The organism is Exiguobacterium sp. SH4S7 (assembly GCF_004336795.1).
GTDB classification, from domain to species: Bacteria; Bacillota; Bacilli; order Exiguobacteriales; family Exiguobacteriaceae; genus Exiguobacterium; species Exiguobacterium aurantiacum_A.
The window spans coordinates 1-57,671 of record NZ_SJUT01000003.1 but is presented as its reverse complement, the minus strand read 5'-3'; the positions used below and the strand labels follow the sequence as shown (position 1 = coordinate 57,671).

At 51.1% G+C, this 57,671-nt stretch carries 55 protein-coding genes (1 of these 55 running past the window's edge); 43 read left to right on the top strand and 12 right to left on the bottom strand.

What is annotated here, in order from left to right; genetic code table 11:
• From EVJ29_RS07050 to gnd (EVJ29_RS07035), 4 genes are all read right to left on the bottom strand, one after another.
• Window positions 1–125 carry the beginning of a hypothetical protein gene (locus EVJ29_RS07050; RefSeq protein ID WP_131504885.1) on the bottom strand. 160 nt of this gene lie to the left of the window's left edge, so 125 of the gene's 285 nt are visible here — the first part of the coding sequence; its start codon is at window positions 123–125; the stop codon falls past the left edge of the window.
• 214 nt (window positions 126–339) lie between these two features.
• Window positions 340–1,839, bottom strand: coding sequence for a gluconokinase (gene gntK / locus EVJ29_RS07045; protein ID WP_070328378.1), 1,500 nt, complete (start codon window positions 1,837–1,839; stop codon window positions 340–342).
• Between the two features lie 16 nt (window positions 1,840–1,855).
• Window positions 1,856–3,199 carry a GntT/GntP/DsdX family permease gene (locus tag EVJ29_RS07040; protein WP_016507825.1) on the bottom strand — a complete coding sequence of 448 codons (1,344 nt, stop codon included), beginning with the start codon at window positions 3,197–3,199 and terminating at the stop codon, window positions 1,856–1,858.
• 82 nt (window positions 3,200–3,281) lie between these two features.
• Window positions 3,282–4,166, bottom strand: coding sequence for a phosphogluconate dehydrogenase (NAD(+)-dependent, decarboxylating) (gnd, locus tag EVJ29_RS07035; RefSeq protein WP_131504884.1), 885 nt, complete (start codon window positions 4,164–4,166; stop codon window positions 3,282–3,284).
• A 129-nt stretch (window positions 4,167–4,295) separates the two neighbouring features.
• Between gnd (EVJ29_RS07035) and EVJ29_RS07030 the strand changes: the two genes are divergently transcribed.
• The 8 genes from EVJ29_RS07030 (at window position 4,296) to EVJ29_RS15605 (ending at window position 10,098) form a co-directional block, all read left to right on the top strand.
• On the top strand, window positions 4,296–5,144 hold the full coding sequence (locus EVJ29_RS07030; protein ID WP_131504883.1) for a MurR/RpiR family transcriptional regulator: 849 nt from the start codon (window positions 4,296–4,298) through the stop codon (window positions 5,142–5,144).
• Between the two features lie 102 nt (window positions 5,145–5,246).
• Window positions 5,247–6,833 (top strand): FMN-binding glutamate synthase family protein, encoded by a 1,587-nt coding sequence (locus EVJ29_RS07025; protein ID WP_131504882.1) that lies wholly within the window; start codon window positions 5,247–5,249, stop codon window positions 6,831–6,833.
• 128 nt (window positions 6,834–6,961) lie between these two features.
• Entirely contained in the window at window positions 6,962–7,357 is a 396-nt protein-coding gene (locus EVJ29_RS07020; protein ID WP_131504881.1) for a hypothetical protein, read from the top strand.
• Between the two features lie 149 nt (window positions 7,358–7,506).
• Window positions 7,507–8,049, top strand: a complete 543-nt coding sequence (gene amaP, locus EVJ29_RS07015) for an alkaline shock response membrane anchor protein AmaP (RefSeq protein ID WP_131504880.1) — start codon at window positions 7,507–7,509, stop codon at window positions 8,047–8,049.
• A gap of 12 nt (window positions 8,050–8,061) precedes the next feature.
• Window positions 8,062–8,268: a DUF2273 domain-containing protein gene (locus EVJ29_RS07010; RefSeq protein ID WP_131504879.1), complete on the top strand. Its 207-nt coding sequence runs from the start codon at window positions 8,062–8,064 to the stop codon at window positions 8,266–8,268.
• Window positions 8,269–8,343: 75 nt separating this feature from the next.
• On the top strand, window positions 8,344–8,628 hold the full coding sequence (locus tag EVJ29_RS07005; protein ID WP_236633428.1) for an Asp23/Gls24 family envelope stress response protein: 285 nt from the start codon (window positions 8,344–8,346) through the stop codon (window positions 8,626–8,628).
• A gap of 182 nt (window positions 8,629–8,810) precedes the next feature.
• On the top strand, window positions 8,811–9,818 hold the full coding sequence (locus EVJ29_RS07000; protein WP_131504878.1) for an RNA-guided endonuclease TnpB family protein: 1,008 nt from the start codon (window positions 8,811–8,813) through the stop codon (window positions 9,816–9,818).
• Window positions 9,819–9,975: 157 nt separating this feature from the next.
• Window positions 9,976–10,098 (top strand): hypothetical protein, encoded by a 123-nt coding sequence (locus EVJ29_RS15605; RefSeq protein WP_269089661.1) that lies wholly within the window; start codon window positions 9,976–9,978, stop codon window positions 10,096–10,098.
• A 193-nt stretch (window positions 10,099–10,291) separates the two neighbouring features.
• Here the strand turns inward: EVJ29_RS15605 and EVJ29_RS06990 are convergent, their stop codons facing one another.
• Window positions 10,292–12,745 (bottom strand): sensor domain-containing protein, encoded by a 2,454-nt coding sequence (locus tag EVJ29_RS06990; protein WP_161567335.1) that lies wholly within the window; start codon window positions 12,743–12,745, stop codon window positions 10,292–10,294.
• A 644-nt stretch (window positions 12,746–13,389) separates the two neighbouring features.
• Here EVJ29_RS06990 and EVJ29_RS06985 point away from each other — a divergent pair.
• The 3 genes from EVJ29_RS06985 to EVJ29_RS06975 all read left to right on the top strand — a co-directional run bounded on the left by EVJ29_RS06985 (window position 13,390) and on the right by EVJ29_RS06975 (window position 16,385).
• Window positions 13,390–13,956, top strand: coding sequence for a hypothetical protein (locus EVJ29_RS06985; RefSeq protein ID WP_201738993.1), 567 nt, complete (start codon window positions 13,390–13,392; stop codon window positions 13,954–13,956).
• Between the two features lie 22 nt (window positions 13,957–13,978).
• Window positions 13,979–15,151: an IS200/IS605 family element RNA-guided endonuclease TnpB gene (gene tnpB, locus EVJ29_RS06980; protein ID WP_131504876.1), complete on the top strand. Its 1,173-nt coding sequence runs from the start codon at window positions 13,979–13,981 to the stop codon at window positions 15,149–15,151.
• A 187-nt stretch (window positions 15,152–15,338) separates the two neighbouring features.
• Window positions 15,339–16,385, top strand: a complete 1,047-nt coding sequence (locus tag EVJ29_RS06975) for a DUF2194 domain-containing protein (RefSeq protein WP_236633427.1) — start codon at window positions 15,339–15,341, stop codon at window positions 16,383–16,385.
• A gap of 52 nt (window positions 16,386–16,437) precedes the next feature.
• Here EVJ29_RS06975 and gnd (EVJ29_RS06970) read toward each other — a convergent pair whose 3' ends face one another.
• Window positions 16,438–17,319, bottom strand: coding sequence for a phosphogluconate dehydrogenase (NAD(+)-dependent, decarboxylating) (gnd, locus tag EVJ29_RS06970; RefSeq protein WP_070328394.1), 882 nt, complete (start codon window positions 17,317–17,319; stop codon window positions 16,438–16,440).
• 59 nt (window positions 17,320–17,378) lie between these two features.
• Window positions 17,379–17,591, bottom strand: coding sequence for a hypothetical protein (locus EVJ29_RS06965; protein ID WP_131504875.1), 213 nt, complete (start codon window positions 17,589–17,591; stop codon window positions 17,379–17,381).
• 509 nt (window positions 17,592–18,100) lie between these two features.
• Here EVJ29_RS06965 and EVJ29_RS06960 point away from each other — a divergent pair.
• From EVJ29_RS06960 to EVJ29_RS06940, 5 genes are all read left to right on the top strand, one after another.
• Window positions 18,101–18,979, top strand: a complete 879-nt coding sequence (locus tag EVJ29_RS06960) for an LCP family glycopolymer transferase (RefSeq protein ID WP_236633490.1) — start codon at window positions 18,101–18,103, stop codon at window positions 18,977–18,979.
• A gap of 48 nt (window positions 18,980–19,027) precedes the next feature.
• Entirely contained in the window at window positions 19,028–19,897 is an 870-nt protein-coding gene (locus EVJ29_RS06955; RefSeq protein WP_131504873.1) for a YihY/virulence factor BrkB family protein, read from the top strand.
• A 102-nt stretch (window positions 19,898–19,999) separates the two neighbouring features.
• Complete coding sequence (locus tag EVJ29_RS06950; RefSeq protein ID WP_070328398.1) at window positions 20,000–20,923, top strand: LCP family glycopolymer transferase; 924 nt, start codon at window positions 20,000–20,002, stop codon at window positions 20,921–20,923.
• A gap of 88 nt (window positions 20,924–21,011) precedes the next feature.
• Window positions 21,012–22,211 (top strand): hypothetical protein, encoded by a 1,200-nt coding sequence (locus EVJ29_RS06945; RefSeq protein WP_131504872.1) that lies wholly within the window; start codon window positions 21,012–21,014, stop codon window positions 22,209–22,211.
• Window positions 22,212–22,335: 124 nt separating this feature from the next.
• On the top strand, window positions 22,336–22,698 hold the full coding sequence (locus EVJ29_RS06940; protein ID WP_131504871.1) for a hypothetical protein: 363 nt from the start codon (window positions 22,336–22,338) through the stop codon (window positions 22,696–22,698).
• 25 nt (window positions 22,699–22,723) lie between these two features.
• Here the strand turns inward: EVJ29_RS06940 and galE (EVJ29_RS06935) are convergent, their stop codons facing one another.
• Together galE (EVJ29_RS06935) and EVJ29_RS06930 are read right to left on the bottom strand one after the other, a co-directional pair.
• Window positions 22,724–23,740 (bottom strand): UDP-glucose 4-epimerase GalE, encoded by a 1,017-nt coding sequence (galE, locus tag EVJ29_RS06935; RefSeq protein WP_131504870.1) that lies wholly within the window; start codon window positions 23,738–23,740, stop codon window positions 22,724–22,726.
• Window positions 23,741–23,767: 27 nt separating this feature from the next.
• Complete coding sequence (locus EVJ29_RS06930; protein ID WP_131504869.1) at window positions 23,768–24,952, bottom strand: hypothetical protein; 1,185 nt, start codon at window positions 24,950–24,952, stop codon at window positions 23,768–23,770.
• A 194-nt stretch (window positions 24,953–25,146) separates the two neighbouring features.
• Between EVJ29_RS06930 and EVJ29_RS06925 the strand changes: the two genes are divergently transcribed.
• The 15 genes from EVJ29_RS06925 (at window position 25,147) to EVJ29_RS06855 (ending at window position 40,998) form a co-directional block, all read left to right on the top strand.
• Window positions 25,147–25,872 (top strand): YveK family protein, encoded by a 726-nt coding sequence (locus EVJ29_RS06925; protein ID WP_131504868.1) that lies wholly within the window; start codon window positions 25,147–25,149, stop codon window positions 25,870–25,872.
• Window positions 25,865–26,581, top strand: a complete 717-nt coding sequence (locus EVJ29_RS06920; RefSeq protein ID WP_131504867.1) for a CpsD/CapB family tyrosine-protein kinase — start codon at window positions 25,865–25,867, stop codon at window positions 26,579–26,581. Before EVJ29_RS06925 ends, EVJ29_RS06920 begins: the two co-directional genes overlap by 8 nt.
• 15 nt (window positions 26,582–26,596) lie before the next feature.
• Window positions 26,597–27,364 (top strand): tyrosine-protein phosphatase, encoded by a 768-nt coding sequence (locus EVJ29_RS06915; RefSeq protein ID WP_131504866.1) that lies wholly within the window; start codon window positions 26,597–26,599, stop codon window positions 27,362–27,364.
• A gap of 219 nt (window positions 27,365–27,583) precedes the next feature.
• A complete protein-coding gene (gene galU, locus EVJ29_RS06910; protein WP_330857361.1) occupies window positions 27,584–28,483 on the top strand; it encodes a UTP--glucose-1-phosphate uridylyltransferase GalU in 900 nt (299 codons plus the stop codon).
• Window positions 28,484–28,560: 77 nt separating this feature from the next.
• Entirely contained in the window at window positions 28,561–30,393 is a 1,833-nt protein-coding gene (locus EVJ29_RS06905; protein WP_131504988.1) for a polysaccharide biosynthesis protein, read from the top strand.
• An 18-nt stretch (window positions 30,394–30,411) separates the two neighbouring features.
• A complete protein-coding gene (locus EVJ29_RS06900; RefSeq protein WP_131504865.1) occupies window positions 30,412–31,011 on the top strand; it encodes a sugar transferase in 600 nt (199 codons plus the stop codon).
• A gap of 248 nt (window positions 31,012–31,259) precedes the next feature.
• Window positions 31,260–32,402 carry a glycosyltransferase gene (locus EVJ29_RS06895; RefSeq protein ID WP_161567334.1) on the top strand — a complete coding sequence of 381 codons (1,143 nt, stop codon included), beginning with the start codon at window positions 31,260–31,262 and terminating at the stop codon, window positions 32,400–32,402.
• 206 nt (window positions 32,403–32,608) lie between these two features.
• Window positions 32,609–33,634, top strand: a complete 1,026-nt coding sequence (locus EVJ29_RS06890) for a glycosyltransferase (protein WP_131504863.1) — start codon at window positions 32,609–32,611, stop codon at window positions 33,632–33,634.
• A gap of 17 nt (window positions 33,635–33,651) precedes the next feature.
• Window positions 33,652–34,626: a glycosyltransferase family 2 protein gene (locus tag EVJ29_RS06885; protein WP_161567333.1), complete on the top strand. Its 975-nt coding sequence runs from the start codon at window positions 33,652–33,654 to the stop codon at window positions 34,624–34,626.
• The gene (locus EVJ29_RS06880) at window positions 34,616–35,818 is read left to right on the top strand and encodes a CDP-glycerol glycerophosphotransferase family protein (RefSeq protein WP_161567332.1); all 1,203 of its coding nucleotides are present in this window, start codon (window positions 34,616–34,618) and stop codon (window positions 35,816–35,818) included. The genes EVJ29_RS06885 and EVJ29_RS06880 overlap by 11 nt, the downstream gene beginning before the upstream one ends.
• A 15-nt stretch (window positions 35,819–35,833) precedes the next feature.
• Window positions 35,834–36,274: an HIT family protein gene (locus EVJ29_RS06875; protein WP_131504860.1), complete on the top strand. Its 441-nt coding sequence runs from the start codon at window positions 35,834–35,836 to the stop codon at window positions 36,272–36,274.
• 18 nt (window positions 36,275–36,292) lie between these two features.
• Window positions 36,293–36,721 carry an adenylyltransferase/cytidyltransferase family protein gene (locus tag EVJ29_RS06870; protein WP_131504859.1) on the top strand — a complete coding sequence of 143 codons (429 nt, stop codon included), beginning with the start codon at window positions 36,293–36,295 and terminating at the stop codon, window positions 36,719–36,721.
• A 32-nt stretch (window positions 36,722–36,753) separates the two neighbouring features.
• Complete coding sequence (locus EVJ29_RS06865; protein ID WP_131504858.1) at window positions 36,754–38,058, top strand: oligosaccharide flippase family protein; 1,305 nt, start codon at window positions 36,754–36,756, stop codon at window positions 38,056–38,058.
• Window positions 38,059–38,483: 425 nt separating this feature from the next.
• Window positions 38,484–39,359 (top strand): hypothetical protein, encoded by an 876-nt coding sequence (locus EVJ29_RS06860; RefSeq protein ID WP_131504857.1) that lies wholly within the window; start codon window positions 38,484–38,486, stop codon window positions 39,357–39,359.
• A 778-nt stretch (window positions 39,360–40,137) separates the two neighbouring features.
• Window positions 40,138–40,998: an NAD-dependent epimerase/dehydratase family protein gene (locus EVJ29_RS06855; protein ID WP_131504856.1), complete on the top strand. Its 861-nt coding sequence runs from the start codon at window positions 40,138–40,140 to the stop codon at window positions 40,996–40,998.
• Window positions 40,999–41,171: 173 nt separating this feature from the next.
• Here the strand turns inward: EVJ29_RS06855 and EVJ29_RS06850 are convergent, their stop codons facing one another.
• Both EVJ29_RS06850 and EVJ29_RS06845 read right to left on the bottom strand, forming a co-directional pair.
• Window positions 41,172–42,041 (bottom strand): tyrosine-type recombinase/integrase, encoded by an 870-nt coding sequence (locus EVJ29_RS06850; RefSeq protein WP_131504855.1) that lies wholly within the window; start codon window positions 42,039–42,041, stop codon window positions 41,172–41,174.
• Between the two features lie 5 nt (window positions 42,042–42,046).
• Window positions 42,047–42,499 (bottom strand): sigma factor, encoded by a 453-nt coding sequence (locus EVJ29_RS06845; protein WP_070328421.1) that lies wholly within the window; start codon window positions 42,497–42,499, stop codon window positions 42,047–42,049.
• A 389-nt stretch (window positions 42,500–42,888) separates the two neighbouring features.
• Between EVJ29_RS06845 and EVJ29_RS06840 the strand changes: the two genes are divergently transcribed.
• From EVJ29_RS06840 to EVJ29_RS06785, 12 genes are all read left to right on the top strand, one after another.
• A complete protein-coding gene (locus tag EVJ29_RS06840; RefSeq protein ID WP_236633426.1) occupies window positions 42,889–43,749 on the top strand; it encodes an NAD-dependent epimerase/dehydratase family protein in 861 nt (286 codons plus the stop codon).
• Window positions 43,750–43,834: 85 nt separating this feature from the next.
• Entirely contained in the window at window positions 43,835–44,983 is a 1,149-nt protein-coding gene (locus tag EVJ29_RS06835; RefSeq protein WP_131438987.1) for an ROK family transcriptional regulator, read from the top strand.
• A gap of 167 nt (window positions 44,984–45,150) precedes the next feature.
• On the top strand, window positions 45,151–45,600 hold the full coding sequence (locus tag EVJ29_RS06830) for a hypothetical protein (protein ID WP_070328426.1): 450 nt from the start codon (window positions 45,151–45,153) through the stop codon (window positions 45,598–45,600).
• A gap of 20 nt (window positions 45,601–45,620) precedes the next feature.
• The gene (locus EVJ29_RS06825; protein ID WP_201738992.1) at window positions 45,621–46,922 is read left to right on the top strand and encodes an ABC transporter substrate-binding protein; all 1,302 of its coding nucleotides are present in this window, start codon (window positions 45,621–45,623) and stop codon (window positions 46,920–46,922) included.
• A 67-nt stretch (window positions 46,923–46,989) separates the two neighbouring features.
• Window positions 46,990–47,943, top strand: a complete 954-nt coding sequence (locus tag EVJ29_RS06820) for a carbohydrate ABC transporter permease (protein WP_131458927.1) — start codon at window positions 46,990–46,992, stop codon at window positions 47,941–47,943.
• Window positions 47,944–47,955: 12 nt separating this feature from the next.
• Complete coding sequence (locus EVJ29_RS06815) at window positions 47,956–48,741, top strand: carbohydrate ABC transporter permease (protein WP_131464370.1); 786 nt, start codon at window positions 47,956–47,958, stop codon at window positions 48,739–48,741.
• An 18-nt stretch (window positions 48,742–48,759) separates the two neighbouring features.
• The gene (locus EVJ29_RS06810; protein ID WP_131504854.1) at window positions 48,760–50,748 is read left to right on the top strand and encodes a beta-galactosidase; all 1,989 of its coding nucleotides are present in this window, start codon (window positions 48,760–48,762) and stop codon (window positions 50,746–50,748) included.
• The gene (locus tag EVJ29_RS06805) at window positions 50,745–52,811 is read left to right on the top strand and encodes an alpha-galactosidase (RefSeq protein ID WP_131504853.1); all 2,067 of its coding nucleotides are present in this window, start codon (window positions 50,745–50,747) and stop codon (window positions 52,809–52,811) included. The genes EVJ29_RS06810 and EVJ29_RS06805 overlap by 4 nt, the downstream gene beginning before the upstream one ends.
• Window positions 52,812–52,833: 22 nt before the next feature.
• Entirely contained in the window at window positions 52,834–54,018 is a 1,185-nt protein-coding gene (locus tag EVJ29_RS06800; protein ID WP_131504852.1) for a galactokinase, read from the top strand.
• Window positions 54,015–55,022 (top strand): UDP-glucose 4-epimerase GalE, encoded by a 1,008-nt coding sequence (gene galE / locus EVJ29_RS06795; protein WP_131504851.1) that lies wholly within the window; start codon window positions 54,015–54,017, stop codon window positions 55,020–55,022. Before EVJ29_RS06800 ends, galE (EVJ29_RS06795) begins: the two co-directional genes overlap by 4 nt.
• Window positions 55,019–56,533: a UDP-glucose--hexose-1-phosphate uridylyltransferase gene (locus tag EVJ29_RS06790; RefSeq protein WP_131504850.1), complete on the top strand. Its 1,515-nt coding sequence runs from the start codon at window positions 55,019–55,021 to the stop codon at window positions 56,531–56,533. Before galE (EVJ29_RS06795) ends, EVJ29_RS06790 begins: the two co-directional genes overlap by 4 nt.
• A 22-nt stretch (window positions 56,534–56,555) precedes the next feature.
• Entirely contained in the window at window positions 56,556–57,518 is a 963-nt protein-coding gene (locus EVJ29_RS06785; protein ID WP_131464353.1) for an aldose epimerase family protein, read from the top strand.
• A gap of 72 nt (window positions 57,519–57,590) precedes the next feature.
• Here EVJ29_RS06785 and EVJ29_RS15690 read toward each other — a convergent pair.
• Window positions 57,591–57,671: IS3 family transposase (locus tag EVJ29_RS15690; RefSeq protein ID WP_131440828.1), on the bottom strand; the 81-nt coding region annotated here is incomplete at its 5' end.

Below are 57,671 nucleotides of genomic sequence, written 5' to 3'. Positions count from 1 at the left end.
GAAATGGGAATCATCAGAGCGATGCCCCATATTTTATATTTTTTCTTTCTCGATTCTCCTGTACTAAGCAAATAAGCCGCAAGTGCACCTATACATGCAATGATATATCCAATCGCAATGGCCACCGGATTCCTCCCTTCTCGTTAACTTATAATGAAAAAACTTTTCACAGATAAGCGTCGACAACTTCAGTACGATTGATATTTTCTATATATGTAATTCATTACCCTTCCATAATCCGGTTATTTGTTCGAATGATGATACTCTGATGACGAATAGACTTGAGCATCTCTAATTAATGTCATCAAAAATCCGAGCCCGTGAAGGACTCGGCTTCTCTCATACATGCTTCCGCTGAAACGCAGCAATCGCTTCATACTCTTCGGCGAAATGACGCGATAAGCGAATATAAATCGGGAGTAACTCCCGGTAGATTGTCGTCGCCTCTACGTCCGGAATGTGCTCATGCGTCACTTGCGGCACCGCCGTGAAGTCGTCGATGTCACCGAACGCATACTCGCCGAGCATGACCGCACCTAAGCACGAACTCTCATGGCTCTCCGGCACGACGACCGGCGTGTCGAAGATGTCGGCCATCATCTGGCGCCATAGCTTCGACTGGGCGAAACCGCCCGTCGCATGGATCCGGTTCGGTGCGCCCGTCAGTTCGTCGAGTGCGAGCATGACCGTGTACAAGTTGAAGATGACGCCTTCTAAGACGGCACGGATGAAGTGCTCACGCTTATGGTGGATGCTCAGACCGAAGAATGAGCCGCGCGCGTTCGAGTCCCAGAGCGGGGCCCGTTCGCCCATCAAGTACGGGTGGAACAACAGTCCGTCAGAACCCGGTTTGACCGTCTCGGCGATGCGCGTCAACACGTCATAGGCGTCCATGCCGAGCCGTTTCGCCGTCTCGACCTCGCTCGCCGCGAACTCGTCCCGGAGCCAACGCAAGATGATGCCGCCGTTGTTGACCGGTCCACCGATGACCCAATGCTTGTCGGTCAAGGCGTAACAGAAGATCCGGCCTTTCGGGTCCTCGACCGGCTCACGGACGACCGTCCGGATGGCACCGCTCGTCCCGATCGTGACGGCGACGACGCCCGGTTCGAACGCCCCGACACCGAGGTTCGATAGCACGCCGTCGCTTGCCCCGATAACGAGCGGGAAGTCCCAGCCGAGCGTCTCACGCACGTCTTGCTTTAATTGAATGATCTCGGTCGTCGGGACGAGTTCGGACAGTTGGTCCGGTGTGACGCCGGCGATATGTAACGCCTCCGCGTCCCAGTCGCACGTCTTCAAATTGAACAGACCGGTCGCCGAGGCGATCGAATGGTCGACGACGAAGCGTCCGGTCAGGCGATAGAAGACGTACTCTTTGATCGAGACAAACTTGGCGGCACGCTTGAACACGTCCGCATGTTCCGCTTTTAACCAACGCAGTTTCGACAGCGGCGCCATCGGATGGACCGGTGTGCCGGTGCGCATATGGAGCGCGCTCGCGTCAAAGTCGCGTTTAATCTCCTGCGTGTACGGGTTGGCCCGGCTATCGGCCCAGGTGATACTGTTCGTGAGCGGACGCCCTGACACATCGAGTGCAATCAAGCTGTGCATCGCTGAACTGAACGAGACGAAGCGGATCGGCCCGTCGGCTTGCGCCCGGACGGCACTGACTGCTTCAAGCACCGCCCCGTAGATGACGACCGGGTCTTGCTCGGCCGTCTCCGTGTCCGGGGTGAGGAGCGGGTACAGCACGTTATGTACCGCGAGTTGTTGGTGATTCTGAAACAGGACGGCTTTTGTACTCGTCGTCCCAATGTCGACGCCAATGGTGTACACACAATCACTTCCTTTGTTAAATGATGAATAGGCTGATCAAGAAGACGACCGCAAATCCGGTCAGTCCGATAATCGTCTCCATGACGGTCCACGATTTGAGCGTGTCTTTCACGTCTAGACCGAAGTAGCGGTTGACGAGCCAGAAGCCCGAGTCGTTGACGTGTGAGAGGACAGTCGCACCGGAAGCGATGGCGATGACGATCAAGCCGAGCGCGGCCCCAGTGATGTTTTGAATCTCAAGAAGCGGCGTGATGAGTCCTGCCGCCGTGACCATTGATACGGTCGCTGAACCTTGGGCGACGCGGACGACGGTCGCAATCAAGAAGGCGAGCACGATCGCCGGAAGCGGTGACCCGGCCATCATCTCCCCAAGGACGTCACCGACACCTGAGTCGATCAAGATTTGTTTGAACACGCCGCCGGCACCGGTGACAAGGATGATGATCCCGGCCGGTTCGAGCGCTTTCGTCGCAATCTCTTGCACTTCGTCACGTGTGTAACCACGGCGCGTGCCGAGGAAGATGAACGTGAGGAGCGTCGCGATCGTCAAAGCGACGAACGGATGACCCATGAACGTCAAGAACGTACGAATCGTATTTCCTTCATCTAACAGTACCGCAGACAACGTGTTCGCAAGAATCAACACGAGCGGGATCGAGATGAGCGAGATGATCATTTTGAAACTTGGCAGTTCTTTCGATGTATCGATCTCTTCAAATTCCATATAGTCCGGGATGGTGACGTGAATCTTGTTCGCGATGTACTTCCCGAAAATTGGACCGGCGAGAATCGCTGCCGGAATCCCGGCGATCACTCCGAACAAGATGACCCAACCGAGCTCGGCACCGATGAGGTTTGCGACCGCAATCGGACCTGGTGTCGGCGGGATGAAGCTATGTGTGACGGCGAGGCCGGCGAGGAGCGGGATGCCGTAGTAGAGCAGCGAGCGACCCGTCCGCTTGGCGAGGCCATAAACGATCGGAACGAGAATGATGAAGCCGACGTCGAAGAAGACCGGGACGGCGACGATGAAACCGGTGATGGCGAGTGCCCATTGTGCCTTGTCCTCGCCGAACTTGTTGACGAGTGTCTGGGCGAGACGTTCCGCGCCACCTGATACTTCTAACATTTTACCAAACATGGCACCGAGTCCGACGACGACGGCGACGAAACCTAGCGTTCCGCCCATCCCGTTCTGAATCGAGGTAATGACATCCCCGAGCGGCATTCCGGCCGCGATCCCAACGAGCAAGCTGACGAGCAAGAGCGAGACGAACGCATGAAGTTTCGTCCGCATGACCAAAAATAAGAGCAAGAAGATGCCAGCGACGGCGATCAAGATAAGTGTAGAGCCTGACATATGTAGTTCCCCCTTTACCGTATGTGTAACCGTTTACAAATTTTTACAAAGGAAAAGGCCACCCCTGACCTTCTCCCGAACATTATTTTTTGACGACCGCGTGGCCTCCGAACTCGTTGCGGAGTGCGGCGACGACTTTACCTGAGAACGTGTCGTCCTCGAGCGAGCGATAGCGCATCATGAGAGACATGGCGATGACTGGGGCCGCCGCCTGAAGTTCGAGCGCCGTCTCGACCGTCCATTTTCCTTCCCCTGAAGAATGCATGACGCCACGGATCTCATCGAGCTTGGCGTCTTTTTTGAACGCGTTCTCGGTCAGTTCCATGAGCCATGACCGGACGACCGAGCCGTGGTTCCAGACGCGGGCCACTTGTTCGTAGTCGTAGTCGAACGGACTCTTCTCTAAAATATCAAACCCTTCGGCAATGGCCTGCATCATGCCGTATTCGATGCCGTTGTGGATCATCTTGAGGAAGTGGCCGCTACCGGCCGGTCCCGTATACAAGTAGCCGTTCTCGACCGAGAGGTCCTTGAAGATCGGCTCGATGGTTGGCCACGCCTTTGCGTCACCGCCGACCATCGTGCAGGCTCCGTTGCGTGCACCGTCCGTCCCGCCGCTCGTCCCACAGTCGAAGAACGAGATGTTCTTCTCTGCGAACTGCTCGGCGCGTGCGAGCGACAATTTATAGTTCGAGTTGCCGCCGTCGATGACGATATCGCCAGGTTCGAGTCGCTCGAAGAGTTCAGTGAGCACCGTCTCCGTGATGTCACCAGCTGGGACCATCGCCCAGACGACACGGGGCGCCTCAAGCTTGTCGACGACGTCCTTGAGTGTCGGGACGATCTCAAACGCTGTCGTCGCCTCGACGCTCGACGCGTCCGTACCGATGACCGTGTGACCGTGGTCGCTCAAATTGAGCGCCAAGTTGTAACCCATTTTACCTAATCCAATCAAACCGATTTTCATAACGTCACCTCAAAAAAGAATTTTTTTCCGTCTCTAGTCCATAATATCAAATAAAATTCGATTTTCAATAGAGATTGCGGAATTTTTTTCGGAAAGGTATCGTTAAGAGAGACGAAAGGGTGATAGATGATGGAATCGATGAATGGACTGGCCCGTATCCGCGGTGCCTATTCGACACTCAGCAAAAAGGAACAACGAATTGCCGACTATATGTTGAAACAACCGGAACTGATCATTCACCATACGATCAACCAAGTGGCCGACGACTTAGATGTCGCCGAGTCGACCGTGTTCCGTTTCTGTCAACGCGTCGGCTTCAAAGGGTATCAGGCGCTGAAGATTGCGCTCGCCTCGGATATCGTCGCACCGCTCCAAGATATCCATGAAGACATCACGCAAGACGATACACCACTTCAAATCGCCGAAAAAATTTTCGCGACGAACGTCAAGACGATCGAGTCGACCCGCCAAATCTTAGAGGAGGCGACGATGCAGCAGGCGGTCGATTTGTTGCTGTCGGCCCGCCGCATCGAGTTTTTCGGGAGTGGCGGTTCAGCTGTGATCGCACTTGACGCGTACCACAAATTCGTCCGTAGCGGCCTGCTCGTCACGGCGAATTTAGAATCACATATGCAGCTCATGTCGGCGTCACAGCTGACGACAGACGACGTCGCCGTCCTCATCTCGCATTCGGGTGCCTCGAAAGAGACGCTCGACGTCGCGCACGTCTGTCGGGATCGCGGTGTGCCGATTATCGCCATCACGAACTACGCCAAGTCACCGCTCTCGAAACTCGCCGATGTCGCCTTGTATACCGTGTCGCAAGAGACCGAGTTCCGTTCCGAGGCGCTCGCTTCGCGTATCGCCGAGCTCAGTTTAATTGACGCTCTGTTCACGGTCGTCATGATGCAACGCGGCGAGACGGGACGGGGTGCGCTCCGTCAGATGCGAGAAGCCATCTCACGCCGTCGTATGTGAAGACAGCTCCGACCCAGGACGTTACGGGTCGGAGCTGTTTCATCGTTCACCCGACGTGGTATCGGATAAGGACAACCGAACGCTACGGGAGGAGAGAGGACGATGTCGCTCAACACGACGATGCTGGTCGTACTGCTCATATTGATGGTGCTTTTGATTTCGATGCCGTTCATGCTGCTGTTCTACTTATGGATGAAAGACCGCAATCAGCGCGAGCACGCCGTCCTCCGCAACTTCCCGCTCCTCGGTAAGGTCCGCTACATCCTCGAGATGATCGGCCCCGAGCTGCGCCAATACTTATTTTTGAACGACAACGAGGCGACGCCGTTCTCGCGGAACGAGTACGAATCGGCCGTTATTTCCGGGAAATATAAGTCGCGGCTCATCGGTTTCGGCTCGGAACGGGACTTCGACGCGAACGGATTCTACGTCCAGAACGCCTTGTTCCCGACGCAACGAACTGATTTGAAGATCGCTCGTGACGAGACGGTGACGACGCATATGTATCACCTCGACGCCGACAACTTGTTCACGCGAAAAGAGCACATCGTCGAGCAAAAGGTGTCGCCGTATTTGTTGCCGCTTGCAGACGCACCGGTCATCGGCAAAGATACGTGCCGGGAGCCGTTCCAAGTGCGCGGCCTCATCGGTCAGTCGGCAATGAGTTTCGGCTCGCTCGGCGAGAACGCCATCAGTGCGCTCTCGATCGGTCTCGGCCGGGCGAAAGGGACGTGGATGAACACCGGGGAAGGCGGCTTGTCTGACTATCACTTGAAAGGGGACGTCGACCTCGTCTATCAGATCGGACCGGCATTGTTCGGTGTCCGGACCGAGGACGGGGCGTTCTCCTGGGAGGCGTTCCAGGAGAAGAGTGCCATCAAACAAGTGCGCGCCTTCGAGCTGAAGCTCGCCCAAGGTGCGAAGACGCGGGGCGGCCACATCGAAGGTACGAAAGTGACGCCGGAGATCGCCAAGATCCGCAACGTCAAAGTCGGCGTCAGCATCGACAGCCCGAACCGGTTTAACGAGTTCCATACGAACACGGAGATGCTCGCCTTCATCGAGCGGTTGCGCGACGTCGGGGGCAAGCCGGTCGGCATCAAGCTCGTCGTCGGTCGGCTCGATGACCTCCATGACCTGATCGCCACCATGGCCGCGTCCGATCGATATCCGGACTTCATCACCGTCGACGGCGGGGAAGGCGGGACCGGGGCGACGTACCAAGAGCTCGCGGACGCGGTCGGACTGCCGCTTCACGCCGCGTTGCCGTACGTCCATCGTCTCCTCATCGAGCATGGACTGCGCGACAAGATCAAACTGTTCGCCTCCGGCAAGCTCGTGACGGCCGATAAAGTCGCCATCGCCTTAGGGCTCGGTGCGGACTTCGTCAACATCGCCCGTGGCCTCATGTTCAACGTCGGCTGCATCCAGGCACAAGTGTGTCATACGAACCGGTGCCCGGTCGGTGTGGCGACGACGGACCCGAAGCTGCAACGGGCGCTCGTCGTCGACGAGAAGAGCTTCCGGGTGACGAACTATATCATCTCGCTCCGCGAAGGGCTGTACAACTTGACGGCCGCGGCCGGGCTCACGATACCGACCGAGTTCTCAGCCGAGCACATCATCTACAAATACGATGATGGACGGGTGAAGCCTGGGACCGAACTGTTCGGGACGAGCGACGGCTGAAGGGCTGCCGCTTTTTTTGTCGTCGCGAAATGTAAAGATTGCGGAATAGGCTGCGGAGAGGGTTACGTTTTGACAAAGCGTGGAAATGATACATATCTAGCGAAATACGGATAGAGAGGCTGAACACTATGAATAACATTGACTTCTTGTCGGCTGACCACTATCGCGTGTTCAAACAAATGGCACGGCGGTTAGAAGACCCAGGGGCGGCGGGGAAAGAATATTTCTCGGCGCTGTACGTGATCGCGGGGAACGAGCGGGTGCGCGACATCCTGCTGCCGTACGTCAACCTCGAGACAGGGAGAATCAACACATCGACGATCATCGACGACAATACGTTCGATAAGGGCGAGCTCGTCCTCGTCAAACTTGTCATCCATCTGTACAACCATAAAGAATGGGTGCTGCCGACGGAATTGATCAGCCTGCCGCAAGAGGACTATCAGCTCGCGATGCAAGCGATCACGCTCTGTCGCGACGAACAGTTCGATAAAATAACCATTCCGGACGATGAAGAAGCCTAACATGGGCTTCTTTTTGGTTGTCGTCAAACTACTTTTAATTTCATAATATGAATTTTTTTGTGCCCGTCTGAAAGGGGATTTATAAGTATATACATAGAGAGAATGAACGTTATGTCGTGAAATAAGCTATTCGAAAAGGGGATAGGGGCATGAATGGATTGAATCGATTCATTTTGGTCATCACGGGCATTGTCGGGCTGGTCAGTGTTGGGGTGCTGTTGCTCGGAGTCTATGACGTTCTACGACTCAGTTCCTATCTAGAACGGTGGCAAGATCAAGACGAGTACGTATACACCATCCTCGCGATCTCCATTTTCCCTGGCATTGTGTTTATCTTGATGCTTCTGACCGGACTCATCGCCAAATCGAAATCGGAACGATATACGATCGAGACAGGGGAAGGACGAATCACCATCTCGACCGAGAAGATCGAGAAGATGGTGTACGAATCGTTGAAGACGTTCCAAGGAGTGCGGGCGCCGGACGTCAAAGTCGACATCGATTCGAAGAGAGAGAGCGTGCACGTCCATATCGATTGTTCGGTTTTCAATCGTGACGGGCTGCCGACGCTCGGGAAAGAGATTCAGACGCACGTGAAAGAACGGCTTGAAGCGTTGCTTGAATTGCCGGTGACTGACGTGTCACTCCACATTCAAGATACGAAACGTCAAACGTCAGAACGAGTCGTATAAGGAAGTGCCGTGATGGATGTGAAAACGATGTTGTTCCCTTACCGATTCCGTCTGCTCGGAGTCATTGTCGGGATTGTCATTGCGGTACTGTTCCTGACAATCGGCTTCGGCCGGACGCTTCTCATCGTGTCGCTGGCGTTCGTTGGATTTTTACTCGGCAAGTGGGCGGACGGTGTGCTTCGGGTAGACGAATGGGTGTCATTTTTCACGCGGAAGTAAACGGAACGAGTCAGTTCGAGGGTTAGGAAGGGGAGAAGGGCCACGCAAAGCGAAAACACGAATGTCCAGACGAGCGTGTCAGACGAACCGGTGCGTCAAAACAAGTTGACGTTTGAAGACCAAGTCATCAAAAAGATTGCGGGACTTGCGACTGGTGAGGTCCAAGGCATCTTGTCGATGAGCGGTGGCTTCATGAGCGGGTTCGCAGACCGGTTCCGGAGTACAGAGGACATCACGAAAGGCATCGACGCCGAAATCGGCGAACATCAAGTCGCGCTCGATTTACGGGTCATCGTCGAATACGGAAAGAGTATACCGGACATCTTTAACATAATTAAGCGAGAATTCTCCCACCTCTAAGCGTCTGGGGCGAGGCCCAGCGTAGGTGGGAGATGAATCGCCCGTACATAAACCTTTTGGCCACCCCTGTGACAGATATGACGAACGGAAGTTCGTGATTCTGTCAGATTCCCCATCCCCTGCCGCGGGTATCGGAATGAGAAGAGAATCATCCTACTATCTGGTGGAAGGGAGGGGCAGACATGCTGAAGGGCTACAAATACAGGCTCCACCCGACGGCGGCACAGGCCGAGTTCCTGGTCAGGACGATCGGCTGCGCCCGGTTCATCTACAACAAGCTGCTCGAGGACCGCATCGCCCTCCACGAGGAGGCGAAGGCGAACGGCGGGCCGAAGCGGAAGCCGCCGACGCCGGCCTCGTACAAGCCGCTGTTCCCGTTCCTCTGCGAGGCGGACAGCCTCGCGCTCGCGAACGCGAAGCTGCACCTCGACACGGCGTTCGCGAAGTTCTTCGCCGGGACGGCCGGCTTCCCGGTGTTCAAGTCGAGACGGAAGGCGCGCGCGTCCTACACGACGAACAACCAGCACGGCACGATCCGCATCGAAGGGGGCCATGTCCGGCTCCCGAAGGTCGGATTCATCCGCTTCACACAGCACCGAATCTTCGACGGCGAGATCCGGTCGGCGACCGTGTCGATGACGAAGACGGGCAAGTTCTTCGTGTCGCTCCTCGTCGAGCAGGACGACGAGCCGTGGGTCCCGAACCCGCGCAACCTGCGCGAGGCCGAGGAACGGCTGAGACGGGCGCAGCGCGCGCTCTCCCACAAGAAGCCCGGCAGCAGGAACCGCGAGAAGGCACGGCTCCTATTGGCCAAGAAGCACGAGAAGGTCGCTAACCGACGCAGGGACTTCCTCCACAAGTTGTCAAGACGCATCGTCGACGAGAACCAAGTCGTCGTGGTCGAGACGCTGAAGCCGAGGGAGATGATGCAGGACCGCCGCCTGGCAAAATCGATCGGGGACGCCGGGTGGGGCGAGTTCGTCCGCCAGCTGGAATATAAGGCGAGGTTCTATGGACGGACGCTCATCAAGGCCGACCCGTGGTTCGCCTCGACCCAGGTTTGTTCGGCCTGCGGCGAGAACGGCGGCAAGAAGAAGCTAGACGTCCGCGAGTGGACATGCGCCGCATGCGGCACGCACCATGACCGCGACGTCAACGCGAGCCTCAACCTGTTGGGTCTCGCCGACTGAAACACTCCAGGGCAGGGACTGCCCGACGAGCTTGGTCCACAACCGTGGCTGGTAAGAGCACGGTCTTCCCAAGAAGCTCCCACTTCAAGTTGCGAAGCAAATAAGTGGTGAGTAGTTCACTGAGACCGTCACCAAAATCAAGAAGGCGATGCATGACATGACCGGCCTTGATGTCATCGAGGTGAATATGCATGTCGAGGACGTCATGACGCGGGCGGAGTTCGATGCGAAAAGTAAATCGATTGAAGAAGGAGCCGAGCCGAGCCGTGATCTTGTTTGACGAGGAACACGTAGGTGATGCTTCCAGTGAAAAAACTTTAAATACTTTGAACAGGGTAGTGTCGTCCCGCATGGGGTGACACTACCCTGTTTTCTTTTTATAGTCTAGCTAAGTGCAGCCTGTCTAAAACACGATAATGGCAAGGAAAAAGGATGCTCGGACAAAACGGAGGTTGTTCAGTGCCCTCGACTGATCACAAAGAGCTTTTCGGGACTTGAGTGTTTTGTTGAAGCGTCATCATGACACGGTGCGATTCACTCGTATCGAGATAGCTCGCCTCGTATTCGAACAAGCCGCTTTCGAGCTCGGTCACACGGACGAGTCGGACGAGGATATCTGTCTTGTCACCGACTTGTGGCAAGAGGATCTTCAATTCGATGGCCTCGGTGACCGGCAGGCGAACCCGGGCGTAAAAATGCAGGCTTTGTAGCCCGCTCTTCGTCACGAGAATCGGGGTCGAGCCGATCGACAGCTCCCGGTCGTGGAACTTGTGGATCGTCACGCTCGCCTCGAGCGAGAACGCCTGTCGCGTGGCGGCTGGACCGACCGTCTCCGTCGTCGCTAGGAAGCGGTGCTCGAGCGCCCGTTCGAACTGCTCGGCGCCGAGCGGACGGCTGAACAAGTAGCCTTGGACGATGCGGCAGTTGAGGCGTCGGACGACATCGAGTTGTTCGAGCGTCTCGACGCCTTCGATGACGACGTCCATCGCAAACTCCTCGGCCATGAACAGGATCGTCCGCACGATCGCCTGTGACTTCTTGTTCTCATGCAAGTCAGCGGCGAACTGTTGATCGATCTTGATCGTCTTGATCGGGTACTGCTGCAAATAAGATAACGACGAGTAGCCGGTCCCGAAGTCGTCGAGGGCGACACGGATATTGGCGGCGTCGAGCTGTTCGAGCGTGTCGTGGATCTTCCGATTGTCGCTCAACACATCGGTCTCTAGTATCTCGATCTCGAGCAGCGACGGCGTGAGCGTATAGCGGCGGAGCGCCCGCGTGACCGTCTCGGCATAGTGCCCATGCAACAGTCGTTTCGGTGACACGTTGATCGACACCGGGACGACGGGGAGGTCTTTGTCCTGCCAGTCGCGGAGATGGGCGCACGTATGATGGAGCACCCAATCGGCGAGTTGGATGTGGAGGTCGCTCTCTTCAGACAACGGGATGAAGTCGTTCGGCGGAATCCGTCCCCATTCGGGATGTTGCCAGCGGACGAGCGCCTCGGCCCCGACAATCCGGCCCGACCAAGCGTCGACTTTCGGTTGGAATTCAAGGAAGAGTTCGTCTTCTTCGATGGCGCGACGCAAATCGTTGCCGAGCTGATGTCGCCGATACGAGTCGATATTGAAGCTCGAGGCGTAAAAGACGAACCGGTCCATACCCGGCAAGTTCGTCCGGCCGAGTGCCGTGTTGGCGTACTGCAGCAGCTCTTCGGCGACGGTCGAGTCATGCGGATAGCGGCTGACCCCGATCGAGACGGGTGGTCGCCATTCGTACGGGCCGACTTGGATATGCTTCTCCCCGAGTTTGAGCAAAGACTGGCAGTTCATGATCAACGAGGGCTCATCCGTGACATCGGGCAAGAGCAACATGAATTCGTCACCCCCGAGATGACCGACGAAGCTGCCGTTCGGCAAACGATGGAGCAGGGCCGACGTGGCCGCGACGATCCAGTCATCTCCGACGGCGTAGCCGAAGTCGTGATTGATCCGGTGAATCGAGTTGAAGCTGATCGTCAGGACCGCGATATGCTCGTGCTGCTCCATCCGTTCGCCCAGCTCATAGAGAAACAGGCTCCGGTTCGGCAGACTGGTGAGCGAATCGTGCATGGCGAGCTGCCAAATCTGTTCTTCTTGCGTCTTCAGACGGGTGATATCGTGGGCGATACTGATGACGGCCATGACCGTGCCGTCGTCGTCAAACTTCGGGATGAGGCGTTCCTCGACCCATTTGACGCTGTCGGTAAAGCTTGTCCGGTAGAGGACGGTCGTTTCCTGCCCCGCTTCGACACTTGCATGGGCGGCCCGGACTTTGGCCAAGTCGTTCCGATGGATCGCGTGATGGCAAGATGTCGGGTCCTCACCCATCGCTTGCGGTGCCGTCTGGAACAACGTCTCAAATCCGGCGGTATAAAACTCGAGCTTACCGGTCCGTAAATCTTTTCGATAGATGGACGCCTCAACGTGCTTGTATAAGTCGCGAAGCCGTCCCACCTCGTCCTTTAAGCGGTCGTCTTGCGTGATGTCGCGGGCGATCCCGTACACACCGACGATCAAGTGGTTGTCATAGGCAGGGATGTTGGTGATTTGCAGCTTCAACATGCGGCCGTCCTTCTGTTTCGCCATGCATGTGTACGTCTCTTCAGTTCCTGACAGGGCGCTTGCGAAATACGTTTGGATCCGTTCGGCGTCCGCTTCGGTCGTGAAGCGGGCGAAGTGCGTGAACAGCTCACGCTTCGTGTAGCCGAGCAAGAGCGACAGTTTCTCGTTGGAATCGACGATGTTCCCGTGAATGTCGAGTAAGAAGACCGGGTCGAGGTGTCCTTCGATGAAGTGGCGGTCGTTCGTGACGTCAGCGAGTGCGATCGGTAAGTCAGTGGCAGCCAATCGAGATTTGAGCGGATTGATCCAGTTGAACCGAGTCATAGTTTCCTCCTTAATCTGAATATATCGAGTCAGGAACGGTAAAGCATTCCAGGTTTTCATTTCCAATCATTACAAAAACAGCAGCGTTTACAAATATACGCATAATTTGACGAGTAGTAAATATGTTTGAGTGAAGAGTCAATAAAACGGTAAAATAGACCTAAAACGTCGCGACATTAGAAGAATGGGGCGATTGTTTATATGTATGCACCAATATGAATGAAATCACATTATATATTTTTTGTGTATATTATTTCCATATAATGATAGCGGGGGGTGATCGTAGCGAGACTGTGATTCGAAGCGCTGAACGTGTCAGCCGACAGGCCAGCATACCCGTAATATGAAAACGAGCGAATCATGCGTCTCAAAGTATACACCTAATTCAAGGAACGGTCATAACATTCGTAAAAGCGATGTGCCATCACATGATCGACGACCCGGCTCGCGCGGTGACATGCATGCCACGGACGAAACGTGAGGATAAATCGACCTTGTCCCTTGAGCTCGGGGCAACTTGTGCTCGCAGACGAGGGATAGGCCGAGCTTCGCCCGTTGCTTGACCAGATGAAAGATATGGTGCCGGAAAGCACCATCCAAGAAGACAGGCGGTTCATTCTTAGACGGTTAGAAGGTGCAGTCTGGTGAACAAATCAATGATCAGCTATGTCGCTGCCTTATTTTCGCTACTCTTGGTCGGAATTCTATTTGTCCAGTTGCTTAGACTCGACTATGGCCACCGGTTGATCCCGACCAAAGCCCATGAAGCGAGAGAGTTTAGGACGCTAGCGGGTGAGAGCAGAGAACTTGAAGGAGAGCCGATCGACATCTACATTCATCAAAACGAGGACGAATTGTCCGAAGCGATTTTGACGAACCTCAAATACGCGCTCGACTACGCCAAACTCCCATATACATCGATCACGGCTGCACAAATCGAGGGGCTCGCCCCGTCACCGCATAACATGCTCGTCTTGAGCGGGGAAAACACGGAGCAGTGGTCGTACGAGACGATCAAACAGTTCGTCGAACAAGGGGGGCGTCTCTATATCGCCGGACGTTTCATCGATGCGAAGTGGGCCGACCTCGTCGGCGTCAGCGATTTCGGGGACTTTCTGGACGGGGTCAACGGGCTTATCTTTGAACGAGAACTCTTCCCGGGCTATGTCGATCTGCCGCTAGACTCTGAATTGTTTATCCATTGGGTATAAATACCCAAAGGGGGTGAATATCATGTTGAAGCATAAGGCTTACAAATTCCGAATATATCCGACAAAGGAGCAGGAAATCCTGATTGCCAAGACAATCGGTTGTTCACGTTTCGTCTTCAACCACTTCTTAGCGAAGTGGGAAGAAACCTACAAGACGACAGGAAAAGGCTTGTCCTACGGTTCCTGTTCGAAAGAAATTCCTACCTTGAAGCAACAGTTTGACTGGCTAAAAGAAGTCGATAGCACATCTGTCCAGACCAGCGTCAAACATCTAGCCGAGGCGTATGACCGCTTCTTCAAGAAGCAGAACGAACGGCCACGGTTCAAATCGAAGCGGAACCCCGTCCAATCCTATAAGACGAACATCCAAGGCAAGTCTCAACTTCCTGAGGTGTCGATCGTCGGCAACAAGCTCAAACTTCCGAAGTTGAAGTGGGTCCGGTTCGCCAACTCGAAGCAGGTCGAGGGCCGCATCTTGAACGCCACGATCCGACGTAACGCCTCAGGTAAATACTTCGTCTCCCTCCTCGTCGAGCAGGAAATCAACGAACTGCCGAAGACCGGCTCAACCGTCGGCGTCGACGTCGGACTCAAGAACTTCGCTATCCTGTCCGACGGCACGGTGTACCAAAACGACCGCTATTTCCGCACGCTTGAGAAGAAACTGGCGCGTGAGCAACGCAAGCTATCGCGCCGACGGCTCATCGCACTGAACCGGAACATCAAGCTGTCCGAGGCGAAGAACTATCAAAAACAAAAGCGCAAGGTCGCCCGCAGCCATGAGAAGATCGCCAACAAGCGTACCGACTTCCTGCACAAGGTATCGACCGAGATCGTCAAAAACCACGACGTCATCGGCATCGAGACCTTGCAGGTGAAGAACATGCAGAAGAACCGGAAGTTGAGCAAGTCCATCTCGGAGGTGAGTTGGTCGGAGTTCTTCCGCATGCTCGAATACAAGGCCGGCTGGTACGGGAAGACAGTCGTGAAGATCGGCAAGACCTTTGCCTCGAGTCAACTCTGTTCAAGTTGTGGACATCAACACAAAGACGTGAAGCATCTTGGTCTGCGTGAGTGGACATGCCCGGGTTGCGGAATCCATCACGACCGCGATGTGAACGCAGGACTGAACTTGAAACTAGAGGCTGAACGAATCTTGGCCTCTTCAACCGTCGGGACGACGGGGCTAGCCTGATCAGGTTCCGGTCGTTAGACCGGATGACTCAGGAATCCTCCACCTCTAAGCGAAGCGTAGGTGGGGGTAGTTCAAGGATGGCGCCATATGGTGACGGTGAAGTCATGTTTTGGAACACGACTTCCTTGTCTGACAAAAACTCACGCGGCTTGATGGTGCAGGCGCTGACGATTATTTCCCGGCACCGGTGCCCGATAATTCAATTCCGGTTATCGAGGACGCGTACGGATTGTCGATCAAAGATTTCTTCTCAGACGTCTGGTGGCAGGACGTGCAACAGATTGCCCGCGACCATGATTTGGTCTACACCGGGTTCATGATCGGGAGCTATAAAGCGACGAGTGAAGAGGATGTCGACCAACTTGTTCAAAAGATTCGGGCATCGATGTTCGAGTACGGGCGTGGTCTCATGCAAGTGGACGGGGAGATCGGGCTGCACGGATTAAACCACCAGCCGTTAGTGACGAACGGGGAGACGATGGACCCGGAACTCGGGTACACGGCGTGGGCGAGTCGAGAGGAGATGCGGAGCGCCGTCGAACGGGTCGTCGACACGTTTAGCTATTATATACCGAAGGAAGAGATTCGGAGCTACGTTCCCCCATCAAACATTATCGGAGCGTCAGGCCTTTCCGTCTTGAACGAAGCATTCCCCAATGGACTCGTCATCGCTAGCCTGTACAGCGGGGACACCTCGAAAGGCAGTTACGTCCAAGAGTTCGGCCCCGATCCGATTTATGAACACTTATATAACTTTCCGCGCATTTCGAGCGGATATAATGAAACGATAGACGACCAGTTCGTTGTCGTCGACGCGATCGCGAACTTCGGACTCGTGTCGCACTTTATCCATCCTGACGACGTGCTGGATGAACGGCGCTCGAAAGGACAGGGCTGGGCGACGATGAAAGACTCGTTTGAAGACATGTTCAAGATGATTGACCGGACGTATCTGCACCTTGAGGCGCTCACCCAGTATGACGCCTATCAAAAGTACGAACTGTATCAACAAGCAGACATCGAGGTCGCTTATACTGAGGACACGATTGAAATCAACAGCCAGCAGATGCTGATTCCGTCGACGATGCTCATCCGTCTGCAGGCAGGGACATATTTGGAGACGGGCAAGTTCTCGTTCGGAAACGTTCGCCCGTTCGGGGACAGCAGGACGTTGTATCAACTTGAATTGAAGACGTCTTACGTCAGTCTGGAGATTAAGACTGACAGACAATGAGACACAAAAAAAGGCGAATCCCTCAAACGTGAAGGATTTGCCTTTTTGTCGTTCATTTCTTCTCGACCGCATGCCCGCCGAACTCGTTCCGGAGCGCGGCGACGACCTTGCCGGAGAACGTGTCCTCCTCGAGCGAGCGTTGGCGCATCATGAGCGACATGGCGATGACGGGTGCCGGGACGCCGTATTCGAGCGCCGTCTCGACCGTCCACTTGCCTTCACCGGACGCATGCATGACGCCTTTGATCTCGTCGAGCTTCGCGTCCTTGTGGAACGCGCTCTCGGTCAACTCCATCAGCCACGAGCGAACGACCGAACCGTGATTCCAGACACGGGCGACTTGTTCGTGGTCGTAATCGAACGGGCTCTTCTCGAGAATCTCGAACCCTTCGGCGATCGCCTGCATCATGCCGTACTCGATGCCGTTGTGGATCATCTTGAGGAAATGCCCGCTGCCACTCGGACCGGCGTACAAGTAGCCGTTGTCCGTCGACACGTCTTGGAACAACTCCTCGATCTTGCCGAATGCTTCGATATCGCCGCCGATCATCGTGCAGGCGCCGTTGCGTGCGCCTTCCATGCCGCCACTCGTCCCGACGTCGAAGAAGTAGATCAGCTTGTCGTTGAAATGCTCGGCCCGCCGCATCGACTCCTTATAGTTCGAGTTGCCGCCGTCGATGACGATATCCCCTGGGGACAACAGTGCATGCAAATCGTTCAACACGCGCTCGGTCACGTCACCGGCCGGCACCATCACCCAGACGACGCGCGGCGCTTTCAACCCGTCCACGACCGCTTCGAGCGAATCGAGCGTCTCGAACTGGCTCGTCGACACGTTGCCCGGGTCGTAACCGAGCACGCGGTGGCCCCCATCCGTCAAATTGAGCGCCAGGTTGAGTCCCATCTTGCCAAGTCCAATCATTCCTAGTTCCATATTCGTTCCCCCAATCGATTGGTTTAGTCTTTATAAGGGTTACCCGAAATGGGGAGGATTCAAAAGAGGGGTTTCACATCATCGATCCGGTAGGCGAGGATCGACCCGATTCGGATCTTCTGTCCATCACTCGCCTCGATGAAGTCGTTGAGCGGATTGGCCAACTGGAGCGTCTGGTTAAATGTCCGTTCGGCCTGGTGCCTCGAACTCCCATAAATAATAAATGAAAATGGCTCTTTTTTCTCGATAAAACACGTGACGACGAAACGCATCCGTCTATCCCCTTCGCAAAATAATTGGATTTCAATTACATTTACATGATTTCTTATACAAATATTACAAAAAATAATGCGTTTGTACTATAAGGCTTTTTAGAAATAAGGAAACGGACCTAAAAAAACAACCGATCGGGGACGTCCCCGATCGGTTTCGTAAGAATTAGAACTGCGTGTTGCGACCTTGTGCCCATGATGATCGGAATGGCAGCGGTTTCGGTTTTTGAAGCTCAGGGTAGGGTTAAAAAAGATATGCTAGAAAAGCTAAACCTTTTTTTAAAACTGGCCGATAGAAATAAGCGAGTGAATGATTCGACAACAATCGGCAACCATTTACCTCTTTTATAAAAAATGGAAATATTAAAATAATGTGCATGCTAAAATAAAACCTATGTGAAATTGACTACAGGTTCGAGGAAAGGTGCAATGTCATGGAAGAGCAAAAGAAAAAGAGAGTCAAGAAACGTCGGAGGAAGCAAGCGCCCGCAAAACGCATCGCGTTGATTGTGGGGATCGTCGTCGGACTGTTCCTGCTCATCGGAGTCGGGGTGGCAGCTTATTTGTATAACCAAGTGGACTCGACGGTCAGTCGTTTGAACGAGTCGGCCGGGCTCAGCCCGGAACGGATGAATAAACAGACGATCAACGACAAGAAACCGGTATCGGTCCTGTTGCTTGGTGTCGACCGCCGTGCCGACGAACAAGGCCGCAGCGACTCGATCATCGTCATGACACTCAACCCGAATACGGATGCGAGCGCGATGCTCAGCATACCGCGCGACACGAAGACGGAGATCGTCGGCAAAGGCACGACCGATAAGATCAACCACGCCTACGCGTTCGGCGGTGCCGAAATGGCGCTCGCGACGGTCGAGAACTTACTCGGCATCCCGATCGATTACGTCGCCGAAGTCGATATGAAAGGGTTCCAAGACACGGTCGACCTTCTCGGCGGCGTCGAAGTGACAAACAAGTTCGCCTTCACGTCAGGCGACTATTCGTTCGAGCCAGGCACGATCAACTTGTCAGGCCCCGAGGCGCTCGCGTACACGCGGATGCGCTACGACGACCCGAGTGGTGACTTCGGTCGCCAAGAGCGTCAGCGTGACGTCATCACGGCGCTCGTCAACGAAGGCAAAGACGATTTCTCGATCTCGAAATTCAACAATATGCTCGACGTCTTAGGCAATAACGCGAAGACGAACATGACGTTCAAAGACATCCGGACACTATCGGCCGACTATATGGCCGCCTTCAAAAACCAGGACGTCCTTCGACTCGAAGGCACTGGCGGCAAGGCTGACGACGGCATCTATTACTGGAACCCGGATGCGGCCTCACTTGAAGACGTGAAGTCGTATCTCGGCGAATTGATGGAACAATGACAATGGCGCCTCATCCAAAGCGGATGGGGCGTTTTAATTTGTGCGATAATGAAAAGAAAAGGGGTGACCCGTGTGCTCGACCGACTGATCCGTCTCATCATCGACGTCCGCCATCGCTTCAAAGACCATCACATCAACGACTATAGCGCCACGCTCGCCTTCTTCTGGTTTCTCGCCATCTTCCCGACGTTCGTCCTGTTGTTCGCCGTCATGGCGTGGCTCGGGATCGACGACGCCCTGTTGATCGAGCAAATCGAGATCTTGATCCCGGGCGCGAGCGTGCGTGACATGCTGTCGGTCGTCTATGACGTCAGCGGCGACATCAACGCCGGGCTCATCTCGGTCGGTGCCGTCATCGCCGTCTGGTCGGCCTCGAACGGGGCGGCCCGGCTCGTCAAGCTGACCGTGTTCGCCTACGGCGAGACCGAGGCGCGCAGCTACATCGTCCGTAGGCTCATCGGGTTGTTGACGCTCGTCGCCTTCAGCGTCGGCGCCGTCATCTTGATCGTGTTCCACATCTTCGGCCGCGAGTTCGTCGAGCTCATGTACGCGTGGTTCCCGATGCTCGAGGAGTTTGAACGGTTGGCGACGCTCGCCCGGTATACCGTCTCGACCTTCATCCTCATCTTCGCGTTCTCGCTGTTTTATAAGTTCGCGCCCCAGCAACACGTCACATTCACGGAGACGCTCCCAGGCGCCACTTTCGCCGTCATCTCGTGGCAGCTGTTGTCGACCGGCTACAGCATCTACGTCGACCAGTTCTCGATGTTCGGCGACACGTACGGGACAATCGGAATCGTCATCTTGCTGCAGATCTGGCTCTACTTGACGGCGGCGACGATGCTGCTCGGGGCGGAGATCAACGCGGCTTGGCCCGGTCATACGCGACGCCGGCCTCAGCGCACACATTTCCCATGAAAATCCGAAAGAAATCGTTAGCATTTTTTGGCAACGTGCTATAATACTACACGGTAAGCGGGAATTATTCATACTATAGATTTAATGAAAGCAGGTGGTCTGATGGCGAGACATCGCAAGAAATCATCATGGAAGAAATGGGTATTGCTCACAGTAGGCGTCATGACCGTCATCCTCATCGCCGGCGGACTGTTCGTCTGGTCGATGTACCGGGACGTCAATGAGACGGTGACACGGGTGAACGATAATTTAGAAATCTCTGAAGAACGCAAACAAGTGCAGACAATCGAAGAGAAACGGTCCGTATCGGTCCTCCTCCTCGGCGTCGACCGCCGCGGCACCGAGCAAGGGCGGAGCGACTCGATCATCGTCATGACGCTCAACCCGGAGACGGACGAAGGGGCGATGCTCAGCATCCCGCGGGATACAAAGACGGAGATCGTCGGGCGCGGGATGCGTGACAAAATCAACCACGCCTACGCGTTCGGTGGGGCCGAGATGGCGATGGATACGGTCGAAGGACTCTTGGACATCCCGATCGACTACGTCGTCGAGACGGACATGGAGGCGTTCACCGAGGTCGTCGACGCACTCGGCGGCATCACGGTGACGAACAACTTCGCGTTCGCGTCGGACGGTTACTCGTATCCGGTCGGTGAAGTTGAGTTGACGGGTGAGTCGGCATTGTCGTATACGCGCATGCGTTACGACGACCCGAACGGGGACTTCGGCCGCCAAGAGCGACAACGCGCCGTCGTCGCGGCCATCGTCGAGAAAGGGCGTTCCGACTTCTCGGTCGATAAAGTGACGAAACTGTTGGACGTCGCCGGCAACCGTGCCAAGACGAACATCGAGTTCAACGAGCTCGTCGGTCTGTCGACGGACTACATGCAGGCGTTCCGTAACGCCAGCACGCTCCGGATCGAAGGGGCGGGCGGGCTGGAGTCAGACGGTATTTATTACTGGAACCCAAATCCGGACTCGCTCGCAAGCGTCCAGACCGAACTGAAGCGTTTGATGGACTGAAGCCGCCCTTCTCGGGTGGCTTTTTTCGTGCGTTTGAAACGGGCACATCGGTGGGACTGTTAATAGAGACAGTACTAGGAGGGATCACATGATTTGGGACAAACTTGAACCGATAATCAACCGACTCGAAGACGATCATACAACCGACGACTGGCGCCGTCTGTTCGACAAGTGGGCCGGCCACACGTGGCACGACCACGAGGCGCCGAGCGAGCTGACGAGCGTCCTCATCGTCGACGCGAACGCTGTCACGACAGACGGGACGCAAGACCTCGACGCGCTGCACACGCTATTGAAAGACCACGTCCGATCGTCGATCAGCGACTTGTATCTCGTGTCGCTGTTCCCGCATCAAGTGAAGCCGACCGACACGGCCGTCAACCCGCGCATCCGTCTGTTCGAGGACCTCGGGCGCTTCCACGACGAGTTTGATCTCATGTATGAGATGACGCCGGACGTCTATAATGAGCTGCAAGTCGATTTGCTCGACGAGACCGACGCCTTCATCGAACGGCTCGCACAAGGGGCGACGAAAGTCCGCGTCCACGTCCAATCGTTCCGGGGCATGCCCGAGGAGCGGATCAAGCACGTGCTCGAACTATGGCAATTGATTCTCCACCATTATAAACCGCACGGGCAGCTCGTCCTCGCCTATGAAGGGGACGCCGACCGGACCGGTTCCTACTTCGAAGTCGCCGACGTCATCTGTCACTTCGACTTGGCGTCCCATACGTTGCTCGCTTTCGCCCAAGGCAACGCCAAAGGGTTGACCGAATGGGCCGACCGCATCGAGGCGCCAGGGGACGGCAAGACGTACTTCAACTTCTTGTCGAGCCCGGAGCGGGACCCGTTCGAGAAGAACTTGCTCGAGCCGTCGGTCGACATGTTGCTCGCCGCCCATAGCGTCCTGTTCTCGCTGCAAGGCATCCCGGCCGTCGATTACCGGACGCTGCTCGGGGTGACGACGCCGGTCGAGCGGGCCGCGCTCGTCCAAGAGTTGAAGACGGACCCGTACCGCCTGCAAGTGTTCTCCGGCATCTTGAGCCAGCTGAACGTCAAGCGGACGCACACGGCCTTCTCGCCGTATGCCGAGCAGCGCATCGTCGCGACGGACAAACGCGTGTTCACGGTCGAGCGGAGTGGGGGAGGCGAGACACTTCTACTCTATACGAACGTGTCGGACGACCGGGTCGTCATCGCTGCGAGTGGGACGAACTTGTTCACGGGAGAATGGGTCGAGGCGGTCGTGCTCGAGGCGTACGACTTCATGTGGCTCAAACAAGAATAGGGCTTTTGAACCAAAAATCAGTTTTGGTGAATAGTCGTATTGACGCATTCGGTGTTTAGGTAGAAAATGGAATAGAAGGAAGTTCTATGACATACACGACCATACACCGAAGGAGCGGATTTCCATGAATCAACCTTTATTCGCGTATTTGTTCGGCTTGACGCTGCAGTCGTTTCTCTATTGGATGTTTGCCACGCTGTTCATCGCCTTGGTCGGCTACGTCGCCCTCTACGTATGGGACCGTGACGTCGCCAATCAATACCGATCGCTTTGGCGCAAGGGCTATTACCTGACGTTCGGCGCCTTCGTCTTGTTCGGCTTCATCGTTGGCGAGTTCGCCATCGACGCCGCGTGGACGCTCGCCGGGATCGCCATCTTGATCGTCGTCCTCGACTACGGCGTGCTCGGGGCGCGGGAGCGACAAGACTTGATAGAAGAAGACCTGATAGAAGATGACATGACAAAACCCCTTACGGAAGAACGATAAATCGTTCTCGCGTAAGGGGTTTTTCTTATGCCCGGTAACCGTTCGGGTTGTTCGCTTGCCAGTTCCAGGCGTCGCGGCACATGGCGCGGACGTCGTGTTTCGCTTCCCAGCCGAGCGCGTCTTTCGACTTCGTCGGGTCGGCGTAGCAGCTGCCGATGTCGCCTGGGCGACGCGGCGTCACTTTATAAGGGACAGTTTTTCCACTCTCCGCCTCAAAAGCCTTGACGAGGTCGAGCACGCTGTAGCCCGTGCCGGTCCCGAGGTTGAACGCCTCGGCGCCGGTGTGGTCCATGACGTAGTCGAGCGCCTTCAAGTGGCCTTCCGCCAAGTCGACGACGTGGATGTAGTCGCGGACGCCGGTGCCGTCCGGTGTGTCGTAATCGTCACCGAACACGCTCAGTTCGCTCAAGCGGCCGACGGCGACTTGCGTGATGTACGGCATCAAGTTGTTCGGTACGTCGAACGGGTCCTCACCGATCTGGCCCGACGCGTGGGCACCGATCGGGTTGAAGTAGCGGAGGAGCGCGATGCTCCACGCCGGGTCGGCGACGGCCAAGTCGCGCATGATGTCTTCGATCATCAACTTCGTGCGGCCATACGGGTTCGTCGCGCTGAGCGGGAACGATTCGTCGATCGGCGTCCGTTCCGGCATGCCGTACACGGTCGCAGAAGAAGAAAAGACGATCCGTTTCACGTCGAACGCGTTCATCACGTCGAGCAGGACGGTCGTCCCGACGACGTTGTTCTCGTAATAGCGGAGCGGCTCGTTCACCGATTCGCCGACGGCTTTCAGTCCGGCGAAATGGATGACGGCGTCGATCGTATGTTTCAAGAAGATCTGTTCCAATAACTCCCGGTCGAGGATGTCGCCGAGATAAAACTCGACCGTTTTACCGGTCAGCGCCTCGACACGGTCGAGCGCCTCACGGCGGCTGTTCGACAAGTTGTCGAGGACGATGACGTCGTGTCCGGTCTCAAGTAGTTGGAGGACGGTGTGGGTGCCGATGTAGCCGGCACCACCTGTAACTAAAATCGTAGTCATAGGGGTTACTCCTTCCGAAGAAAACTATTATTTTTCTGTCAAACGCACGCGGGTCTGTCCGTTCGTGCCGATAAATAAGCGGAGCGAGTACGTCTCGCTCTCATAGACGAGCGCGTCGCTCGTCTCGATGACGGGTTCACCGAGCGGGTCGAACGCCTCACGCGCGAGTTGCGTGTTCGTCCAGTCGATGGCGTGCACTTGGTCGTCTTGGATGACGAAGAAGCCGCCGTTGTAGAACGCATAGGCGTTCAAGGCGTCGGTCTCACGACCGTACGGTGCGCCGATCGTCTCGGTGAGCGCGGCCTCGTTCATCGCGAAGAAATCCGGGAGCGCTTCACCAAGCCAAGCGTTGTCTAGGTTCGTCTCGGCCCAGTCGAGCAGCGTACTGTCAGTCAAATCGCGTGACGGCCAGTCGGTCGTGACGGCGTCGAGTGCGACCCAAGCCGTCGTGCCGTCGAGGTCGACTTCGACATGATCGTCTTGTTCGTTCACAATCTCGTAGCGATCGCCGATATCTCCTATATAGGTGACTGTCGTGCCGTTCGGTTCGCTGACGAGGTTGACGTTTTTCGTCGCCAGCCAGACGTAGTTCGTCTCCGGTGCTTCGACGACAGGTTCCGGTTCAGGCGCCGGGGCTTCGACTTCCGTTGTCTCGCTCGGTTCAAATAGCGCCGCTACATATGGATACCCGATATAACCGCCGCCTAATAAGACTGCGACGAGCAACAGGCCACCGAGCCATTTGCCTTTCTTCTTACGAGGGCGGGCCGGTTCAATTCGCTTGGCCCGTTCGGCGCGTGACGGGACCGATGTCTCCGGCACGTAACGCGGCTTCTGAGTCTGTGCTGCTGATTGTGGCGTTTTTTCCGATACGGCGTCGGCAATTGTCTCGTTGACGACTGTCTTGTCAACTTTGATTGGTTGCGGCACCGTCGCTTCTTTGTTCAGCACCCGATCATGCTTCTCGAGTAAAGACACATAATATGGAAGGAACGTGGCATCTTTCTTCCCGTCTTTGATCCAAGCCGTGAAGTCGGCCGCTGATTTTTCGTCGGTCGGGAGTGAGGCTTTCGTCGCACCGGTCAGTTCTTCAAAAGAAACGGTCAACGATTTGCCGTCCCCTAGATTTTGTTTGATTAAAGTTTGTAATTTTGTACGTGTCGACGCATCGACATCGGCATATAGCTGGAGTAGGCGCTCACTAACGTGCACTATTGTCTCCCCCTTTTGTAAAGTTATTCCTTTCAAAGTTTAGCAGATTTGCATGCCAAAAAACCCAATTTTTAAAAAATGGGTCATCACGGGAGAGAATTTTTGCTATAATGTTTTGGTATTGTCAGTAAAAATATTATTTGCGGAAATTTTCCAGTCGTGATTTTACAGAATAGAGGAGAGAGAACACGAATATGAATGAAGAAACGATTTCCCTTGGAGAACTGTTCTCCATCTTGAAGCGGAGCAAATGGCTCATCGCAAGTTTAGCACTCATCACGGCACTCATCGCCTTCCTCGTCAGCTCGTACGTCATCCAACCGACGTATGAGGCCTCGACGCAAGTGCTCGTCGCACCGAAAGAGACACAAAACAACATGATCGACACCGGCCAAGTCCAGTCGTCGGTCGCGCTCGTTAACACGTACCGCGTCATCATCCAAAGCCCGGCCATCTTAGAGCCGGTCCAAGAGAACGTCGTCGGTGCGCCTGAGGACATCAGTAACTTGATCACCGTCAACAGCGAACAAAACTCGCAAGTCATCAACATTGCGGTCCAACATACGAACCCTGTGCTCGCAACGGATATCGCCAACGAGATCAGCACGGTGTTCTCGAAAGAAGTGAAAGAACTAATGAGCGGCGTCGACAACGTCAAAGTGTTGTCGGATGCGTCCGTGCCGATGTTGCCGGTCAGCCCGAACATCTTACTCAACACGGCGATCGCGACCGTGCTCGGCTTGATGATCGGAGTCGCCATCGCTTTCCTCAAAGTCGTGCTCGACCGTCGCATCAAGACGGAGCAAGATGTCGAGACGATTTTAGAACTCCCGGTATTAGGGTCGATCCCGGTCATTGACCGTGTCGAGATGCAGCAACAACGCCAAGCGAAAGTGAAAGGTGAAGAAGTCCATGTTTAATTTCGGGAAAAAGAAACACAAACATATCAAGTATGACAAGACCGGACGCGACTTGATCACGGTCCATAAACCGAAGTCGCCGATCTCCGAGCAATACCGGACGATCCGGACGAACCTCGAGTTCACCGCCGTTGATGACGACTTACAAACGATGGTCATCACGTCGGCCTCGTCTGGCGAAGGCAAGTCGACGACATCGTCGAACCTCGCCGTCGTTTACGCCCAACAAGGCAAGCGTGTCTTACTCGTCGATTGCGACATGCGCCGCCCGACGGCCCACTTCACGTTCCGCCTATCGAACGGGATCGGACTGTCGACCGTCCTCGCTAAAAAGACGACGATCGAGAAGGCGACGCATTCGACACAAGTCGAGAACTTGGACTTGATGGCGGCGGGACCGATCCCGCCGAACCCGTCGGAGCTGTTGTCGTCGAAGACGATGGACCGCGTGCTCGACGAGTTGAAAACGAATTATGACATCATCATTTTAGACGCCCCGCCGATGATGCAAGTCGCCGACACACGCGTCCTCGCCCGGAAAGTAGACGGCGTCGTCCTCGTCGTCGGTTGCGACAAGTCGGACCGCCAGATGGTCGTCAAAGCGAAAGAACAATTGACGCTCGCCGAGGCCCACATCCTCGGTGTCGTCTTGAATAAGCGTGAGCCGCAAGGCAGCGACGATTACTATTACTACTACGCGTACGAGTAAAAAGGAGACAACGCCATGATCGATATCCATTGTCACTTGCTCCCGGCCGTCGATGACGGACCGGAGACGGTCGAACAAGCGGTAGAAATGGCGAAACGCGCGGCAAGCGAAGGGGTGACCGCAATCGTGGTCACCCCCCACGCGTTTCACCCCCAGTTCGAGACGGACGAGTTGAACGTCCAAAACGCCGTCGCCAAGCTTCAAGACGTGTTGCGCCATGAAGGCATCGCGCTCGATCTATACGCCGGCCAAGAGATTCGCGTGTTCGGCGAGCTAGTCGAGGCACTCGAGCAAGGCAAGGCGCTGTCGCTCGCCGGATCGCGTTACGTCCTCGTCGAGTTCCCGAGCGACTCTGTCCCGGCCTACGCCGAGCAACTGTTCTTTGGACTGCAGACGGAAGGGTATACGCCGGTCATCGCCCACCCCGAGCGCAACAAAGAGTTCGCGACAAACCCGAAACGTTTGATGGACTTCGTCTCGTCTGGTGCCTTGTCACAAATCACGACGGCTAGTTTGACAGGTGAGTTCGGACAGAACGTGCAAGACCTCGCCTTCACGTTCCTTCGTAACGGACTGAGCCACTTGATCGCCTCGGACGCCCATAGTACCGGTCGCCGCACGTTCTATTGGGATGATGCCAAAGACGCGGTCACAAAAGAACTCGGCCAAGACAAGTGGGACAATTACGTCGTCAACGCCGAAGCGGTCTTGAAAGACGAGTTCGTCTTCATCGACCCCCCTATTCTTCCAATTAAAAATTGGAGAGGGAAATGGAAGAAATGATTTCCCTTTATTAACAATAAACGGTTGACAACTAGGTTATCATTATGATTTTTGTCGACATCTGTCGAACGATTTTATGTTTTAATTTCCTTTCCTTGGTTTTTTAGGTGGTTCGAACGTGATACCCTTAATTTATAATTTTTTTAAAGGATGGTAGATACATCCTTTTTTCTATGGATTAGACATAATAGATAGAACCATCCAAGAGGAGTGGGATAGATGACAATTAAACGAGTGAAAAAAGCCGTCATTCCGGCAGCGGGTCTCGGAACACGGTTTTTACCTGCGACAAAAGCGATGCCAAAAGAGATGTTGCCGATCGTCGATAAGCCGACAATCCAATACATCATTGAAGAAGCGGTCGAGTCGGGCATCGAAGACATCTTGATCGTGACTGGTAAAGGCAAGCGAGCTATTGAAGATCACTTCGACTCGGTGCCAGAACTTGAGCAGCAATTGATTGAAAAAGGGAAATCTGAGTTTTTGAAACTCGTCGAAGAGACGACGAACATTAACATCCATTTCATCCGTCAATCGAAGCCGCGAGGGCTTGGTCACGCCGTGCTTCAAGCGAAAGCGTTTATCGGTGACGAACCGTTCGTTGTCATGCTTGGTGATGATATCGTCCAAGCGGACGTGCCTTGTACACGTCAATTGATCGAACAGTACAACAAGACAGAAAGTTCGATTATCGGCGTTCAACCGGTATCTCGTGACGTGACACACCGTTATGGCATCGTTGACCTTCAATCGTCACTTGAAGGCGGGTTACATAAAGTCGAGTCGTTCGTCGAAAAACCGGCACCAGGCACAGAGCCATCGAACTTGGCGATCCTTGGTCGTTACTTGTTCACGCCGCAAATCTTTAAGTTTTTAGAGACGCAAGCGCCAGGCGCTGGTGGCGAGATCCAATTGACGGATGCGATCACACGATTGAACGAAGTCCAACCCGTATTCGCTTTTGAATTCACAGGTAAGCGCTACGACGTCGGTGAAAAGCTCGGCTTTATCCAGACGACGCTAGAGTTTGCCTTGGCACGTGAAGACTTACGGGACGATGTCTTAAAGATGATGACACAATTAGTAGAAGAACAGTCTTCTATGAACGCGGTCAATTGAAAGGGAGGGGAAAACGATTGTCCATTCCTGAACTAGGTCGAAAATCGTTACGGACAAGTATACTAGTCATCCTCGATATGGCAGCAATCTTATCGTCGATGGTTGTCACTTATTTTTTCTTATATCCAGTCGAATTCATTCAAAATATTGATCAAAATCATTTTATTGAATCAGCCATTTTGTATAGTGCGTTATTTATCGTCATGGCCGGCGTCAGCCGGCTATATCGTGTCGCTTGGCGCTTTGCCAGTATGTCGGAGGCGATCCGTCTCGCGATGACGCTTTTCTTGAGTACGATTACCCTTTATCTCATCCAGTTCGCCGTTTACGGGGAAGCGATGGAGCGGATGTTGTTCCTCAGCTTCTGTTTATCGCTTCTACTGTTAGGTGGCATTCGTTTAGGGTCACGTATTTACGTGACGTGGAAACACGATCAGCTTTCAATCTTGCGAGGCCGCAACGTGAAGCGACGTAAAGACGAGAAGCGGACGCTCATCATTGGTGCTGGGCAGGCCGGACGCATGCTCGTCCGGCAAATGAATCAGTCAGATAACCACCGGATGAACCCGGTCGGTTTTTTAGATGACAACCGTCATCTTCAAACACTTACCGTCAATGGTGTCAAAGTTGTCGGGACAGTTGATGAGTTAGAAGATATCGTCGAGAAGGAAGCGGTCGATAAAATCGTCTTCGCCATTCCGTCGATGAAGTATCAAGAGCGACTAGCCATTATCAAACGGGCGAAAGCGGTTTGTACGAACGTGCATACGTTGCCGATGATTGAAGAAGTCGCAGCCGGTAAAGTAGCAGTCAATCAGATGCGTCAAGTATCGATTGAAGATCTTCTTGGACGCGAGCCAGTCGAGCTCGACATTTCAGGTATTCAGTCTGAAGTGGAAGGGAAAACTGTTTTGGTGACAGGTGCTGGTGGATCGATTGGATCCGAAATCTGTCGTCAAATTTTAAAGTTTAAACCAGAACGGCTACTCCTTCTCGGTCATGGAGAAAACAGTATCTACTTAATCGAACGCGAGTTGCGAGAGTTGAACTTAGAGGTAGAACTCATTCCTGTCATCGCCGACGTCCAAGACGTCGAACGGTTACGCGATGTCTTTATGACACATTCACCACACCTCGTCTTCCACGCGGCAGCGCACAAGCATGTGCCGTTAATGGAAGCGAACCCGCATGAAGCGGTGAAAAATAATATCTACGGCACAAAAAACGTCGCCGAGATGGCGGATGAGTACGGTGCATCTCGTTTCGTCATGATCTCGACCGACAAAGCGGTCAACCCAACGAATGTCATGGGATCAACGAAACGAGTCGCCGAGATGATCATTCAAAACTTGGCGAAGACGAGTCGGACAAAATACGCCGTAGTTCGGTTTGGTAATGTGTTAGGTAGCCGCGGATCGGTCATTCCGTTATTTAAGACCCAGATTGAAAAAGGTGGACCGGTTACGGTGACGCACCCTGATATGACGCGGTACTTCATGACAATTCCTGAGGCGAGCCGTCTTGTCATTCAAGCGGGAACGTTAGCTGACGGTGGTGAAGTGTTCGTCCTCGATATGGGTGAACCGGTGAAGATTGTCGATCTCGCCCGCAATATGATCAAACTGAGTGGGTTCACTGAAGAACAGATTTCGATTGCTTTTAGCGGGATCCGTCCCGGTGAGAAGATGTTCGAGGAGTTGCTCAAAGAAGGCGAAGTCCATTCTGAGGCAGTTTACCCGAAAATCTTTACTGGTATCGTGAGTGAAGAAACAAACTTGGAAGAGAAACTAAATCGCATGAATGAACTAAAAACGAGTGAAGCACTCGGTTTGTATCTCGTTAATTGGGCAAACGATTCTTTAGATTTAAATAATCTGAACGTAAATAAAGACGTACACGAGACGGTCTAAAAAAATGGAGTGTGAATGATGAAGTATAGCGAACAAAAACGGAAAATCGACTTTATTCTTTCTTTAATCGGATTGATTGTGCTGTCGCCATTGTTTATCGGAATTATGATCGCAATCAAATTTGAATCAAAAGGTCCTGTTTTTTTTAAACAAAAACGTGTTGGGCTTAATCAATCGCACTTCAATATTTTAAAATTTCGCACGATGCGCGTCGATGCTCCGAAGGATACACCGACGCATTTGTTAACAGATCCGGAAAAGTACATCACAAAGACTGGGAAATTTCTTCGTAAAACGAGTCTCGATGAATTGCCACAAATCATCAATATTTTAAAAGGTGAAATGGCTGTAATTGGACCACGTCCTGCACTTTGGAATCAGTATGATTTGATTGAAGAACGTGAGAAATATGGTGCGAATGCTGTATTGCCAGGTCTTACAGGATGGGCTCAAATTAATGGAAGAGATGAATTGTCAATTGAAGTAAAGGCAAAACTAGATGGGGATTATATAAAAAAAATATCAGTTAAGATGGATTTTTACTGTTTTACTAGAACGCTGAGTAAAGTAACTATAGGAGAAGGAATAATAGAAGGTCAAAAAAAACAAATGAAATAGTAGTTATCAGATAGCTAAAGAATTGAGATATAAATGTTGTATTAAAAATTTACCATACAGATTAATATTTATGCAGAGGAATAATAATTCCGAAAAGAATTATGCTTGCTTTTACAAGAAAAAACAGCGCATTATCTTTATTCCGAAAAAATAGTAGTTGAGATTTAAAAATAAGATATACAGGTATATAAAAATTGTCTAAATTCAATAAATATTTTATACATTAAAGCATGGTAGGTGTGTTGATTTTGAAAAAAGTATTGATTGTAACATCTGTCGCTTCAATGGTAGATCAATTTTTAATGAACGACATTCATACTTTAAAAGAAACCGGTTATGAGATTCATATTGCCGCAAATTTTAAAAGAGGTAATACAAGCTCGAAAGAAAAAATAATTAGTCTCAAAAAGCGTTTAGAGGAAATTGATGTTCGGTACTATGACATTAATTTTGCAAGAAATGTGTTTAATTTATTTGAGAATTTCAGTGGCTACTTAGCCCTTAGCAACATTATGAGTAAGAATAATTTCGAATTTGTTCATTGTCATTCACCTATTGGAGGTGTGATAGGTAGAATAGTGTCAAAAAAATATAGAACTCCTTCAATTTACACAGCACATGGTTTTCATTTTTTCAAAGGATCTTCATTTAAAAACTGGCTATTCTATTTTCCAGTTGAATATTTATTGTCGAAAATAACTAATAAGATTATTACTATCAATGAAGAGGACTTTGGTAATGCTTCTAAGTTCTTTGATCGTAATAAAATTGAGTTTGTGAATGGGATTGGTGTTAACTTAGAAGAAATAAATTCATTGAATACAAGCAGGAGCGCGATGAGAAAACAATTAATGATTGACGAAAATTGTTTTCTGTTATTATCTGTTGGTGAATTAAATAAGAATAAAAACCATGAGATAATTATAAGGTCTTTATTTTATTTAAAAGACTATGATATTCAATATGCTATTTGTGGAAAGGGGCCCTTAAAAGAGTCTTTAGTCCGTTTAGCTGATGAATTAGGCGTTAGAGATAAAGTTCATTTCCTAGGATTTAGGCAAGATGTTAAGAAAATTTATGTTTCTGCTGATGCATATGTCTTTCCCTCTTTAAGGGAGGGGCTGTCAGTTGCACTTATGGAAGCAATGGCATCTTCACTTCCTGTAATTTGTTCTGGAATAAGAGGGAATGTCGATTTAATTCAACAAGAAAGGGGAGGGATATTGATTCAAAATAATGATTCGAAACACTACATTGAAGCCATTTTGAAAATGTATATGGATGATTCATTTAGAGTTGAATGCGGGAAATTCAACAAAGAATATATTAAAAAATACGATATTAATATAACTAAGAAAAGTATGAGAAAAATTTATAGTGAAATTAAATGAGATAACTTATAAACCGAAAAATATTATAGGTCTTATTAACAATATAGTATTTAAAATGGTTCATAATCATGAAAGATATTTAACTCAACACATCAAGAATTTTAACTAAAAGATGTGAAAAATAAACAATTAAAGTAGATAATGTTTTTTAAGCATTTTCATAATACGATAAAAAATTATAAGTCTAGTTCCGTAGAGGTGTAAAAATGAAAAAAGTCTTGCATTTACTTTCAAGCAATAGCTATTCCGGTGCTGAAAATGTAGCAATAAGTAGTATAAAAATGTTAGAAAATAAGTGCAAAGGCATTTATGTTTCTCCGGCAGGACCAATAAATAATACTCTGCAGAATGAAAATATTGAATTCGTAAATTTAGATAAAGTCACGTTATTAAATTTGACAAAAATAGTATACAAATTAAAACCTGATATTATTCATGCACATGATTTTAGAGTTAGCATATTAAGCTCTTTGATCCCTAAAAAAGTAAAAAAAATTTCTCACATCCATCAAAATCCAAAGTGGATTAAAACAATTAACTTTAGGAGTTTAAGTTATTTTTTGGTGGCTAATAGATTCAACAAAATAGTTACTGTATCTGATCAAGTATTTGAAAATTCTATTCTATTTAAAGATATGCAAAACCATGAGGTTATTGCAAATCCTCTAAATATAAATAAAATATTTGAAGGTGCGAAATCAGATAATAAGAATTTTTACGATATAGTATTTGTTGGAAGACTAGTCGAAGAGAAAAACCCCCAAGCTTTTATAAGTTATATAAAAAAATTAACGATAAAGCTCCCGGATTTAAAGATTGCAATGATTGGAGATGGACCGCTTCGGAATGAGTGCGAAGAGTTGATAGAAAAATATAATCTTAATAACAATATCGATCTCAAAGGATTTATTGAAGGTCCGTACTCGTATATCAAAAACGCAAAATTAGTGGTGATGACTTCAAAAAGTGAAGGGTATGGTTTAGTTGCAATAGAGTCAATGATTCTTAAGACTCCAATTTTAATTCCACCAGTTGGAGGGTTGAAGACTATTGCGAATAATATTCCTTTCCTAATTTATCATAATAGAGAAGAATTGATGAAGAAATCAATAGAGCTTCTCTCCAATCAAGAACTTAGAATGGTAGTAGGAGAGAAATGTGAAAAAGAAGCATTAAAATTAACTGACGAAAAAAAATGGCGGGAAAAATGGAAAAAAATATATAAAATTTAAAAATATGGAGTATGTTAATGGAAAATATGATTAGTGTAATTATCCCTGTATACAATGGAGAGTTTAAAATTTCAAAGTCATTAAATTCTTTAGTGAAACAAAATTATAAAAATTTCGAAGTTGTGATAGTTAACGATGGAAGTACTGACAATACTTTAATGAAAATCAAAAAATATGCTTTAAAACTGAATATTAAAGTGGTTTCAAAAGAAAATGAAGGAGTGGCAATAGCACGAAATACAGGTATCCAAATGGCACAAGGATCCTACGTTTGTTTTCTAGATGCTGACGATGAATTTAACGATGGATTTTTAGATAAAATGTTAGATAAAGCCAAGCTCGAAAAATCAGATGTAGTGTATTGTGGATATTGTGAAATATCAAATAGTATATCTAAACAAGTATCTTGTTCATTTAAAACAAAAAATGTATTAAATAATTATATAAAGGGCAAGACATCAATTCATACAAATGGATGGCTAATTAAAAAGAAATATATCGAAGATAATCAAATTTATTTCAGAGAAAATACTTCCTGGGGAGAAGACTTTGAATTTTTTTGTAAAGTCTTATTTAACACTAAAAAAATCACTTTTGTCAGAGATTACTTAACAAATTATTATGTTGATCATTCTCCAAATCAACTTTCTACATTTAATCTTAATAAGATTGATGCTGATTATGAGTCGATAATGTATTTAATATCAACCGAATTAGGTGAAAATAAAGATATTAGAAATGCGCTGTTGAACTATAGATTACAGGCATTAATAGTTTATAGACTAAATACGTCAATTCAAAGAAATGAAAAACAGTCACAAATATTATTTTATTATGAAAAATATAGTGATTATTTCAAAAAGAAATCACTATTTACCAACGGATTACGAAGTATAAAATTAGCATATCACAAGAGGAAATTAAACAACGAAATAAGAAAAATTCAACTTATTGTCAAAAAAAAGGAAGGAGGAGACGAAAGTGGCATATAAATTTATAAGGAAAATCTTAATTGATGCATATTCAAATACTTTAAAAAAAGTAATTAGTGTAAGAGGAGTAAAAAATATAATAGTTTTTGAAAGTCAGTCTGACTTTAGTGATAATTCTAAAGCGTTATTTTTAAATATGATTAAATACAATGTGAATAAACACTATAAAATTGTGTGGCTAGTTGACGATGCGAAACAGATTAAAACGCAGAAATACGAAAATGTTTATTTTTTCTCTATAAAATCTGATGGTAGTATTATCAATAAGTTAGTCACACTAGCCAAAATAGAATTTTTGCTGTCTAAGACAAGATTTTATTTCTTTACTCATAGAAATTTTTCGATTTCACCGCCTACTGAAAATCAAGTTTTTTTTAATTTAACTCATGGAACACCTCTCAAGAATTCGACTGGAAGACATAGTTCTTTCAAGAAAAGTACTTATATTTTAACTACTTCCAAAACTGCAGGAGATCTTAGGGTTAGAACTTATGAAGGTGGGACAGAAAAATTAAAAATACTTGGATTTCCAAGGAATGATTTTTTATTTACAGAAAAAGATTCTTTACAAAAAATTGGCGTGAATAAGAAGGCATACAATAAAGTCGTGTTCTGGCTTCCTACTTTTAGAAGGCATAAAAATGCTAAGACAAACGACTCAAGAAAGTTAGAAGAAGAATTAGATTTTCCCATTGTAAATAATGTTATGCAATTGATGAAATTAAACCAGTATCTAGAAAAAAACAAAATTTTTCTGATTATTAAAGTTCATCCAGCGCAAGATTTAAAATATTTCATTTCCGGGGATTTTTCTAACGTGAAAATTTTGACGAATGATTTTATTTTTGATAGTAAAATCGAATTATATGAATTGCTTGGTCAGTCTGATGCACTCCTGACAGATTATTCGTCCGTTTATTTAGATTATCTTTTGATTGATAAACCAATAGGCTTTACGATTGATGATTTAGGTGAATACCAACAGGAGCTAGGGTTTATGGTTAATAACCCGCTTGATATTATGCCGGGAATGAAAATTCCTGATCAAGAATCTCTATGCACTTTTTTCGATAATGTACTCTTAAATAATGACGAGTGGAGAGAGAAGAGAGAAAAAGTGAAAAAAGAATTTAACTACTATACTGATAACCAGGCTAGTGAAAGAATTATGAAAGACTTAGGATTTATTTAATCTGGGGGTAGGGAAATGGAGAAAAGTATAGCTCTTTCTAAGTTTGAAGAAAAGTTTAGAACCAACGATCTTCTAATTTTTGAATCAGATCATTGGAAATGGTGTTTGAGACCTTCACATCCTGTAATAGGCTCAAGTATTTTATTTATTAAAAGACCTTGTTCTTCGCTTTCAGAAGTCACAGATGAGGAAGCTCTGGATTTAATGAATATGAATAGAATTATTGAAAAAACTTTGAAGAGCAAAATGAATTTTACTATTCTAAACTACTTTGTATTGATGTTGGTAGATAAGCATTTTCATTTCCACATTATCCCTCGGTTCGAGCATCCAATTATTTTTGTGGAACAAAAATGGATAGATAAAGATTGGCCAAATCCTCCGAAGTTAAATGCTCATGTCTTAGAAGATGATCTCTTAGAATTGATAAAAAATGAATTAGTGAGTGCTATTTAAAGCTAGGGAGGAATAAGAATGAAAGAACATAGAATTGGATATACTACTGGTGTGTATGACATGTTTCATATAGGTCACTTAAATTTGTTAATGCGAGCTAAAGAACATTGTGATTTTTTAATTGTAGGAGTAACGACTGATGAGTTAGTTTCATATAAAAACAAACAAGCTATTATACCTTTTGAAGAAAGAATAAAAATTGTTGAAAGCATCAAGTATGTGGATAAGGTAGTTGCACAAACCGATATGAACAAAATTGAAGCATGGGAAAGTAATCGCTTTGATATTATGTTTGTTGGGGATGATTGGAAGGGTACGGATAAATGGAATAAATATGAAGAAGAATTCAAATCATTGGGGGTGGAAATTGTGTATTTCCCCTATACTCAAGGTACGTCTTCAACTCAATTAAGAAAAACATTAGATTTATTACGGGTGAACGCTTAAACACATATTGTGAAAAGGACAAAAGGGACAAGATGTATACTCAAATTATTAATGCATTTAAGAGCACATTCTTAAAAAATGTGCTTATTTTATCTACTGGTACTGCTGGAGCTCAACTTATCAACTTTTTATTCTCACCTGTGCTTACGCGGATTTATGGTCCTGATTCTTTTGGAGTTCTTGGCTTATATACTTCTTTAATAACCATTGGTCTTCCTCTAATTTCACTATCGTTGTACTTGGCAATACCTTTGCCTAAGGAAAAAAATGAGGTATTAAAATTAACTTTTTCAAGTTTGAAAATAGTGATTATAGGATCGATTGGTATTTTTTTTGTATTGATTCTCTCAAAAGAATATATAATTTCAACTTTCGAAATAGAGAATTTAAATAGTCTTTTTCTACTAGTTCCATTAGGAATATTATTGTCTGGTATCTTATTAATTTTTCAGACTTTAAATATTAAACTTGGTAAATTTAAAGATAATTCATACGCTATTTTAATTGGAACTATAATTTCAAACGCATCTAAATTAGGAGTGGGTCTATACTTTTCAAATGCATTAATACTAATTATACTAACCATGTTAGGTTTTATAGTACAAATAGTGATTTTGTTGAAAAATGGTATATATGTTATTTTGAAAGAATTTCAGACGGGGAATATATTTACAGGTTATAGCGTTAAGCAGTCTCTTAAAAAATATAGTGATTTCCCATTGTATCGATCCCCTGAAATGTTTTTGAACGCTGCGGCCCACAGTGTCCCTGTTATTGTTTTGACTAGCCTGTTTTCTCCTAGTGCTGCTGGATACTATTCCTTGGCAATCATGGTTCTTAGTCAACCGACACAATTGGTTAGTGAATCGATAGGAAATGTTTTATACCCTGCAATGGCAGAAAAATTTAATAATAACTCTAAGATAACTCCTCAAATTCTGAAAGTAACTGGGTTGTTATGTTTGATAGGTGTTATTCCATTTGGAATAATAATACTGTTCGGACCACCAATCTTTACTATTGTTTTTGGAGGTAAATGGAGTGAAGCTGGGGAATATGCTCAATGGATTTCATTTTGGAGCTTTTTTCTATTTATAAATAGACCAAGCACCAAAGCGCTAATGGTTATGTCTAAACAATCATTTCAATTAAAGTTTACTATGATCGTTTCTTTAATTAGAATAATATCAATAGTCGTAACTGCTCTCTTAACAAATAGTGCACTAATAGCCGTTGCAACATTCTCTGTAATAGGAGTAATAAGTAATATCTTTTTAATTATTAAGACATACGACTATTCTATTAAGTCAGACTTAGTCAACGTAAATAATGGATAAAATGGGGTGTAACATTGGTGCTTTCTTTACAACAAAAAATCAGTAAAATTTTTATAATGTTTTTTATGTATTTAGCTACTTTTATGGTTATATATGCACCACAGATAACTGATTTGTTGTTTGGAATTCCAGTACAATTTTTATTAGTGGGTATCCTATTTACATTGTTATTTATATATTTAATCCTACAAAATTTTAAAGTTGATGAAATTAAATTTCAGAAGAATTATATTATACTAATTTCGGGAATTTCATTTTCAATTTTTTACTTTACAATTATAGCCTGGTTCTCTTCACAAGAAATAAGATTGTTTCAAAATTTATGGATAATTATATCTTCGTTTTCTCTATATTTAATAATTAATATCCTTTATAAATTGAATTATTCCAAGTCGAATATATTTACTTTTATTTTGAACGTTACTATGATTCAATTTTTATTAGTAGGCATAATGCTAATTTTTCCATCATTCAAGCAAATCGCTCTCGATCTTTACTATATGGGACGATTTGAGAATGTTTTCATTTCCAGAAATAGAATTTATGGAATCAGTGGCGATTACACATTTTTTACTCCTATTTTTCATAGTATCCTTGCATCGATAGCTTTTATGGTAGCGTTTTTTACAAATAGAAAAAAATATTATTTTTATATCCCATTTCTATTAATAATGGTTCTATTAAATGGCCGGTTTGGATTATTAATCTTTTTCTGTTGTCTGACCATTAGTTTTATTTATAGTGCTATTGTCAGGAAGAATATATTTAAAATATTTGGAACAATTATAATGATAAGTTTAGTCGTCACAGTACTCATTTATTTTGTGAAGTTAAACGTCCCGTATACCTATCAGTGGATTATGGGAGGAGTGGAAGACACCGTTAAACTTTTAATATACGGTGAATTATCCGGTAATTTTTCTGTGCTAGGTGAAAGATACTTGTTTTTCCCTACAGGAATTTCAATACTTATTGGTGAGGGTCACAGGGTATATGGAGAGTATGCTACACAAAATGGATTTTCGCATTCGGACATTGGATTTGTGAATGATTTGTTTATGGGTGGGGTAATTTATGTGTCAATTTTATACGGATCTATTGCACGATATGTTTTACAAACAACTAACTCAGAATTTATTGGTAAGCATTTTCAAATAGTAATTAATATTAGCCTAATACTATCGCTATTATTAGCGAATTACAAAGGTGAAACTATGAGGGGAGGGCTAGTTTTGCTTGGAGTTCTAATGTTTAAAATGATAATGGATTTACCTGATAAAAAAGAAAACCCTATATCGTAAGTGTTACTTAGACAAACCGTGATTCGAGTTTCCTTTTATCCTAAAAGTTTATCAAATTAATCTTCCCATCTCCAGCGTATACTTAAATCCAGATATCATCCGACGAGAAATCATGTCTTTTGTGTAACGCTTGCTGCTGCACACGACATTCATTTTTCATTGTGTATCAGAGAAAGGCCATCCGCCGTTCCAAAAGACGTCGTCGCCTTTGCCGCGGACATGCCTTGAAAGTCACTACAATTTAGATTGAACTCAATCTCGGGCGCCACGTGAATAACGCTTTATCGTTCTATCAGTACGCTACAGCGTACGTTGAAGAGAGAAGTGTAACCAAACGTCTTCGTCGATAAATTTGCTACGGGAAAGGTGCACCATGTATCACTATGTGATAGCCGTAAGGGACTTCATACCCTAATTGTGAATGCTAAACTAGAAAGGCAACTGGCGATGACTTAAGCGTAACATTTTCTACAACAACCAGTTCTTCTCTAGACCGTTCTTACAACAGCTGTACAGTGCGAAATAGAAGTTGTCTTTGCACAATGTTGGTGAGATAGTAGTTCTAATCAAGTCGAGATGGACTTCTTTTCATTAAATGTAAGTAGCATAAGGGATACTGCCTCATGTTACTATTTCAAAAAATATTAGTATAGGCTACTGAAAAGTAAAATTTTATATTTTTGAAATACCTGTATATGGTAAATTAAAAGTAGTTAGTAACAACTGATTCATGCCTGTTGGCTGATGAGGTTGTTATTTTTTATGAGGAGGACGACAGATGAAGAAAGTATTGATCACCGGCGCGAATAGCTATGTCGGTAACGCGTTCAAGCGGTGGGTCGAATCACATCATACGGATGATATTTTCGTCGACATGGTTGGTATGCGCAAAGGGGAGTGGAAAGCAATCTCGTTCGAATGGTACGATGTCATTCTACATGCGGCGGGTATCGCCCACGTCTCGACGGACAAGAGTATGGAGGACTTGTACTACAAGGTGAACACGGACCTGACCGCGGAAGTCGCAGCCAAGGCGAAGCAGTCTGGCGTGAAGCAGTTCATCTTCCTGAGCAGCATGATCGTCTACGGAGATGCGACGAATGCGCGTTTCATCACGGCTGATACGGTACCGAACCCGACCAACTTTTACGGCGACAGCAAGCTCCAAGCCGAGAACAAGCTTGCGGAGTTGGCAGACGAGATGTTCATGGTCGCAAACGTTCGGCCGCCGATGATTTACGGGAAAGGTTCGAAAGGCAACTATGTGAAGCTCGCAGGCCTCGCTCAAAAAATCCCGTTCTTCCCGAGCTATCAGAATAAACGCAGTATGATCCATATCGATAACTTATCTGAATTTTTAGCACGTATCGTGTTGAACGGGGATAGCGGGACGTTCCACCCACAAAACAAGGAGTATGTCTGTACGACGGATCTCGTATCGACAATTGGATCAATTCACGGTAATACCGTTCGAAGGATTGGATTGTTTAACGGTGTTATCGACAAACTGATTGACCGAAATGTGACGGTGAACAAGTTGTTCGGTGACTTCTCCTATGCCAAAGAGCTGTCGGTATATAGAGATGAGTATTGCGTACGCAGTTTCGAAGAAAGTATCGTCGAGACGGAAAAGAATTAAGCCTTATTCGAACGAATACTTAAGAAAAAAACATAAGACGTTTGAGAAGTTACGTCGCATTAGAAAGATTTTAAAACTGCGAATTGATGACTCCTTAAACGATATCGATATCGATGAATTATAAAAAAGCAGATAGCTCTTTATAGAAGCTATCTGCCAATTATTCGATTTGCTTATTCATTTAACCCTTCAATCAATTTACGACTCCGCTCTTGAGACACATGCAGATAGCGTTCTGTTGTCTTGGTCGATGTATGGCCTAGCAGATCCGCGACTGCTAAAATATCGTGACTTTGATTATAGAGTGTCGTCGCAAAGCTATGACGCAACATATGACTCGTTAAGTGGAGGCCGAGTTGCGCTTTCGCGATCTGTTTCAAGTCCTCGTTCACAAAGTTCGCCTGAACGACGCGGCCGCTTGGCATGAGAAAGACATAGTTGGAGTCTCCGACGTTTGGTCGGTCCTTCTCGATGTACGTCTTCAGTTCTTGGGCGAGTCGAGGCGTCATCGGGATCAATCGCGTTTTGGCGCCTTTCCCTTTCCAGACGATCAGGATGCTGTTTTCGAAATCGAGATGGTTCAGTTCTAAATTTAAAATCTCACTGATCCGGAGACCGGCGTCACCCCCGACGAGATAAATCGTATAGAGCGTCGTGTTCCGCGCGTGATACAGGACGGTGTTCAGCTGGTCGCGACTGAGGATGGTCGGTTGTTTTTGGACGCTCTCGCGCGTGATGATCCGGCTGAACGGGTTTTGTTTCACCCAGCCTCGTTCAATTGCGAACGTGAACAGGCTTCGCACCGCCATGATGTAGGACCGGACCGTATTGTCGGCTTTGTCGTTGATGGATTGTTTGTAAGGGACGGCATGTTTCTTCTCGGTGACGTCTTGGATATAGACGGCACCACGCTCTAGCGCGAACTGTTCAAAGCGCCGCAGCGTGTTGCGGTACGATTTCAATGTCGTCTCGGGCTTCTCACGTCGTAGCTCCAAGTCTTTCAAATAAACAGTGATCGCATCGTTCAACAACATCTTCTTCATCGTGTTCACTCCTTCATCTGGATTGCCTCTCGAAGTTCGCGTTGGACGTCCGCCTTGTACGCCCGGAGCCGGCTCGGGGAGTAAGGCAACGTCTGTTCGGTCCCGTCGATCAAGTGGCAGAGGAGTTCGAAATGGCGTGGTGACAGCAACATCCGTTGTTCGTCGAGCCAGTCGTAGAAGTGACGCTCGGACTCGATGCATTGTTCGGGTAGTCGTTCGGCGGCGACTTCATGTTTCAAGTGACGGGCATTCTTTTGTTGGTGGTTCAGGATCGCTCCCCGGATGCGCTGGAAACAGTACGTTTTCGATAACGTGCAGCCGCGATTCAACGCCTCCCATAAAGCAATCCTTGCGATTTGGGCGCAGTCCTCCTGTTCGTTCGGATGGATGTGCAAGTGGCGGATGACGTAACGAATCATCGGCTCCCACTCGTGAATTTGATCATCGATTGTGTTCATTGGTTGCTCTTTCTCGAGCGCTCGTTTGTTTTCCCAGGGTCACTTCGAGTATAGTCATTGATATCCCCGATGCACCAACGGCCTTATCGCACGTAAGCCTAGGCCTTATATCAAATATCTCCCTAAGATAAGGTATGGAGTCGAAAGGCGACCGTGGAGCAACATCCGAAAATTGAATATCAATGAATATTCTCCGCTTGGTCAAAAAAGGTGATTCGGCGATGGATGCCATCCGAATTAACCGTAAGTTGACTTCGTTTGATCAAGCAATTTAGAAGTTGGACGCTCCGTAAATGAGCGTTCTTTTTTATGTGTGCCTATCGACAAATACGGGAAGAATTGTAGAGAAAGTGGAAAGGGCGATTGAACCATACATCGGAGGCGATACCGTGAAGCGAGTGTTGATTACCGGGGAAACGAGTTTTGTCGGCGATTCATACAAGCGTTGGATCGAGGAGTACTACAAGGAGCAGATTCACGTCGATACGGTCGGGATGCGTGACGGCGCATGGAGACAACGTTCGTTTGAAGGTTACGATGCGATCTTGCACGTGGCCGGGATCGCCCATGTGTCGACGGATAAAAGTATGGAAGACCTCTACTACAAGGTGAACACGGAGCTGACAGCGGAAGTCGCAGCCAAAGCGAAGCGGTCTGGCGTCAAGCAGTTCATCTTCCTCAGCAGCATGATCGTCTACGGGGACGCGACGAACGCGAAATTGATCACGCGCGACACCGTGCCGAACCCGACCAACTTTTACGGCGACAGCAAACTCCAAGCCGAGAACAAGCTCGCGGAGTTGGCAGACGAGACGTTCGTGGTCGCGAACGTCCGGTCGCCGATGATTTACGGGAAGGGCTCGAAAGGCAATTACGTGAAATTGGCGGGCCTTGCTCAAAAAGTCCCGTTCTTCCCGAGCTATCAGAATAAACGCAGCATGATCCATATCGACAACTTGTCCGAGTTGTTAGCGCTCATCGTCTTGAACGGAGACAGCGGAACGTTCCATCCCCAGAACGCGGACTACGTGTGTACGTCCGACCTCGTCTCGATGATCGGGGCCGTCCACGGCAACCGCGTCCGGCGCTTAGGTCTGTTCAACGGCGTCATCGGAAAACTCGTCGACCGAAACGTCACGATGAACAAGCTGTTCGGGGATTTTGCGTATGCGAAAGAACTGTCGGCGTATCCGCAGGACTATCACGTGCGCGACTTCTTTGACAGCGTCGTCGCGACCGAAAGGAAATGATTTGCCAGAATTTTTCAGTCAACCCATGACCGGTTTCCCTGACATGCTATACTAAGAAAAAAGCACAGAAATGGGTGGACTAGTTATGGGGAAGACGACACCACGGAACTCGAAATGGATGCGGACGTATAACCGCTCGCTCATCCTCCGGCTCATCCGGCTCCATCAGCCGGTGTCCCGGGTCGAGCTCGCCAAGGCAACGAATTTGACGAAGCCGACGATCTCGAACATCGTCAACGAACTAAAGGAAGAAGGGTTGGTCAACGAGCGTGAGCTCGGCGTCTCGAGCGGGGGGCGGCGACCGATCATGCTCGAGCTGGCGGCGAGCGACCGGTTCGTCATCGGTATCGACGCGACGCAACGAAAATTGCACGGCGTCGTGACGAACATTCATGGAGAATTACTTGACGAGGCGTGGCACGACGAGCGGTTCGATACGAACGAGGAGTTCATCGACGCCATCGTGACGCTATACATACAACTTGCCGGCAAGACTTCCGGGGACGTGATCGGACTTGGGGTGTCCGTCCACGGGATGGTCGAGGCCGGAGCGGGCGTCGTCTTGTTCGCGCCGCGCTTCCACTTGCATGACATTCCGCTAAAGCGAGAGCTCGAGGCACGCCTGAAACAGCACGTCTTCGTCGAGAACGACGTCCGGACGCTCGCGCTCGGGGAGCTCTACTTCGGTGAAGCGATCGGCATCGACGAGTTCTTCTACGTCTACGCCGGCTATGGTATCGGTGGCGCCTACGTCCATGGCGGTGAGTTGATCGACGGCGAACACCATATCGCCGGTGAGATCGGCCATATGCGCATCATGCTCGACGGGCCGATCTGCTCGTGCGGCAACCGCGGCTGCTTGGAGGCGGTCGCCGGCGAACGGGCCATCTTGAACGAGGCGCGAGAGCTCTATGACTTGACGCTCGACGGCATGCGCGACGCGGTCGGGACGAACCCGGACGTCCAAAAGCTGTACGAGCGGGCCGGGGAATACGTCGGCATCGCGACGCTCAATATGATTCATCTATTGAACCCGAGCCGGATCTTGCTCGGGGGGCCGCTGTTCAACTACGCGCCACAAGTCGTCACGAACATCCAGGAACGCGTCGCCCAGACGGCGTTGACGATGGACGCGCGCCAGACCGACATCCGCGTCGTCCCGTGGAACGCTAACCACGGCGCGCTCGGTGCGGCCGCACTCATCACGAACCAGCTGTTCGGCGAAATCCAATGACTCAATCGCTCTCACACGAGGGCGATTTTTTTGTGTCGAAAAATAATTTAAATGAAACCGTTTACAAATATAAAAACCATATGGTATAGTCTGTTTGTAGTTAGATAATAAATTTAATTTACTAAGTAAGGGGTGACACTCTCAAACGGGAAAGTGGAGGGGTAGACATGGACATAGAGACACCATTGCTGAAAGACAAGTTTCACGATATATTCGGTCGCTACGGAGCGACGCGGCTATTCACAAGGGACGGTTCGACGTTTGATGAATTGGAAGCGTTCACAAAAGCGGACGGCGTCGTCGTCACCCGCTCACGGCGGGACGGCATCTTCCGGCTATATGACGAGGAGGCACGCGACATCCGCCTGTTCCGCGTCTCGGACTTGAACCAGGCCGAGCGGGCGAACAGCTTCGACGAACTGTTCGAGATGCTGCTCTGGCGCTTGAAGCAACAGGACGCGCTGCCGTTCGGGGCGGACCTGTACGTCGTCGGCTCGTACATAGACGACCATTGGCAGTTTGATTTGGAACTGATCGCGTACACGCTCACCCGGCTCGGGGATCAACCGATGCCAGACCACTTGATTCGGGAGCTTTGCCTCAAGTTGGTCGCATAACATTCAAAGGAGAATTGGACATGAAAAAATCGACAATCGCACTCGCATCATCGGTACTCGTCTTGTCATCATTGCTCGCAGCTTGCGGCGGGAAAGAAGAGGCGGCCGCGACGACGGAAGACGGCAAGCCGGTCATCAACTGGTGGGGCTGGGCGCCGCAACCGGAAGTCGGCGAGGCACTCGCCAAATCGTTCAACGAGTCGCAAGACGACTACGTCGTCAAGTTCAAGCGTCTCGAGGACTATGAGCAGCAACTCCAAGTCGCCATGCTCGGCGGCGACGGCCCGGACGTCATCGGCCTCAAAGAACCGATGATCCCGCAATACAAGGACCGTCTCGTCCCGGCGAAAGACTACATGGACAAAGCGGCCGGCGCGGGCTGGAAAGACAAGTTGATCGAGCTCGGCGTCGAACAGACGACGGTCGACGGCGAACAGATGGCGGTGCCGGTCGGCTTCACAGGTCAGGCCTACCTCATGTATAACAAGACGTTGCTCGACAAATACGGAGTGACGCCACCGAAGACGTATGACGAGACGGTCAAAGCGATCGAGACGATCAACGCCTCGGGCGACGCGGTCATCCCGATGCAGCTCGGCGCGAAAGACGCCTGGGTCGGCACGGACGTGTTCAACGTGTTGAGCCATCAGGTCGCACCAGGATACATCCAAAAAGTACTCGAAGGCGAAGCGAAATGGACTGACAAAGAGATGGTCGAGACGGCCGAACTTTGGCAGCAACTGTTCGAGGACAAAGTCTTCCAAGAAGGAGCGCTCGGCCTCGCAACATACATGGACGGCATGAACAACTTCTTCGACAAGAAAGCAGCGATGTGGGTCATCGGCTCATGGGAAGCCCACTCGATGACGACGGTCGAGAAGCGTGACAAGTGGAACAACTTCGAAGACGAGATCGGATTCGTCCCGCTCCCGAACCTCGCGGGTGGCACTGAGCAACCGGTCATCGCCTCGATCGACATGGCGCTCGGCGTCAACAAAGAGTCAGAGCAACAAGACGGCGCGGCCGCTTTCATCGCCTACATGACGCAAGGTGAGGGCCAAGCGCTCTACATGGAGAAGTTCGAGATGGCGCCAGCCGTCAAGGACATCGAAGTCGCGTACGAGGACAAGTTCACGTCTGACGTCGAGCGCGAATCGTACGAGATCTTGAACGAGACGGTGAAAAACGCCGTCGCGGGCCGCGGCATCCGTGACCCGAAAGTGTACGACACGCTCGGCAAAGAACTCCAGAACATCGCGGCCGGACAAGATGCGAAAGAAGCACTCGCACGCATCCAAGCCATCGCCGACCAAGGTAAATAATCGACACGAGCGCCAGTGGCCAGCCTGACTGGTGCTCGATTTTTTTAGCGGAAAGTGAGGGAACACTATGCAACACGCAACCGACTTAACGGAACAGGAACCAAAGCTGTCCGCAGTGCCGCCGAAACGGCCGGACCCGGTGAAGAAGAAGGCGCAGCTGAAAAAGAACTTGATCGGTTGGGCGTTCGTCGCCCCGACCGTCCTGTTCGTCATCGCCTTCATCTATTACGGCATCTTCTATAACGCGTATCACTCAGTGTTCTCATGGGACGGCATCTCGTTCGAGAAGACGTACATCGGGCTCGAGAACTTCGGCCGCATGTTCAGCGACCCTGAATTTTATAACGCGCTCAAGAACACGGGCATCTTCACCGTCCTGACCGTGACGATCCAAGCCGGGCTCGGGCTCGTCTTGGCGTACTTGCTCCACACGAAAGGAGTCGGCCGGACGTTCTTCAAATCGGTGTTCTTCTTCCCGGTCGTCCTGAGCCCGGTCGTCCTCGGCGCCGCGTTCTCACAGATCTTCGACTTCCAGTTCGGTTACATCAACGAATTCTTACGCATGGTCGGCTTAGGCGCGTTCGAGCAGAACTGGCTCGGTGACCAAGACGTCGCGCTCTACTCGATTATCTTGATCAACATCTTCCAATGGACGGGCTCGTCGATGATCATGTACTACATGGCGATGCTCGCGATCGAACGTGAAGTGTTCGAGGCGGCCAATATCGACGGTGCCGGCTTCTGGCGCACGCTGTGGAGCGTCGTGTTCCCAAACTTGAAAGGGACGACGTTCACGCTGACGATCCTCGGGGTCATTGGTGGACTGAAGACGTTCGACATCGTCTGGATCTCGACGCAAGGCGGACCGGGTAACTCGACCGAGGTCATCTCGACGTACTTGTTCCGCAAGTCGATGCTGCACCAAGAGGTCGGTTACGCCAGTGCCGTCGCCATCATCTTGTTGATCATCGCGCTCGGCATTACGTACTTCCAGACGCGTGTGCAGAAGAAAATGGACTGAGGAGGGGTACCTATGGAAATTCAAACGAAAAAAGGAAGATGGCTCACCAATGTCGGCCTGTCACTTATGGCGATCATATGGTTGTTCCCAATCTTCGTCATGTTCAAAGAGAGTTTACGGGTCAACGGCTTCAGTAACTATATCGCGACGTTACAGAACCCGAACTTTCCCCAGTTCGTCTTCAACAGTTTCATCGTCGCCTTCTTCATGATCATCATCTCGATCTCGTTTCTCGCCTTCGCGGCGTTCGGCTTCTCGAAGCTCGAGTTCGCCGGGAAACGCTTGTTGTTCAACCTCGTCTTGGCCGGGCTTATGCTGCCGGTCGCCTCGCTCATCGTCCCGCTCTTCTTCACGCTGCGGACGCTCGACGGGCTGAACAGCTATTGGGGGCTCATCGGTGCTGAGGTGGCGTTCTTCCTCCCGTTCGGACTCATGCTCATCAAGAGCTACTTCGACGAGCTGCCGAACGAGTTGATGGAAGCGGCCCATATCGATGGAGCGTCGACGTTCCAAATCTTCTATAAGATCATGATGCCGCTCGCCAAACCGGCGCTCGCGACAGCGACGATCTACGCGTTCCTCAACTCGTGGAACGAGTACTTGATGGTGCTCACGTTCATGACGGACCCGGCCAAGCAGACGGTGACGCTCGCGCCGACGTTCTTCACGGAAGCGCTCGGCGGGGACCCGGGTAAACTATACGCCTCGCTCGTCTTGATCAGCTTGCCGACGATGGTGTTCTATATCTTCTTCCAACGCTTCTTACAAAAAGGGATGACTTCGGGAGCGGTCAAATAATCGATTGAGGTGACTAACATGTATGTAGGAGTAGACTATTACCCAGAACAGACGGACCGTGCCCTGTGGGACACGGACGTCCGCTTGATGAAAGAGTTAGGTGTCAACGTGATCCGGATGGCCGAGTTCGCGTGGACGATGATGGAACCGGCCGACGGTGAGTTCGACTTCGTGTTTTGGGACGAGGTCGTCGACAAGTTCGGCCAAGACTTCGACATCATCCTCGGCACGCCGACGGCGACACCGCCCGCCTGGCTGATCGAGAAATATCCGGACATCTTGCCGGTGACGGCTGACGGGGTCCGCATCAGTTTCGGGGCCCGGCGCCACTACACGGTCAACAGCCCGGTGTACCGCGAGTACTGCGAGCGCATCACCCGCAAGATGGCCGAGCGCTACGGCAAGCATCCGCGCGTCATCGGCTGGCAGACCGACAACGAGTACGGCCACGAGAAATCGGACCGCTCGTACGGCGACGTCGACCAAGTCGCGTTCCAAGCATGGCTACAAGACCGCTACGAGACGCTCGACGCGTTGAATGCGGCCTGGGGGACCGTCTTCTGGAGCCATACATACTCGGCATGGAGCCAGATTCCGGTCCCTCGCACCGTGTTCCAAGAGCACAACCCGTCGCTCCTCGTCGACTTCGACCGCTTCTGCTCGGACGCGTACCGCTCGTTCAACAAGCTCCAAGTCGACACGCTCCGTCCGCTCATCCATGACGATGCGTTCATCACGCACAACCTCGTCTATAGCGACATGGCGATCAACCAGCAACAGATGGCCCAAGACCTCGACTACGTCTCGTTCGACAACTATCCGGTCTGGGGCGGGCTACCTGAGCCGAACCGGTTCGAGAAGACGGCGCACGACCACGATCTGTGCCGCTCGTCGAAACAAGGTAAAGGCTTCTGGGTGATGGAGCAGTTGAGTGGCGCCCAAGGCTGGAGCCGGATCGGCTACTTGCCACGACCGGGCCACATCCGTCTTTGGACACATCAAGCCGTCGCACGCGGCGCCGAGGCGATCGTCTACTTCCGTTTCCGGGCCGCGCACTTCGGTACCGAGGAGTTCTGCCACGGCATCATCGACCACGACGGCAAGCCGAAACGTAAATTCGATGAAGTACAGGGCGTCATGAAAGAGTTGACGACGCACGGTGACACGATCAACGCGGCCGAATATAAGGCCGACGTCGCCGTCTATTACGACCAAGAGAACTTATGGGCGTGGACACACCAGCCCCATTCGGACGCGTTCAACTTCAAGCAAGAGTTCGTTCGCTTCTACGGGGCGGCCGTGCGCCAAGGCGTCAACACGGACATCGTCTTCCCAGGGGACGCGCTCGACAAGTATAAACTCGTCGTCGTGCCGCTTTATTTCCTCGGCAATGACACGTTCGACAAATCGCTCATCGACTATATCGAGAACGGCGGCCACGTCATCTTCACGTACCGGACCGGCGTCAAAGATCCAATCAACCGCTGTCACTTCGACACGTTACCGGGCAAGTTTGCCAAGTACGCCGGCATCGAGATCGACGAGTACGAGAGCCTGCAGGCCGTCCAGTCGAACCAGGTTCGCCTAGGCGACTACGTGTCTGAGGCGAACATTTGGTGCGACTTGATCACGCCAAAAGGTGCCGACGTGCTCGCGACGTATGAGCAGGCGTTCTACAAAGGGACGGCCGCCGTCACGCGTCACACGTATAAAGGCGACGTGACGTACATCGGCTCATCGGTCGACGATACGATGCTTGACACAATATACAACGAGGCGCTCACGCGCGCCGGCATCGACGCAACGCGTCTTCCGGACGACGTCGAGAAAGTCGATCGTCACGGCGACGGTCACGTCATCCGCTTCTATATGAACCATTCGACGGACGTCACGTCGACGGTCGAGATCGGTGACGAATGGCAGACGCTCGACGGGGACGCGGTCTCGGGGACACTCGAGCTCAAACCGCTCGACGTCATTATGTTGAAACGGGAGGTGGGGGCATGATCTATCGCTTCGACAACCGGTTTGTCATCGAAGGGAAGCAGATTGCCTACGTGTTCGACGTCGACGCTCGGGGCCGGCTCATCCATCAATACCTAGGCAATCGGCTCTATGAAACGGATTACACCGAGCTACCAGATCGTCGGGTGTTGCACTCGTCGTTCGAGACACCAGAAGGCGTCGCCGCGTACGAGTTCGTCTCGTTCGGCGACCTCGTCTACACCGAGCCGACACTCAAAAGCCATACGGCGACTGAACGGCTGCACGCCTTCACGTTCCAAGACGCGCGGATCGGTAACGACACGCTCGAGCTCGACTTGGTCGACTCGATCCAACAGCTGACGGTCACGCTCCACTTCACCGTGTATCCGGCGTACGACATCATTGCACGGAAGATGACGGTTCAAGCTGGGACGGACGTCACGCTCGAGAGCGCGCAGTCGTTCAGCCTCGGGTTGACCGAGCGCAATCTGCGCCTCAGTCATTTTTCAGGGGCATGGACCGGCGAGTTCCAATTACAACAAGGTGAGTTACTCCCAGGTAAGAAGACGATCGAGAGCCGGCGCGGCTTGACGAGCCATCAAAGCAATCCGTGGTTCGCACTTGACGATGCGGCGACGGAACAGCACGGTGAGGTCATCTACGGCTTCCTCGGCCATTCCGGCAACTGGGCCATCCATTTCGAGCGTGACCAGTTCGGATTCACGCAAGTGACGGGCGGGCTCAACACGTTCGACTTCGCGAAACGGCTGGCTTCAGGTGACGTGTTCACGACGCCAGCGGCCTATATCGGTTACACACAACTTGGTTTCGGGGCGATGAGCCGGAACGCGCACGACTTCGAGCGCGACGTCATCATGCCGGAACGGACGCGCGAGACGCTGCGTCCCGTGCTCTACAACTCATGGGAGGCGACGTATTTCGACGTCAGCGAGGACGGGCAGAAACGTCTCGTCGATGAGGCCGCTGCGATCGGTTGCGAGCTGTTCGTCGTCGACGATGGCTGGTTCGGCGAACGGAACTCGGACGCGGCCGGTCTCGGCGATTGGCACGTCAACAAGACGAAGTTCCCGAACGGGTTAGAGCCGCTCATCCGCTACGTCGAGGACAAAGGCCTCCAGTTCGGCCTCTGGGTCGAGCCGGAGATGGTCAACCCTGATTCGGATTTGTACCGGTCGCATCCCGATTGGATCTACCACACGAATGGACGCCCGTCGACGACGTCGCGCAACCAGTTCGTGCTGAACTTGGCGCTGCCGAAAGTCGAGGCGCACGTGACGCATCTGTTGGACGATCTGCTCGAGAACCATGCGATCCGCTACATCAAATGGGACATGAACCGTGCCTTCTCCGAACCGGACAGCCCGCATTTAGGTGACGCGAAAGAGTTGTGGCTCCGTCATACGGAAGCGGTCTACCGCATTCTCGACACGCTCCGGGACAGACACCCGGACGTCGCCTTCGAGTCTTGTGCCGGTGGCGGCGGTCGGATCGACCTCGGCGTGCTCTCGCGCGTCGAACAAGTCTGGACGAGCGACAATACCGACGCACTCGACCGGCTCGAGATCCAGGAAGGATTCTCCCACGCCTATAACGCCAAGATGATGAGCTGCTGGGTGACGGACGCTCCGAACTGGCTGAACGCCCGCGCACTCCCGCTCAACTATCGCTTCGTCAGCGCGATGCAGGGCACGCTCGGCATCGGCGGCAACTTGCTCGAATGGAGCAAGGAAGACCTAGCCGCGTCGAAGCGTTGGATCGAGACGTACAAGTCGATCCGCCCGCTCGTGCAGCACGGGACGAGCTATCGTCTCGCTTCACTCAAGAAAGAAGGATTCCACGCGATGGGCTATACGGACGGGGAGGACTACGTCGCCCTCGTCAACGCAGACCGCCGTCATTACGGCAACAACAAGTTGCGCCTCAAACTCGCCGGGCTCGACCCGGACCGCGTCTATTTATATGAAGGAAGACGTTTGAGCGGCCGCTACTTGATGCAACAAGGGATCACATTGACACAACAAATCGATTATGACGCTTACTGCCTGGTCATCCACCCGGCGTGAGCGATGGAAGGGATGGAGTCGTATGCTTGCATTTGATTTAGCACACCTGAACGAACAGTTCGAGACCGTGTTTTTGGCGGGGCCTGAGCGGATCTTCTTCGCACCGGGCCGCATCAACTTGATCGGCGAACACACGGATTACAACGGAGGTCACGTCTTTCCCTGTGCCATCACGTTCGGCACGTACGGACTCGTCCGGAAGCGCGAGGACGGTATCATTCGCGTCTACTCGCTCAACTTCGAGGACGTCGGCGTCGTCACGTTCCCTGTGACGGACGGGACGTATGACGCCGGTCACGACTGGGCCAACTACGTCAAAGGGGTCGTCGCGCTCCTGCGACAAGACGGACACGACGTCGGAGGATTCGACTTCTTCCTCGCCGGCAACATCCCGAACGGCGCCGGATTGTCGTCGTCGGCCTCACTCGAACTCGTGACGGCGCTCATGATCAATGACGTGTACGGCCTCGGGCTCGAGCGAATCGACCTCGTCCATCTCGGTCAACGTGTCGAGAACGACTTCATCGGCGTCAACTCAGGCATCATGGACCAGTTCGCGATCGGGATGGGCAAGGCCGACCACGCCATCCTGCTCGATTGCGATACGCTCCATCACGACTATGCGCCGATCAAGCTCGACGGTTACGACATTTTGATCATGAACACGAACAAGCGTCGCGAACTGGCCGACTCGAAATACAACGAGCGCCGGACCGAGTGCGACACGGCACTCGGCCTGCTAAAAGAGCGGTTCGATGTCGCCTCGCTCGGCCAGCTATCGGTCGCGACGTTCGAGACGGTCGCATCGGAACTCCCGGAGACGCTCCGGAAACGGGCCCGCCACGCTATCTCGGAGAACGAGCGGACGAAGCTCGCCTTCACCGCCCTTCAAGACGAAAAGCTCGACGTGTTCGGGCAACTTCTGAACGACTCGCACGCGTCGCTTCGTGACGATTACGAAGTGACCGGTATCGAGCTCGACACGCTCGTCCAGGCAGCACAAGATTGCGATGGCGTCATCGGCGCCCGCATGACCGGTGCCGGTTTCGGTGGCTGCGCCATCGCCATCGTCGACAAGACGTCGACAGAAGCCGTCATCCAGACCGTGTCGACCGTATACGAAACAACGATCGGCTACGCGCCGACATTTTATATCGCGTCCGTCGGGGACGGCGCGCGTGAACTCGTAGAGGAGGAAGTCAAATGAGTGTACTCGTCGTCGGCGGGGCCGGTTATATCGGCTCCCATGCAGTCCGCGCCTTGCTCGCACGCGGGGAAGATGTGGTCGTGATCGACAACCTTCAGACCGGGCATATCGAGTCGGTTCCGAAACAAGTCCGCTTCTATGAAGGCGACATCCGTGACCGTGCGTTCATGGACGAGACGTTCGCGAACGAGGACGTCACGGAAGTGCTTCATTTCGCCGCCAACTCGCTCGTCGGTGAGTCGATGGAGGAGCCGCTCGCGTATTACGACAACAACGTCTTCGGGACACAAGTGTTGCTCGAGACGATGCGCAAACACGGCGTCGCAAGCATTGTCTTCTCCTCAACAGCCGCGACGTACGGCGATCAGGACGAGATGCCGATCCGGGAGACGGCTGAAACGAACCCGACGAACACGTACGGGGCGACGAAGCTCGCCATGGAGACGATGATGAAGTGGTGTGACCGCGCCTTCGGCATCCGTTTCGTCGCACTCCGCTACTTCAACGTCGCCGGGGCTGATCCGTCGGGTGAAATCGGCGAAGACCACACACCGGAGACACACCTGATCCCACTCGTCCTCGAAGTGGCGAACGGACAGCGTGAGGCGATCACCGTGTTCGGCGACGATTACAACACGCCGGACGGCACATGTATCCGCGACTACATCCACGTCCAAGACCTCGTCGACGCCCACGTTCGCGCGCTCGACTACTTGAAACGAGGCGGAGACAGCGACGTGTTCAATCTCGGTACGGAGACGGGACTGTCGGTGCTCGAAATCATCGAGGCGGCCCGCCGTGTGACGGGACACCCGATTCCGGTCAAGACGGGGACACGCCGTGCCGGCGACCCGGCGATGTTGATCGCGTCACCGGACAAGGCGAAACGCGTGCTCGGTTGGACGCCAGAGCGCTCGACGGTCGATATGATTCTCACAGACGCTTGGAACTGGCACGAGTCACATCCGGAAGGCTACAAACACGTAGAGGGGGCGAGACGATGATCGATGCAACGATTGAAGCGCTCGTCGAGGCGACGATCCGCGAGGAACTGATCACGGAGCAAGACCGCATCTACTCGCGGAACCGTGTGCTCGCGCGATTGAACAAGCTCGACTTTGACAAGCCGACGTTCGTGCCGCGCGACTCGATCTCGAACTTGCTCGAGACGTTGACCGAATACGCGGTCGAGTCTGGGCTCGTCGAGAATTTATTAGAGGAGAAGGACCGATTCATGGCCGAGGTCATGGACGTGTTCGTCTCGAAACCGTCCGAGGTGACGCGCACGTTCAACGCGCTCCGGGCAGTTGACGTCGAGGCCGCGACGAGTTTCTTCTATAAGATGAGCCAGGCGTCGAACTATATCCAGACGCAGCGGATCGCAAACAATATCACGTACAAGGCACCGACCCGCTACGGCACGCTCGACATCACGATCAACTTGTCGAAGCCGGAAAAAGACCCGCGCGAGATCGCGCGGGCCCGGCTGCAACCGGCGCCAGAGACGAACTATCCGACGGGGTTGCTCGCGATCGAGAACGAAGGTTACGGCGGACACTTGAAGCATCCGGCCCGGGCCAATCACCGCATCATCCCGCTCACGCTCGGCGGGGAAGAGTGGTCGTTCCAATACTCGCCGTACTTGTACTACAACGAACACTCGATTTTACTGTCGAACGAAGTGCGCGACATGGTCATCGACCGATCGGCGTTCGAGCGTCTGCTCGACTTCGTCGGTCAGTTCCCGCACTACTTCGCCGGGTCGAACGCGGACCTGCCGATCGTCGGCGGCTCGATCTTGACGCACGACCATTACCAAGCCGGCCGCTACCGGTTTGCGATGGACGATGCCGACGTCGTCGCGACGTACCGCTCGGACCGTTACGACCAAGTCGACATCGAGACGCTCGAATGGCCACTCTCGGTCGTCCGGCTCCGTTCGACGCAGCGTGAGCAGCTCGCTATATTGGCGAACCAACTGCTCGGCCACTGGCAAAACTACGAGGACGGTGACATCGTTCCGTATACGGGCGACGTCCGCCACAACACGGTGACGCCGATCGCCCGGCGCCGCGATGGACGCTACGAGCTCGACCTCGTCCTTCGCAACAACCGGACGAGCGAGGCGCATCCGGACGGCATCTTCCATCCGCACGCCGACGTCCATCACATCAAGCGCGAGAACATCGGCTTGATCGAAGTGATGGGGCTCGCCGTGTTGCCGGCCCGACTCAAGACAGAGCTCGAACAAGTCGTCCGTTTCATCGAAGGCGAGGACGTCGAGGTCGCGGACATGCACAAGGCGTGGGCCGAGGAGTTGAAGACGAAGTCAGGTGACGCTCGGATGATCGTCGACCAGGCCGTCGTCGACAAGTTCGTCAAAGGATTAGAGGACGCGGGTGTGTTCAAACAGACGGTCGAGGGGCAGGAGCGCTTCACGGCGTTCATGAGCTCATTTTTGAGTCACGTCGATAAAGTGGAGTACGGCGCGTCGACTACGGGAATGAACAGGTAAACTAGTCGAAGTAGGTGAGCCAATGAGAGAAGCAACGATTGAAAACAAGAACGGGATGCGGCTGTCGGCGATCGAGTATGGTTGTGCCATGACCGAACTGACGGCACCGGACCGTGACGGCAACATGGACTCTGTCATTTTGAAATATGGCGACTTGGATCAATACCTCGAGAACCCGGTCTATTTGGGCTCGGTCGTCGGCCGTATCGCCGGAAGAATCCGTAACGCCGAGATTGATGGTGTGGCCTTGACCCCAAGCGAGGCCCCGCATCATATCCACGGCGGGACGGACGGTATCACGTCGCGGTATTGGGACATGGACGTCGACGGACAGGCGATTCAATTCATATACTTAAGTCCGGACGGGGAAGAAGGCTACCCGGGGAACGTCCGCTTCAAAGTCATCTATGAACTGACGGACGACAATGAACTCGTCGTCACGATGACGGCTGATACGGATAAACTGACGTGGGTCAACTTGAACCATCACAACTATTTCAACCTCGGTGGGCGACCGACGATCCACGATCACGTGCTGACGCTGCCGGCCGACCACGTCGCGCGGCTCGATGATGAGTCGCTCCCGACCGGGGAACTGCAGCCTGTCGATGCGACACCGTTCGACTTCCGCGACGGGAAACGAGTCGGCGAGGCGATCACGTCAGACGATGAAGCCATCGCGAAAGCCGGCGGGCTCGATCATCCGTTCATCTTGAAGAATGGGATGGCGCGGTTGCACGACCCGGTGAGCGGACGCGTGCTCGACGTCGAGACGAACCAACCGGTCATGGTCGTCTATACGGCGAACTTCCTCAGTGAAGAAACACCGGTCACGCTCGAGGGACGGCAGAAGCATAGCGCCATCTGTTTAGAAGCCCAGGCGCTTCCAGACGCGCCGCACTATCCAGACATCGCCACATCGATCGAACTGAAACCGGGTGAGTTGTATCATTCGCGGACGGTTTATCGGTTTGGGGTGGAGTGAAAAAAGACCATCAAACTTGTGTATGATGAACTGCTCCCCGTCAAGTAGACAGGGTAAATAATGAAAACCAGCCTAGGCGGCTTGAGCCCTGTATTCGACAGGGCTCAAGCCGTTTAGTCGTTTCTGGAGACGATCATGGTTGTAGAACGATAT

Excerpts from the sequence above, each read along its gene's own strand:
- EVJ29_RS07020 (WP_131504881.1), top strand. The coding sequence starts at position 6,962 with ATGAATAACATTGACTTCTTGTCGGCTGACCACTATCGCGTGTTCAAA.
- EVJ29_RS06865 (WP_131504858.1), top strand. The coding sequence starts at position 36,754 with ATGTATACTCAAATTATTAATGCATTTAAGAGCACATTCTTAAAAAAT.
- EVJ29_RS06940 (WP_131504871.1), top strand. The coding sequence starts at position 22,336 with ATGAATCAACCTTTATTCGCGTATTTGTTCGGCTTGACGCTGCAGTCG.
- galE (WP_131504851.1), top strand. The coding sequence starts at position 54,015 with ATGAGTGTACTCGTCGTCGGCGGGGCCGGTTATATCGGCTCCCATGCA.
- EVJ29_RS06860 (WP_131504857.1), top strand. The coding sequence starts at position 38,484 with ATGATTCAATTTTTATTAGTAGGCATAATGCTAATTTTTCCATCATTC.
- EVJ29_RS06905 (WP_131504988.1), top strand. The coding sequence starts at position 28,561 with ATGGCAGCAATCTTATCGTCGATGGTTGTCACTTATTTTTTCTTATAT.
- EVJ29_RS06900 (WP_131504865.1), top strand. The coding sequence starts at position 30,412 with ATGAAGTATAGCGAACAAAAACGGAAAATCGACTTTATTCTTTCTTTA.
- EVJ29_RS06825 (WP_201738992.1), top strand. The coding sequence starts at position 45,621 with ATGAAAAAATCGACAATCGCACTCGCATCATCGGTACTCGTCTTGTCA.
- EVJ29_RS06820 (WP_131458927.1), top strand. The coding sequence starts at position 46,990 with ATGCAACACGCAACCGACTTAACGGAACAGGAACCAAAGCTGTCCGCA.
- EVJ29_RS06785 (WP_131464353.1), top strand. The coding sequence starts at position 56,556 with ATGAGAGAAGCAACGATTGAAAACAAGAACGGGATGCGGCTGTCGGCG.
- EVJ29_RS06925 (WP_131504868.1), top strand. The coding sequence starts at position 25,147 with ATGAATGAAGAAACGATTTCCCTTGGAGAACTGTTCTCCATCTTGAAG.
- gnd (WP_070328394.1), bottom strand. The coding sequence starts at position 17,319 with ATGGAACTAGGAATGATTGGACTTGGCAAGATGGGACTCAACCTGGCG.
- EVJ29_RS07030 (WP_131504883.1), top strand. The coding sequence starts at position 4,296 with ATGGAATCGATGAATGGACTGGCCCGTATCCGCGGTGCCTATTCGACA.
- EVJ29_RS06990 (WP_161567335.1), bottom strand. The coding sequence starts at position 12,745 with ATGACTCGGTTCAACTGGATCAATCCGCTCAAATCTCGATTGGCTGCC.
- EVJ29_RS06955 (WP_131504873.1), top strand. The coding sequence starts at position 19,028 with ATGAAAAGAAAAGGGGTGACCCGTGTGCTCGACCGACTGATCCGTCTC.
- gnd (WP_131504884.1), bottom strand. The coding sequence starts at position 4,166 with ATGAAAATCGGTTTGATTGGATTAGGTAAAATGGGTTACAACTTGGCG.
- tnpB (WP_131504876.1), top strand. The coding sequence starts at position 13,979 with ATGTTGAAGCATAAGGCTTACAAATTCCGAATATATCCGACAAAGGAG.
- EVJ29_RS06850 (WP_131504855.1), bottom strand. The coding sequence starts at position 42,041 with ATGAAGAAGATGTTGTTGAACGATGCGATCACTGTTTATTTGAAAGAC.
- EVJ29_RS06890 (WP_131504863.1), top strand. The coding sequence starts at position 32,609 with ATGAAAAAAGTCTTGCATTTACTTTCAAGCAATAGCTATTCCGGTGCT.
- galE (WP_131504870.1), bottom strand. The coding sequence starts at position 23,740 with ATGACTACGATTTTAGTTACAGGTGGTGCCGGCTACATCGGCACCCAC.
- EVJ29_RS06950 (WP_070328398.1), top strand. The coding sequence starts at position 20,000 with ATGGCGAGACATCGCAAGAAATCATCATGGAAGAAATGGGTATTGCTC.
- galU (WP_330857361.1), top strand. The coding sequence starts at position 27,584 with ATGACAATTAAACGAGTGAAAAAAGCCGTCATTCCGGCAGCGGGTCTC.
- EVJ29_RS06815 (WP_131464370.1), top strand. The coding sequence starts at position 47,956 with ATGGAAATTCAAACGAAAAAAGGAAGATGGCTCACCAATGTCGGCCTG.
- EVJ29_RS06875 (WP_131504860.1), top strand. The coding sequence starts at position 35,834 with ATGGAGAAAAGTATAGCTCTTTCTAAGTTTGAAGAAAAGTTTAGAACC.
- EVJ29_RS06845 (WP_070328421.1), bottom strand. The coding sequence starts at position 42,499 with ATGAACACAATCGATGATCAAATTCACGAGTGGGAGCCGATGATTCGT.
- EVJ29_RS07040 (WP_016507825.1), bottom strand. The coding sequence starts at position 3,199 with ATGTCAGGCTCTACACTTATCTTGATCGCCGTCGCTGGCATCTTCTTG.
- EVJ29_RS06835 (WP_131438987.1), top strand. The coding sequence starts at position 43,835 with ATGGGGAAGACGACACCACGGAACTCGAAATGGATGCGGACGTATAAC.
- EVJ29_RS07010 (WP_131504879.1), top strand. The coding sequence starts at position 8,062 with ATGGATGTGAAAACGATGTTGTTCCCTTACCGATTCCGTCTGCTCGGA.
- EVJ29_RS07025 (WP_131504882.1), top strand. The coding sequence starts at position 5,247 with ATGTCGCTCAACACGACGATGCTGGTCGTACTGCTCATATTGATGGTG.
- EVJ29_RS06855 (WP_131504856.1), top strand. The coding sequence starts at position 40,138 with ATGAAGAAAGTATTGATCACCGGCGCGAATAGCTATGTCGGTAACGCG.
- EVJ29_RS15605 (WP_269089661.1), top strand. The coding sequence starts at position 9,976 with ATGACCGGCCTTGATGTCATCGAGGTGAATATGCATGTCGAGGACGTC.
- EVJ29_RS06885 (WP_161567333.1), top strand. The coding sequence starts at position 33,652 with ATGGAAAATATGATTAGTGTAATTATCCCTGTATACAATGGAGAGTTT.
- EVJ29_RS06965 (WP_131504875.1), bottom strand. The coding sequence starts at position 17,591 with ATGCGTTTCGTCGTCACGTGTTTTATCGAGAAAAAAGAGCCATTTTCA.
- EVJ29_RS06915 (WP_131504866.1), top strand. The coding sequence starts at position 26,597 with ATGATCGATATCCATTGTCACTTGCTCCCGGCCGTCGATGACGGACCG.
- EVJ29_RS06870 (WP_131504859.1), top strand. The coding sequence starts at position 36,293 with ATGAAAGAACATAGAATTGGATATACTACTGGTGTGTATGACATGTTT.
- EVJ29_RS07000 (WP_131504878.1), top strand. The coding sequence starts at position 8,811 with ATGCTGAAGGGCTACAAATACAGGCTCCACCCGACGGCGGCACAGGCC.
- EVJ29_RS06805 (WP_131504853.1), top strand. The coding sequence starts at position 50,745 with ATGATCTATCGCTTCGACAACCGGTTTGTCATCGAAGGGAAGCAGATT.
- EVJ29_RS06800 (WP_131504852.1), top strand. The coding sequence starts at position 52,834 with ATGCTTGCATTTGATTTAGCACACCTGAACGAACAGTTCGAGACCGTG.
- EVJ29_RS06920 (WP_131504867.1), top strand. The coding sequence starts at position 25,865 with ATGTTTAATTTCGGGAAAAAGAAACACAAACATATCAAGTATGACAAG.
- EVJ29_RS06790 (WP_131504850.1), top strand. The coding sequence starts at position 55,019 with ATGATCGATGCAACGATTGAAGCGCTCGTCGAGGCGACGATCCGCGAG.
- EVJ29_RS06945 (WP_131504872.1), top strand. The coding sequence starts at position 21,012 with ATGATTTGGGACAAACTTGAACCGATAATCAACCGACTCGAAGACGAT.
- EVJ29_RS06830 (WP_070328426.1), top strand. The coding sequence starts at position 45,151 with ATGGACATAGAGACACCATTGCTGAAAGACAAGTTTCACGATATATTC.
- amaP (WP_131504880.1), top strand. The coding sequence starts at position 7,507 with ATGAATGGATTGAATCGATTCATTTTGGTCATCACGGGCATTGTCGGG.
- EVJ29_RS06810 (WP_131504854.1), top strand. The coding sequence starts at position 48,760 with ATGTATGTAGGAGTAGACTATTACCCAGAACAGACGGACCGTGCCCTG.